40 protein-coding genes and 1 pseudogene (1 of these 41 running past the window's edge) are annotated in these 51,232 nt (G+C 68.8%); 19 read left to right on the top strand and 22 right to left on the bottom strand.

Features of this window, described 5'->3' with window-relative positions; translation table 11 throughout:
- The 5 genes from HMPREF2716_RS23585 to HMPREF2716_RS23605 all read left to right on the top strand — a co-directional run.
- Window positions 1-665 carry the 3' portion of an OprD family porin gene (locus HMPREF2716_RS23585; RefSeq protein ID WP_023089102.1) on the top strand. It extends 565 nt beyond the left edge of the window, so 665 of the gene's 1,230 nt are visible here — the last part of the coding sequence; its start codon lies off the left edge, out of view; it ends in the stop codon at window positions 663-665.
- Between the two features lie 32 nt (window positions 666-697).
- A complete protein-coding gene (locus tag HMPREF2716_RS23590) occupies window positions 698-1,441 on the top strand; it encodes a 5-oxoprolinase subunit PxpA (RefSeq protein WP_023518825.1) in 744 nt (247 codons plus the stop codon).
- Window positions 1,438-2,151, top strand: coding sequence for a 5-oxoprolinase subunit B family protein (locus HMPREF2716_RS23595; RefSeq protein ID WP_023103202.1), 714 nt, complete (start codon window positions 1,438-1,440; stop codon window positions 2,149-2,151). Before HMPREF2716_RS23590 ends, HMPREF2716_RS23595 begins: the two co-directional genes overlap by 4 nt.
- Window positions 2,148-3,089, top strand: a complete 942-nt coding sequence (locus tag HMPREF2716_RS23600) for a 5-oxoprolinase subunit C family protein (RefSeq protein WP_003120271.1) — start codon at window positions 2,148-2,150, stop codon at window positions 3,087-3,089. Before HMPREF2716_RS23595 ends, HMPREF2716_RS23600 begins: the two co-directional genes overlap by 4 nt.
- Window positions 3,090-3,156: 67 nt before the next feature.
- Complete coding sequence (locus HMPREF2716_RS23605) at window positions 3,157-3,633, top strand: DUF4142 domain-containing protein (RefSeq protein ID WP_003106158.1); 477 nt, start codon at window positions 3,157-3,159, stop codon at window positions 3,631-3,633.
- An 18-nt stretch (window positions 3,634-3,651) separates the two neighbouring features.
- On the opposite strand, the gene HMPREF2716_RS23610 is transcribed toward HMPREF2716_RS23605, so the two are convergent.
- The gene (locus tag HMPREF2716_RS23610) at window positions 3,652-5,424 is read right to left on the bottom strand and encodes a thiamine pyrophosphate-requiring protein (protein WP_023518824.1); all 1,773 of its coding nucleotides are present in this window, start codon (window positions 5,422-5,424) and stop codon (window positions 3,652-3,654) included.
- 170 nt (window positions 5,425-5,594) lie between these two features.
- Between HMPREF2716_RS23610 and HMPREF2716_RS23615 the strand changes: the two genes are divergently transcribed.
- Window positions 5,595-5,993 (top strand): four-helix bundle copper-binding protein, encoded by a 399-nt coding sequence (locus HMPREF2716_RS23615; protein ID WP_003106156.1) that lies wholly within the window; start codon window positions 5,595-5,597, stop codon window positions 5,991-5,993.
- 404 nt (window positions 5,994-6,397) lie between these two features.
- Here HMPREF2716_RS23615 and HMPREF2716_RS23620 read toward each other — a convergent pair whose 3' ends face one another.
- From HMPREF2716_RS23620 to HMPREF2716_RS23630, 3 genes are read right to left on the bottom strand one after another with little or no spacing between them, the layout of a single operon-like run.
- The gene (locus HMPREF2716_RS23620; protein WP_023518823.1) at window positions 6,398-7,156 is read right to left on the bottom strand and encodes an SDR family oxidoreductase; all 759 of its coding nucleotides are present in this window, start codon (window positions 7,154-7,156) and stop codon (window positions 6,398-6,400) included.
- Window positions 7,141-8,070, bottom strand: coding sequence for an alpha/beta hydrolase (locus HMPREF2716_RS23625; RefSeq protein WP_003142502.1), 930 nt, complete (start codon window positions 8,068-8,070; stop codon window positions 7,141-7,143). The genes HMPREF2716_RS23620 and HMPREF2716_RS23625 overlap by 16 nt, the downstream gene beginning before the upstream one ends.
- Before the next feature lie 10 nt (window positions 8,071-8,080).
- Entirely contained in the window at window positions 8,081-9,556 is a 1,476-nt protein-coding gene (locus HMPREF2716_RS23630) for a flavin-containing monooxygenase (RefSeq protein ID WP_003107859.1), read from the bottom strand.
- A gap of 146 nt (window positions 9,557-9,702) precedes the next feature.
- On the opposite strand from HMPREF2716_RS23630, the gene HMPREF2716_RS23635 reads away from it, so the two are divergent.
- Window positions 9,703-10,737, top strand: coding sequence for an AraC family transcriptional regulator (locus HMPREF2716_RS23635; protein ID WP_003114843.1), 1,035 nt, complete (start codon window positions 9,703-9,705; stop codon window positions 10,735-10,737).
- A gap of 148 nt (window positions 10,738-10,885) precedes the next feature.
- Entirely contained in the window at window positions 10,886-11,731 is an 846-nt protein-coding gene (locus HMPREF2716_RS23640; RefSeq protein ID WP_003107935.1) for a CmcJ/NvfI family oxidoreductase, read from the top strand.
- A gap of 1 nt (window position 11,732) precedes the next feature.
- Here the strand turns inward: HMPREF2716_RS23640 and HMPREF2716_RS23645 are convergent, their stop codons facing one another.
- From HMPREF2716_RS23645 to kynR, 13 genes are all read right to left on the bottom strand, one after another.
- Entirely contained in the window at window positions 11,733-12,689 is a 957-nt protein-coding gene (locus tag HMPREF2716_RS23645; RefSeq protein ID WP_003118512.1) for a FecR family protein, read from the bottom strand.
- Complete coding sequence (locus HMPREF2716_RS23650) at window positions 12,686-13,195, bottom strand: sigma-70 family RNA polymerase sigma factor (protein WP_003107976.1); 510 nt, start codon at window positions 13,193-13,195, stop codon at window positions 12,686-12,688. Before HMPREF2716_RS23650 ends, HMPREF2716_RS23645 begins: the two co-directional genes overlap by 4 nt.
- Window positions 13,196-13,297: 102 nt before the next feature.
- The gene (locus tag HMPREF2716_RS23655; RefSeq protein ID WP_003121674.1) at window positions 13,298-14,494 is read right to left on the bottom strand and encodes an MFS transporter; all 1,197 of its coding nucleotides are present in this window, start codon (window positions 14,492-14,494) and stop codon (window positions 13,298-13,300) included.
- Window positions 14,481-15,761, bottom strand: coding sequence for an MFS transporter (locus HMPREF2716_RS23660; RefSeq protein WP_023518821.1), 1,281 nt, complete (start codon window positions 15,759-15,761; stop codon window positions 14,481-14,483). Before HMPREF2716_RS23660 ends, HMPREF2716_RS23655 begins: the two co-directional genes overlap by 14 nt.
- Window positions 15,758-16,837: an LLM class flavin-dependent oxidoreductase gene (locus HMPREF2716_RS23665; RefSeq protein WP_003120261.1), complete on the bottom strand. Its 1,080-nt coding sequence runs from the start codon at window positions 16,835-16,837 to the stop codon at window positions 15,758-15,760. Before HMPREF2716_RS23665 ends, HMPREF2716_RS23660 begins: the two co-directional genes overlap by 4 nt.
- A gap of 12 nt (window positions 16,838-16,849) precedes the next feature.
- Window positions 16,850-19,501: a TonB-dependent receptor gene (locus HMPREF2716_RS23670; RefSeq protein ID WP_070622024.1), complete on the bottom strand. Its 2,652-nt coding sequence runs from the start codon at window positions 19,499-19,501 to the stop codon at window positions 16,850-16,852.
- 91 nt (window positions 19,502-19,592) lie between these two features.
- The gene (locus HMPREF2716_RS23675; protein ID WP_009876352.1) at window positions 19,593-20,441 is read right to left on the bottom strand and encodes a class I SAM-dependent methyltransferase; all 849 of its coding nucleotides are present in this window, start codon (window positions 20,439-20,441) and stop codon (window positions 19,593-19,595) included.
- Window positions 20,425-21,081, bottom strand: coding sequence for a hypothetical protein (locus HMPREF2716_RS23680; RefSeq protein WP_034037800.1), 657 nt, complete (start codon window positions 21,079-21,081; stop codon window positions 20,425-20,427). Before HMPREF2716_RS23680 ends, HMPREF2716_RS23675 begins: the two co-directional genes overlap by 17 nt.
- Window positions 21,078-21,980: an alpha/beta fold hydrolase gene (locus HMPREF2716_RS23685; protein WP_009315673.1), complete on the bottom strand. Its 903-nt coding sequence runs from the start codon at window positions 21,978-21,980 to the stop codon at window positions 21,078-21,080. Before HMPREF2716_RS23685 ends, HMPREF2716_RS23680 begins: the two co-directional genes overlap by 4 nt.
- 10 nt (window positions 21,981-21,990) lie before the next feature.
- On the bottom strand, window positions 21,991-22,500 hold the full coding sequence (locus HMPREF2716_RS23690) for an aromatic-ring-hydroxylating dioxygenase subunit beta (protein ID WP_023518817.1): 510 nt from the start codon (window positions 22,498-22,500) through the stop codon (window positions 21,991-21,993).
- Between the two features lie 27 nt (window positions 22,501-22,527).
- Entirely contained in the window at window positions 22,528-24,360 is a 1,833-nt protein-coding gene (gene asnB, locus HMPREF2716_RS23695) for an asparagine synthase (glutamine-hydrolyzing) (protein ID WP_023518816.1), read from the bottom strand.
- A gap of 87 nt (window positions 24,361-24,447) precedes the next feature.
- Entirely contained in the window at window positions 24,448-25,722 is a 1,275-nt protein-coding gene (locus HMPREF2716_RS23700; RefSeq protein ID WP_023518815.1) for an aromatic ring-hydroxylating oxygenase subunit alpha, read from the bottom strand.
- Between the two features lie 201 nt (window positions 25,723-25,923).
- Window positions 25,924-26,400 carry a kynurenine pathway transcriptional regulator KynR gene (gene kynR, locus HMPREF2716_RS23705; RefSeq protein WP_003088777.1) on the bottom strand — a complete coding sequence of 159 codons (477 nt, stop codon included), beginning with the start codon at window positions 26,398-26,400 and terminating at the stop codon, window positions 25,924-25,926.
- Between the two features lie 132 nt (window positions 26,401-26,532).
- Between kynR and kynB the strand changes: the two genes are divergently transcribed.
- From kynB to HMPREF2716_RS23730, 5 genes are all read left to right on the top strand, one after another.
- Window positions 26,533-27,174, top strand: coding sequence for a kynurenine formamidase KynB (gene kynB, locus HMPREF2716_RS23710; protein ID WP_003088775.1), 642 nt, complete (start codon window positions 26,533-26,535; stop codon window positions 27,172-27,174).
- Between the two features lie 3 nt (window positions 27,175-27,177).
- Complete coding sequence (gene kynU, locus HMPREF2716_RS23715; protein ID WP_003114854.1) at window positions 27,178-28,428, top strand: kynureninase; 1,251 nt, start codon at window positions 27,178-27,180, stop codon at window positions 28,426-28,428.
- 155 nt (window positions 28,429-28,583) lie between these two features.
- The gene (locus tag HMPREF2716_RS23720) at window positions 28,584-29,990 is read left to right on the top strand and encodes an amino acid permease (protein WP_003114855.1); all 1,407 of its coding nucleotides are present in this window, start codon (window positions 28,584-28,586) and stop codon (window positions 29,988-29,990) included.
- A 285-nt stretch (window positions 29,991-30,275) separates the two neighbouring features.
- On the top strand, window positions 30,276-32,150 hold the full coding sequence (locus HMPREF2716_RS23725) for a (7S,10S)-hydroperoxide diol synthase (RefSeq protein ID WP_023518814.1): 1,875 nt from the start codon (window positions 30,276-30,278) through the stop codon (window positions 32,148-32,150).
- A gap of 39 nt (window positions 32,151-32,189) precedes the next feature.
- A complete protein-coding gene (locus HMPREF2716_RS23730; protein ID WP_031634443.1) occupies window positions 32,190-34,094 on the top strand; it encodes a 10S-dioxygenase in 1,905 nt (634 codons plus the stop codon).
- 36 nt (window positions 34,095-34,130) lie between these two features.
- Here the strand turns inward: HMPREF2716_RS23730 and HMPREF2716_RS23735 are convergent, their stop codons facing one another.
- Complete coding sequence (locus tag HMPREF2716_RS23735; protein ID WP_004349593.1) at window positions 34,131-35,033, bottom strand: LysR family transcriptional regulator; 903 nt, start codon at window positions 35,031-35,033, stop codon at window positions 34,131-34,133.
- A gap of 513 nt (window positions 35,034-35,546) precedes the next feature.
- Here HMPREF2716_RS23735 and HMPREF2716_RS23740 point away from each other — a divergent pair.
- Window positions 35,547-35,756: a hypothetical protein gene (locus tag HMPREF2716_RS23740; RefSeq protein ID WP_003088759.1), complete on the top strand. Its 210-nt coding sequence runs from the start codon at window positions 35,547-35,549 to the stop codon at window positions 35,754-35,756.
- Between the two features lie 176 nt (window positions 35,757-35,932).
- Window positions 35,933-37,594, top strand: coding sequence for a hypothetical protein (locus tag HMPREF2716_RS23745; RefSeq protein WP_031634445.1), 1,662 nt, complete (start codon window positions 35,933-35,935; stop codon window positions 37,592-37,594).
- A 122-nt stretch (window positions 37,595-37,716) separates the two neighbouring features.
- On the opposite strand, the gene HMPREF2716_RS23750 is transcribed toward HMPREF2716_RS23745, so the two are convergent.
- The 4 genes from HMPREF2716_RS23750 to fusA all read right to left on the bottom strand — a co-directional run bounded on the left by HMPREF2716_RS23750 (window position 37,717) and on the right by fusA (window position 45,051).
- Window positions 37,717-38,529, bottom strand: coding sequence for a nitrilase family protein (locus HMPREF2716_RS23750; protein ID WP_003114860.1), 813 nt, complete (start codon window positions 38,527-38,529; stop codon window positions 37,717-37,719).
- On the bottom strand, window positions 38,529-39,959 hold the full coding sequence (locus HMPREF2716_RS23755; RefSeq protein WP_003114861.1) for a purine-cytosine permease family protein: 1,431 nt from the start codon (window positions 39,957-39,959) through the stop codon (window positions 38,529-38,531). The genes HMPREF2716_RS23750 and HMPREF2716_RS23755 overlap by 1 nt, the downstream gene beginning before the upstream one ends.
- Window positions 39,960-40,176: 217 nt before the next feature.
- On the bottom strand, window positions 40,177-42,771 hold the full coding sequence (locus HMPREF2716_RS23760; protein ID WP_023518811.1) for a bifunctional diguanylate cyclase/phosphodiesterase: 2,595 nt from the start codon (window positions 42,769-42,771) through the stop codon (window positions 40,177-40,179).
- A 171-nt stretch (window positions 42,772-42,942) separates the two neighbouring features.
- On the bottom strand, window positions 42,943-45,051 hold the full coding sequence (gene fusA / locus HMPREF2716_RS23765; protein WP_070622025.1) for an elongation factor G: 2,109 nt from the start codon (window positions 45,049-45,051) through the stop codon (window positions 42,943-42,945).
- A gap of 275 nt (window positions 45,052-45,326) precedes the next feature.
- Here fusA and HMPREF2716_RS23770 point away from each other — a divergent pair, with 275 nt between their 5' ends.
- The 4 genes and pseudogenes from HMPREF2716_RS23770 to HMPREF2716_RS23785 all read left to right on the top strand — a co-directional run.
- On the top strand, window positions 45,327-47,969 hold the full coding sequence (locus HMPREF2716_RS23770) for a TonB-dependent receptor (protein ID WP_023518810.1): 2,643 nt from the start codon (window positions 45,327-45,329) through the stop codon (window positions 47,967-47,969).
- A gap of 179 nt (window positions 47,970-48,148) precedes the next feature.
- Window positions 48,149-49,873: a carbamoyltransferase family protein gene (locus HMPREF2716_RS23775; protein WP_015648711.1), complete on the top strand. Its 1,725-nt coding sequence runs from the start codon at window positions 48,149-48,151 to the stop codon at window positions 49,871-49,873.
- A 43-nt stretch (window positions 49,874-49,916) separates the two neighbouring features.
- Entirely contained in the window at window positions 49,917-51,080 is a 1,164-nt protein-coding gene (locus HMPREF2716_RS23780) for an MFS transporter (protein WP_003114866.1), read from the top strand.
- A 1-nt stretch (window position 51,081) separates the two neighbouring features.
- Window positions 51,082-51,232 (top strand): annotated as a pseudogene (locus tag HMPREF2716_RS23785) (HAD family phosphatase); the annotation flags it as partial.

Here is a 51,232-nt window from a genome sequence, read left to right on the forward strand (position 1 = left end):
GCGCCAACCGCATCGGCGGGCGCAGCGATGCCTTCGACTTCGCCGGCGGCGACTATCGCCTGACCCCGGCGCTGACCGCCAGCCTGCATCAGGGTCGGCTCAGGGACATCTACCGGCAGACCTTCGCCGGCCTGGTACACACCCTCGACCTCGGCGGACAGCGTTCGCTCAAGAGCGACCTGCGCTTCGCCCGGGCCAGCGAGGACGGCGGCTTCCGCGAACTGGACAACCGCGCCTTCGGCGCCCTCTTCAGCCTGCGCCTGGGCGCCCACGCGGTGGCCGCCGGCTACCAGCGGATCAGTGGCGACGATCCCTATCCCTACATCGCCGGCAGCGACCCGTACCTGGTCAACTTCATCCAGATCGGCGACTTCGGCAACGTCGACGAGCGTTCCTGGCAACTGCGCTACGACTACGATTTCGGCGCGCTCGGCCTGCCCGGCCTGAGCTTCATGAGCCGCTACGTCTCCGGCGACAACGTCGCCCGCGGCGCGGCCAACGACGGCAAGGAATGGGAACGCAACACCGACCTCGGCTACGTGGTGCAGAGCGGGCCGCTGAAGAACCTCGGGGTGAAATGGCGCAACGCCACGGTGCGTTCGAATTTCGCCAACGACCTCGACGAAAATCGCCTGATCCTCAGCTACAGCCTGGCGCTGTGGTGAGGTCCGGCGAGCAATGACCTGAAGGAACCAGCATGAACAGCCTGTTGTTGAACTGCGATATCGGCGAGAGCTTCGGTGCCTGGCGCATGGGCCTGGACGCCGAGGTGATGCCGCTGATCGATTGCGCCAACATCGCCTGCGGCTTCCACGCCGGCGATCCCGGCACCATGCGCCGCACCGTGGCCCTGGCGGTGGAGCATGGCGTGCGTATCGGCGCGCACCCCGGCTACCCCGACCTGGTCGGCTTCGGCCGGCGCTCGCTGGCCTGCTCGGCGCAGGAAGTGGAAGACCTGCTGCTCTACCAGATCGGCGCCCTCGACGGACTCTGCCGCGCCCAGGGCACGCGGGTACGCTACGTCAAGCCGCATGGCGCGCTGTACCAGGACATGATGCGCGACCCGGCGATCCTCGCCGCCGTGCTGCGCGCACTGGCGGCCTACGACCGCACCCTGCCGCTGATGCTGATGAGCACCCGCGACAACACCGCGGCGCGCGCGCTGGGCGAGGCCCACGGCATCGAGCTGTGGTTCGAGGCGTTCGCCGACCGCGCCTACGACGGCGCCGGCTACCTGGTCTCGCGCAGCCAGCCCGGCGCGGTACACCACGACGCCGAGACGGTGCTCGCCCAGGCCCTCCTGCTGGCCCGTGGCGCGGCGCTGCGAGCCAGCGACGGCAGCGCCCTGGCGCTGGAGGCGCAGACCCTCTGCGTACACGGCGACAACCCCGCCTCGCTGGCTGCGGTGCGGCGCATCCGCGACGCCCTGGAGGCGGCATGAGCCAACCGCAACCGCGCATCGAGGTGGCCGCCATCGACAGCTTCGTCCTGCGCCTGTTCGAGCGCATCGACGAAGCCAACATGCCCTGGCTGCTGGCGGCGGAGGAAAACCTGCGGGCGGCGTTCGGCGCCGCCCTGCTCGACCTGGTGCCGTCCTACACCACCCTGCTCCTGCAATACGACCTGCTCCAGCTCGACCCCGGCGAAGCCCGCGCGCGAATCGCCGCGGCGCTGTCCGACTTGCACCCGAGACGCCAGGACGGCGGCCGCCTGCACATCCTGCCGACCTGGTACGACCCGCGGGTCGGCCCCGACCTGGAACCCCTGGCGCGGCGCAAGCAGCTCGGCGTCGCCGAGCTGATCCGCCGCCACAGCCAGCGCGAGTATCGGGTCTTCGCCCTCGGTTTCAGCCCCGGCTTCGCCTTCATGGGGCTGGTCGAGGAAGCCCTGGCGGCACCCCGCCTGGCGACTCCCCGGCAACGCATCGCCGCCGGCAGCGTCGGCATCGCCGAGCGCCAGACGGCGGTCTATCCGCAGGCCTCGCCAGGCGGCTGGAACCTGCTCGGGCGCTGCCCGGTGCGCCTGTTCGACCTCACCCTGGACGGCTACAGCCTGCTGCGCGCCGGCGACCGGGTGCGTTTCGAACCCATCGGACACGCCGAATTCGTCCGTCTCGGCGGCGACGACACGCCCCTGGAGGTCCAGGCATGAACGACTCCATCCACGGCGGCCTGCGGGTGTGCCAGAGCACCCCGCTGGTCCAGTTGCAGGATCGCGGCCGCTTCGGCTGCCGCCATCTCGGCGTGACCCAGGGCGGCGCCCTCGACTGGCTGTCCATGGGCTGGGCCAACTGGCTGCTGGGCAATCCCCTGGACGCCGCGGTGATCGAGATCGCCCTCGGCGGTTTCGTCGCCGAATGCCGTGCCGACGGCTGGTTGGCCCTGGCCGGCGGCGACCTCGGCACGACCCTCGATGGCCAGCCGCTACCGGCCTGGGGCGCGTTCGCCGTGCGCGGCGGCCAGCGCCTGGCCTTCGCCCACCCACGCCAGGGCGCCCGCGCCTACCTGGCGGCGCCCGGCGGCTTCGCCGGCGAGCGCCAGTTGGGCAGCCTGGCCACGGTGGCCCGCGAAGGCCTGGGCGGCCCCCGCGCCGACGGCAAGGCCCTGGCCGCAGGCGACAGCCTCGGCTGGCTGGCCGATGGCGCGCGACCGCGCGCGCTGCCCCTGCCCAGCGAACGGATCATGGACTGCACCGGCGAAGCGCGCCTGGAGCTGATCCTCGGCGCGCAGATCGGCGACTTCCCGGCCATGAGCCTGTTCGATGCGTTCAACGGCGACTGGCAGGTGGATACCCGCGCCGACCGCATGGGCGTACGTCTGCTCGGCCCGCGCCTGGAATGCCGGCAGCAGTCGATGATCTCCGAAGGCATCGCCCTCGGCGCGGTGCAGGTGCCGCCGGACGGTCAGCCGATCGTCCTGCTCAACGACCGCCAGACCATCGGCGGCTACCCCCGTCTCGGCGCCCTCGCCCCGCTGGCGCTGGCGCGCCTGGCGCAATGCCTGCCAGGCCAGCCGGTACGGCTGCTGCCGACGGTGCAGGAGGCGGCGCACCGCGAGCATCGACGCCTGCTGGCGGCCTGGGACGCATAGGCGGTTTTTTTGAACGGCGCCGTATGGCGAGCGTCCACCGCACACTCGTCCCGTCCGGAGGTTCGCCATGCCCAGTCGCCTGTCACTGATCGCCGCCCTGCTGTTGCCCCTGGCCGTCCAGGCCGAACCCGCTGATACCCGGGCCCTGCTCGCCGACAGCCTGGCCGACAGCCAGGCCCAGGTGGAGGCAGCCGAGCAAGCCATGCGCCGTTCCGAAAACAAGGCGGTGCAGCTCTATGCCAAGCGCGTACTCACCGAACAGCAGGAGTTCGACCATCAGTTGCGCGCCCTGGCCGGGGAAAAGGCCTTGGCGCTGCCCTCGCCGCGCCAGACCGAACGGCAGGCCGCCGCTCCCGGCGGCTTCGACGAGCGCGGTTTCCTCGACGCGCAGATTCGCCAGCAGGACCGTCTGGTCGCACGCTTCGAGGGAATCGCCCGGGACTCCGCCGATCCTGACCTGCGCCGCTTCGCCGACGAATGGCTGGCGCGCTTCTACCACCACCGCGAACTGGCCGACCAGTTGCGTAGCGGCCGCGCCGACTGAGCGCCGCGACCGCCTTGCTCAGTGCCGCGCGAGGACCTGCCGGGCGCTCTGGCGAATCACCCCCCAGCGCTTGGGATCGTCCTGCAGCATGGCGCCAAGCAGGTGCTTGGCCTGCTCGAAACTGATGTGCGGCGGCAGCGGCGGCACGTTCGGGTCGGTGACCACCTCCAGCAGCACCGGGCGGTCGGCGGCGAAGGCCTCGGCCCAGGCGGCGTCGATGTCCTCCGGGCGATCCACGCGGATGCCCTTGAAGCCGAGCATGTCCGCATAACGCGCGTAGGGGAAATCGATCACTTCCTGCGCCGGGCTGAACTCCGGGTCGCCGGCCAGGGCACGCTGCTCCCAGGTCACCTGGTTGAGATCGCCGTTGTTCAGCACCAGCACGATGAAGGTCGGCGAGTCCCAGCGCTGCCAGTACTGCTGCACGGTGACCAGTTCGGCGTTGCCGTTCATCTGCATGGCGCCGTCGCCGACCATCGCCACCACCGGCCGCTGCGGATAGGCGAGCTTGGCGGCGATGGCGTAGGGCACGCCGCTGCCCATGGTCGCCAGCTTGCCCGACAGCGAGCCGAGCATGCCCGGGCGCATGCGGATGTCGCGGGCGTACCAGTTGGTATGCGAGCCGCTGTCGCCGCAGAGAATCGCATCGTCCGGCAGTTGCTCCGACAAGGAACGGAATACCCGCTGCGGGTTGATCGGGTCGGCTGGCTCTTCGGCCTGGCGCCGGGCTTCCTCGCGACTGGCCGTCACCGCCCGCTCGACCCGGCGGCGCCAGGCGCCGTGCTTTTTCTGCTCGAGCAGCGGCAGCAGGCGCTCCAGGGTTTCCCCTGCATCGCCGAGCAAGGCCTGGTCGATCGGATAGCGGATACCGATGTTGCGCGGATACAGGTCGATCTGCACCGCCCGCGCCTGGCCGGCCTTGGGTAGGAACTCGCTGTAGGGGAAAGTGCTGCCGACGATCAGCAGGGTGTCGCAATGCGACATCAGCATGCTGCTGGCGCGGGTGCCGAGCAGGCCGATGGAGCCGGTCACGTACGGCAGGTCGTCGGAAACCGCCGCCTTGCCCAGGAGCGCCTTGGCCACTCCGGCGGCCAGGCGCTCGGCGACCGCTTCCAGTTGCCGGTGCGCGCCCAGGGCCCCGGCACCGGCGAGGATCGCCACGCGCCGGCCGCGATTGAGGATCGCCGCGGCGGCCTCCAGGTCGGCGTCGCGCGCGTAGGGTCGCGGCTGGACGAAGCCCACCGCCGACATCACGTGGCCGTGCTCGTGGGGCTGGCGCTTCGGGGCCGCCATCTGTTGCACGTCGTTGGGCACGATCACCGTCGCCACCTGCCGCTCGCCGACCGCCACGCGCAGGGCTCGGTCCAGCACATGGAGCAGTTGTGCCGGGCTGACCACGGTCTCGACATAGGCGGAAACGTCCTTGAACAAGCTCTGCAGATCGACTTCCTGCTGGTACTCGCTGCCCAACGCAGTAGCCGCCTGCTGGCCGACGATGGCCAGCACCGGCTGATGATCCATGCGCGCGTCGTAGAGCCCGTTCAGCAGGTGGATCGCGCCCGGCCCCGAGGTGGCGAGGCACACCCCGACCTCTCCGGTGAACTTGGCGTGGGCGCCGGCCATGAAGGCCGCCATCTCCTCGTGGCGCACGCGGATATAGTCGAATGCCTCGGCGCGCCGGCCCATGGCGCCCATGATCCCGTTGATGCCATCGCCGGGGTAGCCGAAGACGCGCTTCACCCCCCACTGGCTCAAGCGTTCGAGCAATTGATCGGCAACCGTGCTGGACATTCTCGCCTCCTGGTCGTGTCTGGGGTCGTACCAGTGAGGACTGGCGCCGCGGGCGAGGGTTCAAGGCAATCGAGCGGCGGTGCCGACGGCGAAATCGACTGAACTGTCGGCATCGTCGACCGGCCCAAGGAACAGGGCCCGCATGGGCGCAATCGCCAGGAGGTGCCGCCATGACCCGCGCCATCAACGATCCCGGAAACGAAGACCCCGGCTCCCTGCTGGAAACCGACGCCGACGCCCTGCTCGGCGGTGCCGCCGTCCAGGCGCCGGAAGAGCGCTGCCGGCTCGCGTCCCAGGACTGCATCCGCGCGTGCGAGCGCTACCTGGCGCTCTGCACCGAGTCCAGCAGGGAACAACGCCAGCACGCCGGCGACTGCGCCGACCTCTGCCGCCTCGCCGCCCTGCTGCTGGAGCGCCGCAGCCCATGGGCGCCGGCCGCCTGCGAGCTGGCGGCGCGCTATGCCCTGGCATGCGCCGAGCGTTGCGATGGCGACGAGCCGCTGGAGCGCGAATGTGCGGGTGCCTGCCGGCGCTTCGTCGAGGCCTGTCGGCCGTTGTTGCCGGCCTGAGGCTGGCCACTTTCTGCCCTCGTGCTGTTGAGTCTGAATGTGCTGGGCAAGCTGATTTCCTTGCCTGCCCCGGCTTCTCGTTTCGCCTTCCCAGGCGAGTCCCTTTTGCAAGCGTCTGTACGGACCGGAGACATAGCTGACAGGTGTGCGGGGTTGCCGGGGAAAGACCACGAGAGACGCCATGAGCCTGAGAGAGGAGTTCATTTCGAAGTCCTGATCCGTAGGGCGAATAACGCCACGGGCGTTATCCGCCGATGTCGCGGATAAGCGGCGGATAACCGCGAGCGGTTATCCGCCCTACGGAGCTGGAGCGGCAGCCAGCGTTTCCGCAGGCCTGTAGGGCGAATACAGCCACAGGCGGTATCCGCCAATACCCCGGATAAGCGGCGGATAAACGCAAGTGCCTATTCGTCCCGCGACAACCACGCCATCACCGCTCGGTTCACCCACGGCGGAGACAACTGCCCAGCCCAGTACAGCGCCGTGAACAACCCGCCCACCGGCCGGTGTACCCGCCGGCTGTGCGCGTGCCGCCAGGCCGCCTCGGCGATATCCTCGGCGTCCAGTCTCAGCCCCAGGCGACGCAACACCGGCGGCTGGTAGGCCTGCCCGGCGACCATCGGCGTGCGAACGAACGGCGGCATCAGGTCGGCCACACGAATACCGTGGCGGCGCCATTCCAGCTCCAGCGCCTCGGTAAGCCCGCGCACGGCGAACTTCGAGGCCGAGTAGACGGCCATCTCCGGTACGCCATAAAGCCCCGATGCCGAGCCCATGTTGAGTACCTGCGCCTGCGGCGTCGCGTGCAGGAACGGAAAGGCCGCGTGACAGCAGTTGAGGACGCCTTGCAGGTTGATCGCCAGCAACCGCGCGTGGTCCTCCAGGGCGACCTCTTCGAAGCGGCCGAAACGCAGGACGCCGGCGCAGTTGAACAGCAGGCGCAGGCGGCCATCGGCACAGAACTGCGCAAGCGCCTCGCCGACCGCGTCGGGCTCGCTGACGTCCACGGCGCGGTGCCAGGCGCCCGGCAGTTGCGCGGCCAAGCCGCGCAACGCCTCGGCATCGATGTCCAGCAAACCGACCCGCCAGCCCCGGCGGTGGAACAGCCGCGCGCTGGCGGCGCCGATTCCGGAAGCGGCACCACTGATCAGGATGTTCTGCACCTGTCGCCCTCCGCGCTGCATTCGACGACGAACGCGGCCGCCTCGTCCAACGCCCGGTCGGCGCTGGCCAACACGCCGGCATGGGCCTGGAACACGTGCCAGCAACCGGCGTAGCGCTGCAATCGCACCGCGACGCCCTGCTCACCGGCCCGTTGCGCCAGGCGCAGGCTGTCGTCGCGCAGCAGTTCGTCCTCGCCGACCTGTACCAGCAGCGGCGGCAGCCCCGCCAGGTCGGCATGCAGCGGCGACAAGGCGGCCGAGCCTGGCTCCGCGTCGGCCGGCAGCAGCAGGCGCACCGCGCTTTCCAGCCAGGCCCGCGACAGCAGCGGGTCGCCGGCCGCCGGCGTGTGCAGGCGCTGGCAGCCGAGGTCGGTCCAGGGCGAGAACAGCAGCAACCCGGCCGGCAACGGCAAGCCGCGCGCCTTCAGCTCCAGGGCCAGGGACAGCGCCAGGTGGCCGCCCGCGGAGTCGCCGGCGAGCAGCAGCCGGCGCGGCGAATGGCCGGCCTCCAGCAATGCCAGGTAGACCGCCAGGGCGTCGTCGCGGGCGGCGGGGAACGGATGTTCCGGGGCGCGCCGGTAGTCCACCGCGCAGACCTCGGCGGCGCAACGCCGGGCCAGGTGCGTGGTGATCGCCCGGTGGGTCGCCGGCGAGCCGATCAGGTAGGCGCCGCCGTGCAGGTAGAGCACCCGGCGCCGCGCCTCCACCCCGCGCGGCCGCAACCACTCGCAGGGCACGCCGGCGAGGCTGCGGCGCTCGCGGACGACGCCGCCGGCGCCCAGCGTCGCCAGGCTCAGCCCGCGCAACACGCCGCGTTGCAGCGCCACTGGCATGGGCGGACGGACCAGCCCGCGGAACAACAGGCGCAGGCAGCCGCGCAGGAGACCGGCGCGCAGGCGTTGCGGCGGCGACATCAGGGGTGCTTCAGCGGGCCAGGTCATAGTCGGCAAGCTCCGGCCGGCGCGTACGCCAGCGATAGACGAAGGTGTAGCCCGGCCAGTTGTTGGTGTTCTTGCCGGCGGCAGTCTTGTACCAGCTGTCGCAGCCACGCTCCCAGACGGTATGGCGCAACCCCTGTTGCACCTCCAGGTTGAAGCGCCGCTGGACCTCGGGCTTCACGTCGAGGTAGCGCAAGCCCTGCTCCTGGAGCTGGCGCAGGCAGCCGAGCACGTAGGGGAACTGGCTTTCCAGCATGTAGACGATGGAGTTGTGGCCGAGGTTGGTGTTCGGCCCGTAAAGGATGAACAGGTTGGGGAAGCCGCTGACGCTGATGCCCTTGTAGGCCTCCGCGCCATCCGCCCAGGCCTGCCGCAGGTCGCGTCCGTCGAGGCCGAGGATGCGCATCGGGGCGAGGAACTCGGTGGCGGCGAAGCCGGTACCGAAGATGATCGCGTCGACCTCGTGCCGGCGGCCGTCACGGCCGACCACGGCGTCTTCGGTGACTTCGCGAATGCCCGTGTCGACGAGTTCGACATTGCTCCTGGCCAGCGCCGGGTAATAGTCGTTGCTGATCAGGATGCGCTTGCAACCCAGCGGGTAGTCGGGAACCAGCCGCGCGCGCAGTTGCGGATCGGCGATCTGCCGGTGCAGGTGACGATGGAAGCTCAGCCGCATCACCTTCATCAGCGCCGGGAAGGTCGCGAAGGCGAGCATCCGCGATTCGTGGTGCAGGTACTTGAGCCCCCGATCCAGGCGTTGCAGCCACGGCCAGCGCGCCTTCAGGCGGCGTTCCCAGTCGGCGTAGGTGCGGTCCGGCTTGGCGATCACGTAAGGCGCGCTGCGCTGGAACAGCGACAGGCGTTGCACCTGCGGGGCGATCCGCGGGACGAACTGGATGGCGCTGGCTCCGGTGCCGATCACCGCGACCCGCTTGCCGGCCAGCTCGACCTCGGCGTCCCAGTTCGCCGAGTGGAACGCCGGACCCTGGAAGCGCTCCAGGCCGGGCAGGCGCGGCAGCAGCGGCCGGCTCAACTGGCCGGTGGCGCAGACCAGGGCCCGTGCGCGCAGCGTCTGGCCATCGGCGCAGCGCACCTGCCATTCGCCGCTGCCGGCGTCGAAACGGGCCTCCTCCACCTCGCAGTGGAAACGGATCTTCTCGCGCAGACGGTACTTGTCCGCGCAATGCCGCAGGTAGTCGAGGATTTCCGCCTGCGGGGCGAACTTGCGCGACCAGTCGGCCTTCGGCTCGAAGGAAAACGAATAGAGATGCGAGGGGACGTCGCAGGCGGCGCCCGGGTAGCGGTTTTCCCGCCAGCAACCGCCGACATCGGCGGCCTTTTCCAGGACCAGATAATCGTCGATGCCTGCCTGTCGCAGGCGGATCGCCAAGCCGAGACCGGCGAAGCCGGCGCCGACCACCAGCACCCGCAAGGGGGCTTCAGGGCGGGACTCGTTGTGCATTGTTGTGCTCCCGTTTGTTGCTTGCCACGCCGTCCGGCGCGATTCCGCCCAGCGGCGGATGGCAGCATCCTAGTTCGCCGGGGCGACTGGCGTTATGGCCGGGCCGGACATAAAGTTGTGATTTTCGGTCAACCTCGGACGCCACCATGCCCACTCCGCCCTGGTCTCCCCGCCGCAGCGCCATCAGCGCGCACCTGCTGATCCAGTTCGGCATCGACCGCGGCCTCGGCCTGGAGCAGTGCCTGGCAGGTAGCGGCCTGGATATCCGCCTGCTCGGCGATCCCTCCGGGGAAATCGACGCGGCCCAGGAACTGAGCGTAGTGCGCAACCTGGTCCGGCACCTGGGCGACGCCTGCGCGCCGGGCCTGGCGGCAGGCCTGCGCTATCACCTCAACGCCTACGGCATCTGGGGCTTCGCCCTGCTCAGCAGCCCGACCTTCCTCAGCGCCGCGCAACTGGGCCTGCGCTACCTCGACCTGACCTTCGCCTTCCATGGCATCCGCCTGGAGGTACACGACGATGAAGCGCACCTGGTGCTCGACGACGCCGGCATTCCCGAGGACCTGCGGATTTTCCTCCTCGAACGCGACGCCGGTGGCGTGCTGCGCATCCAGCGCGACCTCACCGGGCAGCGCCTGCCGATCCTCCGCGCCGGCTTCCGCCGCCCACCGCCCGCCGATCCCGCGCCCTACGTGCGCGAGCTGGGCCTGTGCCCGGCGTTCGGCCAGGCGGACAACCGGGTGGTCTTCGAACGGCGCTTCCTCGACCTCCCGCTGCCCGGCGCCAATCCAGAGGTGGCGCGCGCCTGCGAGGAGCAGTGCCGCGCCCTGCTCGCCCGCCGCCAGGTGCGCGGCGGTCTGGCCGGACGCATCCGCGACCGCTTGCTGAGGACGCCCGGCCACTTGCCGGACATGCAGACCCTGGCCATGGAACTGCACCTCACCGTGCGTACCCTGCGTCGCCGCCTGGACGACGAGGGCAGCAGCTACCGCCTGTTGCTCGACGAGGTGCGCCAGGCCCTCGCCGAAGAGCTGCTGGCCACCGGCGCGATTCGCCTGGAGGAGATCGCCGAGCGCCTCGGCTACGGCGAGGTGTCCAACTTCAGCCATGCCTTCAGGCGCTGGAAAGGCATGACGCCGCGCCAGTATCGCCAGCGGCGACGACTCGACGCGATGTCCTGAGCCGCTCCGGGCTTATTCCACGAAGGCATGACGCCAGCGCTCGATGTTCGTTTCGCCGCCGCCTGCCAGCGGCTAGATTGGCCGTTCACGCGCGGCATCCGGCGGCGCGGCAGCGGAGGCATCTCCGCTGGCAACGGGAGAACGACACATGGGTTGCCAGCAACACGCATGGCCGGCGCACGCGCCGGAGCAGGTCGAGGCCGAGGTCAACTATATCCGCGACAACGGCCAACGGCCGGTCGCCTACACCTATCCGGCCCCCGCCGGGACGCCGCAGCGCAGCGCGCTGTTGCAGCCGACCCGGGTGGCGATCCGCAATGCGCGTCTGCTGGCGCAACCGGCCAGCCTGGAGCGCGAGGGTTTCCAACTGGTGCGCGAGGCGAGCGCGGTGGGCGATTTCGAGGATGAAGCCCAGGTTCGTGAACGCTACTACCCGGAAAGCATCGCCCTGCTCCGCCGCCTGACCGGCGCCGCCGAGGCGGTGATCTTCGACCACACGCTGCGCGTCGACCAGGCCGGGCGCGAAGAACGCGGCCTGCGCGAACCGGTGCGCTACGTGCACAACGACCAGACCCTGCGCTCGGCGCCGCGCCGGGTCCGCGACCACCTGCCGGCGGAACGCGCCGAACGGCGCCTGGCCGGACGCTTCCAGATCGTCAACCTGTGGCGTCCGTTCGGCCACCCGGCGCAGCGCGCGCCGCTGGCGTTGCTGGACGCCCGCAGCCTGGCGTTCGACGACCTGGTGGCCAGTGACCTGGTGTACCGCGACAAGGTGGGCGAAACCTACTCGGTCAAGCCCAACCCGGAGCACCGCTGGTACTACTACCCGCACCTGCTGCCGGAGGAAGCGCTGCTGCTGAAGATCTACGATTCGCGGGAGGACGCGCAGGCCCGCCTCGGCGCGCACACCGCCTTCGACGATCCCTGCACCCCGGCCGATGCGCCGCCGCGGCAGAGTATCGAACTGCGTTGCCTGCTGTTCTTCGACGAATGAGTCAGGCGGGGCGCAGGCTGATCCAGTAGTCGCTGTAGCGCAGCACGCGGATCGGCAGGCTGCGTCCGAGCATGTCCAGGGACGTGTGCATGTCGTCCAGCGGGAACAGACCGCTGACGCGGTTGCCGGCGATCTCCGCGTCGAGCTGGAGGATGCCTGGCAGATAGGGCCGGAAGGCCTCCGCGACCCAGGCCAGGGAGCGGTCGTGGACCTCCAGCCAGCCGCTGGCCCAGGCATCCTCTCCGGCCTGCATCGGGCCCTGTTCGAGCAGGCCGCCGGCATCGAACAGCAGGCTACGTCGTGCCGCCACCGCCAGCTGGCGTCCCTCACCGGTGGTCAGCCGCGCGCTGCCGCGCAGGGTCACCAGGCGGATCGCCCCGCGCTCCTCGGCCAGCAGCAGGCTGCCGCTGGCGCAGTCCACCCGTCCGGCGGCGCAGTCGAGGGCGAAGGCGCCGCGCGGGTCCTCCTTCACTTCCAGGCGCATCGCGCCGCGCCGCAGCTCCAGGCGCCGCTGGGCGCCGTCGAGCAGCGGTCGCGCCTTGCTCCGCGCGTTCAGGCGCAGGCGGCTGCCGTCGGCCAGCAACCAGTCGCGGCGCTCGCCGGTGCCGGTCGCCAGTTCGCCAGGCAGACCCATGCCGGCCTGGACCCAGCGCTCCAGGCCGGCGCCGCCGGCGAGCAGGACGAACAGCCCGAGGGCGCCGCCGACGAAGCGCCGGCGGCTCGACGGCTGCTCCAGGGCGCGCAGCACGGTAGCGCTCGGCTGGCCGCGCCAGGGCGAGTCCTGTAGCGGCGCGAGGCTGCCAAGCAGTTGCCGGAACACCTCGGCATGCTCGCTCGACAGCGCCTTCCAGCGTTCCAGGGCATCGCCCTCGGCGGCGCTGAAGTCGCCGGATTGCAGGCGCACCATCCATTCGATGGCCTCCTCGACGATGCGTTGCCGTTCCGGCTTCTCGCTCATTCCTGGAATCCCCGGTAGCAGCAGTGCAAGGCATCCTTCATCAACTGGTGGATGCGCCCCAGGGACAATCCGAGGCGTTCGCCGATCTGCACGTAGGTCAGGCCTTCCAGCTGGCTCATCAGGAACACTGCCCTGGCCTGCCCGGACAGGCCGTCGAGCAGGCGGTCGATGGCTTGCAGGCTCTCGATCAGCATCCACTGCTCGTGAGGCGACGGCTGCACCGCCTCCGGAGCCTCGGCGAGGATCTGCAGGTAGGCGCGCTCCAGGTCCTTGCGCCGCCAGCTCTCGTACATCAGGCGTTGCGCGATGGTCGCGAGGAACGCCCGCGGCGAGCGGATCGACGCCGGGTCGGGGAGCATCCAGACCTGCAGGAAAGCCTCGGCGGCGAGGTCTTCGGCGCTGTGGCTACAGCCGGTCTGGTAGGACAGCTTCTTGCACAGCCAGTCGTAGTTCTGCTGGAACAACTGGGCGATCAGGGTGTTCTTGATGGAGCCTTGGCTATCCATGGTAAGCGTTCGCTGCTGGCAGGCCACGCCACGGATAGCGGTAGTGAGCCTGGAGGTTGAGGAACGGCGCCCGGGGCTGTTCCCGTGGCGCACGGTAGGGAATCAATCGAGGCGCTCCCGGCAGTCCGCCGTGCCCGCCGCCGGCCGCTGCGCGGACAGCCAGCCGCAGGCGGCGGCGCCGAGGATCAGCGCGGCGCCCCACCAGGGGAGCGCGCGCACCGCCACCTGGTCCACCAGGATCGCGCCGATGAAGGCGCCCAGGGCCACGCCCAGCTGGATCGCGCTGGTGTTGAGGCTGATCTGGATCGCCGCGGTGTCCGGGCTGAGTTCCACCAGGTATTTCTGGATCGCCGGCCCCGGCGCCATGTTGAACACGCACCAGAACACCACCGCGCCCAGCAGCAGCGGCAGGCCGCCGGTGGCGAACGGCAGCAGGACCAGGGCCAGTGCATGCAGGAGCAGGAAGGCGACGAAGGTGGCCGGCCCCGGCCAGCGGTCGGCGGCACGTCCGCCGAGCAGCGCGCCGAGGATGCCGCCGCCCCCGTAGACCAGCAGGACCAGGCTGATGGTCGGTTTGTCGAGGGCCATGCTGCCGACCAGGAACGGCACGATGTAGGTGTAGACGGTGAACTGGCCGGTCATCTGCAACAGCGATGCCAGGTGGGCGAACGGCACCCGGCCCCGGGCCAGCGCCCGCAGTTGCTCCGCCGGGGCGATGCCGGGCGCGCCGGGTATGGCCGGCAGCAGGCGCAGGAGCAGCGGCAGGCCGAGCAACGCGACCCCGGCGAGCAGCAGGAACAGGCTGCGCCAACCCCAGAACTCGCCGATCAGGGTGCCCAGCGGTACGCCCAGCACCAGTGAGGCGACGATGCCGGCAAACACCAGGCCGATCGCCCGGCCGCGCCGTTCCGGTGCGACGATGGCCACCGCCAGGGTGATCGCCACCACCACAATGACCGAGGCACTGGCCGCCACCAGCAGCCGGCTCGCCAGCAACAGGGCGAAGCTGGGCGCGGCGGCGCTGGCCAGGTTGGCGCCGATGAACGCCAGCAGCGCGCCGGCCAGCAGGCGGCGGCGCTCGATGCCGGCGCTGAGGTAGACCAGCAGCGGGCCGAGCAGCGCATAGACCAGCGCGTACAGGCTCATCAGCAACCCGGCCCGGCCCTGGCTGACGGCGAAACTGGCGGCCAGTTCGTCGAGCACCCCGGCCACCACCAGTTCCACCGTGCCGACCACGAAGGCCAGCCCGGCCAGCAGCCAGACGCCCACCTCCGCCCTGCTCCGTTCAGTCTCGCCCATGGCTGCGTGCCTCCCCGTCGATGGCATAGCGATAGCGCCCGAGCATGACCAGCAGCCCTGCCGCCACGCCGAACGCGCCGAGCAGGACCAGCGTCGAGCCCGCGTAGGAGCCCGCGCGGTCGTAGAAGTAACCCAGCAGCCAGGACCCCAGGCTGATGGCGATGGCGAAGGTGAAGGGCTGGATCGAGCCATAGATCACGCTGAAATGGCGCAGGCCGAAGTAGCGGCTGACGAAGTACTGGGTGGTGCCGGTCTCGCCGCCGGCGCCCAGGCCGATCAGGAACACCGCGCCCCAGAGCAGCGCCGGCGGTCCGCCAAGGAGCAGGAGCAGCAGCCCGAGCGCCGCCAGCAGGGCGAACGGCAAGGCGATGCGCGGGGTGTCGTAGCGGTCCAGCAGGTAGCCCAGCGCCGGTTGCGAAACGATCATGCCGACCCACAGCGCCGCCAGCACGTCGGTGGCGACTTCCCGCGACAGGCCGCGCTCCTGCAACAGCGGCACGCCATGCACCATCACGCCGGTGACGGCGAACACGCCGAGGATCAGGTTGCCGACGATTAGCCAGAAGTCCGCCGAGCGCCAGGCCTGGCCTGGCGTCGCTCCGGGCAGCGCGCCGGCTGGCGGGCGCCGCGCCTGCGGCAGGTCGCCGGGCCGCTCGCGGAACAACGCGTAGAGCAGCGGCAGCGCCAGCAGGCCTTCGAGCAGGCCATAGACGAGGAAGGTGGCACGCCAGCCGAAGGCGTCGATGCAGGCGCTGCCCAGGTACAGCGCCAGTGGCCCGCCGACGCCGAAGCCGAGTCCGAGGATGCCGTAGGCTGCGCCGCGACGACGCTCGAACCAGCCGCCGAGAATCCGCGCATAGGGAATGTTGCCCGGCGTCAGCAGGCCGAGCAGCGCGAACAGCAGGTATAGCTGCCAGCCGCTGCGCGCCAGCGCCAGGCTGGCCAGGCACAGGGCCAGCGCGGCGGTCAGCGGCAGGACCAGGGCGCGCGCGCCCCAGCGATCCACCAGCCAGCCCTTCAGCGGGCTGCTCAGGGCTACCGCCAGGCCCAGCAGGGTCACCGGCAGCGCCGACTGGCCGCGGTCCCAGTCCAGGTCGGCGGCGATCGGCTCGATGAACAGCGAGAAGCTGCTGATCACCAGCCCGGTGGGGCCGAAGATCACCCCCACTACCGAGGCCAGCAGCACCCCACAACTGGCCACGCCGAACTCGCCGACGCCAGGCGCCGGCGCGACGTCCTCCATGGCCTCGCGGGCGACGCCGCTCATGCGTCGCGCCTCAGGCGCTCGATCAGTTGGCGGCGCAAGCGGATGTCCTCGGCGTTCTCGGTGGTGGCCTCGAGCTGGACGATCTCGATGCCGGCGCGATGAAAGGCCAGGATCTGTTCCGCCACCTCGCCGACGCTGCCCACCAGCACCCCGGCGAAGCTGCGCTGCACGGTATTCGCCACCCATTCGCGCAAGGCCTCCGGCTCCAGCCGGGCGAGCCGGTCGCGCTCGCCGTCGCGGGCGACCTGCGGCGATGCCGCCAGTTCGTCGAGGGGCCGTGCCAGAAGCAGTTCGAAAGCGGCCTGGCGGTAGTGCTCGGCGATGTCCAGGGCCGCCGCCGGACTGTCGCCGAGGATCACCTGGAAGTGCTTCCAGAACTTCAGCCGCCGTCCCTGCTCCGCCGCCTCCTCGTTCAGCCTGCGCTTGAGCTCCGCGGTCTGCGTGGGGCTGGCGAAGTGGCCGGCGTAGACGTCGGCGAAGCGCACCGCCAGGCGTTGTGCCTGCGCCGAGGAGCCGCCAACGGATAGCGGCGGGCGCGGCCGCTGGATCGGCAGGAAGCCGCTGCCGGCGTCCTCCAGCCGGTAGAACTCGCCGTGGTAGTCGAAGGGTTCGCGGCTTTCCAGGGCGCGGGTGAAGACCTCCAGGTACTCCACGGCGCGCCGGTAGCGTTCGTCCTTGTCGGCGAAGTCGCCGTCGCGGCGCACGTCGGCGTCGCTGGAGCCGATCACCAGGTGTACGCCGGCGCGCCCGTTGGACAGGCCGTCGAGAGTGGCCAGGGCGCGCGCGGCAACGGTCGGCTGGGCGCTCCCCGGTCGGTGCGCGACGGTGGCGCGCAGGCGCGGCGCCGCGGCCAAAGCCCAGCCGGCGACCAGCCAGGGGTCGGGCCAGGCAGCGGAAACGGTGAACAGCGCGCCGTCGAGGCCGTCCGCCTCTTCCAGGCGGGCCTTCTGCTGGATGTCGAAGGCGCTCACCGCGCGACTGCGGGTGTCCGGCAGGAAACGCGCGGCCTGGCGGGCGAAGGCGCTGTCGCCGATGACCGCGGAGGCGCGTACGCCGCCGCGCAGTTCGATGCTCATGGTTGCTCCTCCTTAGAAGGTGTAGGCCGCGCCGAGGTAGTAGAAGGCGCCGTTGAAGCTGATCTGCGAGGCATAGGTGTCGTACTGGTTGAAGCCGAGGTAGGCGCTCTCGGCCGGCAGCTTGTCGGGCTTCACGTCGAACAGATTGTTGGCCCCGGCGCTCAGGGTCAGGTTGCGGCTCGCCGCATAGCGCAGGGCGACGTCGGTGATGTACTTGGGCGAGTTCTCGAAGCGGTTGAAGACCGTGGTCGAATAGGCATGCTCGCCGGTGTAGTAGTCCAGTTCGGAAACCGTCTTGCTGTAGCGCGTTTCGCGCAGGGTCAGCCCCCAGCGCCGGTAGCTCCAGTCGGCCTGCAGGCTGACCTGGCTGCGCGGCGTGGAGCTGGTGATCCAGGCCTGCTGCTGGTCGTTGAGCAGCGGCTGGCCGTTGCGCCCGCGATGATTCCTGACCAGCTTCGTGCGATTGACGTTGGCGCCCAGGCGCCAGTCGATCCGGCCCCACTCGCCGAGCCGGGTCAGGTAGCTGGCGGTGAGGTCGAGGCCGTGGGTACGGGTGTCGGCGCCGTTGGTCATGTAGTGGGTGCTGACCTGGGTCAGTCCGGCCGGGATGCTGATCCCGCCGGCGCGCAGCGCATCGATCGCCGGCTGTCCGGAATAGGTGGCGCCGTCGACGATGCGGTCTCGTATCTCGATGCGATAGGCGTCGATGGCCAGGTTCAGGTCCGGCAAGGGATCGAGCACCAGGCCGAGGTTGTAGCTGATCGACTTTTCCGGTTCCAGGTCCTCGGCGCCGAGCAGCCTGGCCGCCGGCGAGTTGACCGCCAGCAGGCCGCTGGCGATGGTCGGCGAGACGCCCAGGCTGGTGTAGTTCTCCTGGGCCAGCGACGGCGCGCGGAAGCCGCTGCTGAGACTGGCCCGCGCCGACACCTCGGGGCTGAAGCGGTAGCGGCTGGCGAGCTTGCCGTTGGTGGTGCTGCCGAAGTCGCTGTAGTGCTCGTAGCGCGCCGCCGTCTCCAGTTGCCAACCCTCGCCGAGGGCGGTGGACAGGTCGAGATAGGCGCCGAGCACGTCGCGGCTCCACTGTCCGGCGCTGGCCGGAGCCTGCCCAGGGAGCGCCTTGGAACCGCCGTTGTAGTAGGACCAGGGATCGCCGGCCTCGACCTCGTAGAGTTCGCGGCGCTGCTCCAGGCCCCAGGAGAAATTCAGCGGCGCCGGCAGCCAGGCGAGGTCGAAGTCGCGGCGCAGGTCGAGATTATTGGTCCACTGGGTGGCCTTGTAGCGCGCCAGGTCGAAGGAGCGCGGCGAATCGCCGGTCTCGCCGTAGAGGGCGAGGTTGATCGAGTGGTCCATGCCGATCTCCGGGCGGTCGGCGCCGTAGGTCGAGCTGAGGTCCCAGTCCCAAGCGCCGAACAGCTCGCCGCCACGGGCGCCGAGGGTCAGCGAATAGTCGTCCTCGTCGCTGGTGATGCGCGGGGTGAAGCCGTTCGGATAGAGTCGCGGCGCCAGGGACGGCAACTGGTAGATCTGCGCCGAGGACACCGAGCGATGGGTATAGGTGGCGAAGCTGTACAGCTCGACGTTGTCGTCCAGCGCCACGCCGGCGTTGTAGGCCAGCGCCTGGCGGTGCAGCGAAGGGTCGCCGATGGACGGGTTGCCGTAGTGCCCGGTACGCTGGTCGATGCCGGCGCGGATGGTCCGCGCCTGTTCGCGGAACTGCGCGCTGAGGTTGAGGAAACCGCTCTCGCCGAAACGCAGGCCGCCATTCACCCCGCCGTTCTGGGTCAAGCCGTCGCCATCGCCGTAGCGACCGTTGTCGTAGGCGAGCCGGCCGCCGTGGTCGGCCGACTTGAGGATGACGTTGATCCCCCCGGCGATGGCGTCCGAACCGTACTGCGCCGAGGCGCCGTCGCGCAGCACCTCGATGCGCTCGATGGCGGCGAGCGGGATGGTGTCCAGATCGACCCCGGTGGAGCCGCTCTGCAGCCCGCCGCTGACATTGATATTGGCGGTCTCGTGGCGGCGCTTGCCGTTCACCAGCACCAGCACGTGGTTGGGACTCAGGCCGCGCAGCGACTGCGCGTTGGTCAGCGCCGAAGCGTTGTAGGCCTGGGCCTGGCGCGACAGCGAGGGCAGCAGGCGCACCAGGGCGTCGCGCAGGTCGCCGCTGCCACTGTCGCGCAATTGCTCGGCGCTGACCACATCGATCGGTGCCAGGCTCTCGCCGGCCTTGACATCGGCCTTGCGGGTGCCGGTGACCACCACCGTGGCCAGGGTCCCGGCGGGCTTCGTCGCCGGCAGCGCGGCATCCGGCGCCGTGGCGCGTTGCAGGCTGAGCACGCCGGCGGCGCTGCGGCTGTATTCCAGGCCGCTGCCCTGCAAGGCCCGCTGCAGCGCCTGCTCGACGCTGTAGGAGCCCTGGATCGCCGGTGCCGGCAGGCCCTCCACCAGGTGCTGGTCGAAGGCGATCGGGGTGCGACTCTGGCGGACGATGCTCAGCAGCACCTGGGCCAGTTCGCCGGCCGGGATGTCGAAGCGCTGGATCTCGGCGCGGCTGGTGGCGCGGACCTCCTCTGCCGCCGACTCGCCGGGCTGGCCAAGGCAGGCCAGGCCGACCGCGCAGAGCACGGGGACGAGTCGAAGACGTGGCGAACGCGGGTTGGGCATGATCGGTTCATCCTTGAGCGGTTGCGGATGCCACCGAGTGCAATTGCCCGTACCGATTTTCAGCCGCGCGGCAGACCGATTGCGCATAAGGTTATGCCTCGCCCTCCCGCGCCCGGCAGCGCCAGACGCTGACCGGGATTTCGCTGACCTGTCCGTCGGCCTGCATGCGCCGCTCGGCGATCCGCCCGAGGCGGACGAAGAATTCCTCCAGGCGCGTCGCCGGCACCAGCGGTGCGAAATAGGTGCCGAAGGTGGCGGCGTGGAAACGCTGGTATTCGGCGGAGTCGGCGACACGCAGGACCGCCGGGCGGGAGACGATGGAGTCGACCCGGAAGTGTCGTTCGACGCGTTCGCGCAACGCCTCCCGGCCACGGGTGCGGGTGCCCATCGGCAGCAGCCCGGCTTCCGCGTAGAGCGCCGCCACCCGTTCCGACGCAGCCAGGCCCATCTCGACCAGGGCCTGGGCGACCAGGTCGTCCTCGCCGCCGAGGCCATCCTCGGCGAACGGATGGTGCGAGGTGAACAGGAATACCCCCTGCGCCTCGAGGTGCCGCGCGACCCACCGGAACAGCCGCTCTTCATCGGGATACAGCCAGTGCAGCACGGCGGTCATGCTGATCAGCTCGAAGCGTTCCGCCAGCGGCGGCAGGTCGAGCAGGTCGCCCTCCAGCAGACGCGCCTCGACGCCAGCCCCGCGCAACTGCGCGCGCGCCTGCTCCAGGCGCAGCGGCGAACGCTCGATGCCCCACAACCGTTGCAGGCCGGGCCAGCGCCGGGCGCCGCCGAGCAGCAGCGAGCCGATGCCGCAGCCGAGATCGAGCAGGCTGCGCGGCTCGATGCCGGCGCGGTCGAGCACCCAGTCCTGGTCGCGACGTTGCAGCAGTTCGCTGGAATCCTGGTAGCCGTCCAGGCTGCGCGCCTGTTCAATGATCGCGTTCATGTACGCCTGCTCCTTGGTTGAGGCTGTCCGCCGTGATGGTCCATACGCAGCCGTGGCCTTGCGGCTCTTCGTAGAGCCGCCAGTCGGCGTGGCAATCGCTGGCGGCGACGAACGCCGACAGCAGCTTGGTGCAATAGGTGCAGGCCGACTCCAGGGTGATCGGCACGCCTCGGGCGCGGGCGCGCTCACGGTAGTCCCAGATCGCGCAGTGACGGTTGTGGAATACCGCGCGCCCGTCAGCCTCGGCCTGCACCTCGAAACGCGAACCGTAGAGCGCGGCCTGGCGTGCCAGACGGTCGGCGGCGCTGGCCGGATCGCCCCGCCCCGCCGGTTCCAGCGCGCGATAGATGCGCGCGGTGGCGCGCGCCCAGTCGTCGAGCCGGTAATCCGCCGGGCGCGCGACGATGAACTGTTCGATCAGCGCCTGGGCGCGGAAGAACACCGCCTGCCAGGCTTCGGCGCGCAGGTCGTCGGTCGCCGGCAGATCGGCGAATATCCGCGCGCTGGTCGCCACCCAGTCCCCCAGGTCTTCACGCCGATGGCGCTCGGCGAGGTAGGCGGACATCGCCGCGTGCACCTCGAACACCCGCTGTCGCCAGAGCGTCGCCTGCGCCGCCGGATCGCGTTCGACGGCGCTCATCGGAGCGCCTCCCGGTGGCTGGCGAGAAACCCCAGCAGGTGCTCCAGCACCGCGTCCGGCGCGTCCTCGGGAAGCATGTGGCTGGCGCCGATGGCGGCGCCCTCGACCTGCCCGGCCCAGGTCTTCCAGATTTCCAGCGGATGCTGCCCGGCGGCGTAGGGGCGCTCCTGCCAGAGCACCTGGACCGGGCATTGCAGGCGCCGGCCGGCGTCGCGATCGGCCTGGTCGGCGTCGGCATCGACGCCCACCGCGGCCCGGTAGTCCTCGCACATCGCATGGCGCACGGCGGGGTCGCGGAACGCCCGCCGGTAGCTTGCCAGCGCCTGCGGGTGGTAGATGTCGCGGCCCTGGGCCATGCGTCGCAGGGTGTAGTCGAGGAAGTGCTCCGGATCGGCGCCGATCAGGCGCTCCGGCAGGTCGTACGGCTGGGCGAGGAGGAACCAGTGGTAGGCGTTGAGGGCGAAGGCCTTGTTCACCGCGGCCCAGTTGTCGAGGATCGGCACCACGGTCAGCGAGACGAAGGCCGCGACCGCCTGCGGATGGTCCAGCGCCAGGCGATAGCCGACCCGCGCGCCGCGGTCGTGGCCGATCACCGTGAAGCGTTCGAAGCCGAGCTGGCCCATCGTTTCCAGTTGGTCGCGGGCCAGCGCGGCCTTGGAATAGTCGGCGCCCTCCTCGTCCAGCGCCCGCGATTCGCCGTAGCCGCGCAGGTCGGCGAGGACCACGCTGTAGTCCTCGGCCAGGCGCGGAGCGATGCGGTGCCAGGCCAGGTGGGTCTGCGGATAGCCATGCAACAGCAGCAGCGGCGGGCCGCTGCCCTTCACGGCGACGCGGAGGCGCGCGGCGGAGGTGTGCAGGGTCAGGTAGTCGAAGCCGGGCAGCAACGGATCGGTGCTCATGGGCGGCGCCTCACAGGATGATGCTGATGCGCCGCTGGGCGCTGATGGTCTCGTGGTCCAGGCGGATCTCCCGCGAGACGATGCGCAAGCCCTCGGGACCGTCGCGCAGGACATGGCTGGCTTCGCCGACGAAGTTCCAGGCCTCGCGGTTGCGGAACTGATGGACGACGAAGTTGCTGCGGCTGCTGACCAGTTCGCCCTCGACCCGCTTCAGCCGCACGTTGCCCACCAGGCGGCGGGTGCGCGAGCGCGGCTGCTCCATCCAGGTATGCCCGCCGAGGATGCTGTCGACCCGCTCGCGCAGGCGCACGTGATCGTCGTCGATGATGTACAGGCTGTCCTCCGGCGCCTGGCCGGCCAGTTGCTCCTGCAAGGGCAGCACCCGGTAGCGTGCAGCGCGCTCGAACAGGGCGAACCAGGTATCCAGCAGGCGGTCGTCGAGCAGCTCGGCTTCGGCGACGAGGAAATCGCTGACCCGCGCCAGCAGGTCGCTGTCGGGATGGGACAAGGCAAGGCTCATGAATATCCTCCGGGAAGAAAGTGCCGCTCAGAGGCTGATATCGACCCCATGGCGGGTCAGCCAGCGGTCCAGGTTCAGCAGGTAGGCCAGGCCGGCGGTCGGGCTCGCCGAGGCACGCGGGCTGGGCAGCGGCGAGCCCTGTTCGAGGGCCTGGCGGACCCGCCCGGCGTCCACCAGTTCGAACAGCGGCGAGCGGCCGTCGTCGAGCAGACGGCCGACCCGCTCGCGCAGCAGCGCCAGGTAACGTGGGTCGGGGTTGGCCGGGAAACCGCTCTTGCGCCGCTCCAGGATCGCCTGCGGCAGGTGCCCGCGCAGGGCCCGGCGCAGCAGGCTCTTGCTTTCCCCGGCGACGCTCTTCAGCGCCCAGGGCAGGTTCCATACGTACTCCACCAGGCGGTGGTCGCAGAACGGCACGCGCACTTCCAGGCCGACCGCCATGCTCATCCGGTCCTTGCGTTCGAGCATCGCCGGCAGCCAGCGGCTCAGCGCCAGGTAGGCGACCTCGCGCTGGCGCCGCTGGGCGGCATCCTCGCCATCCAGTCGCGGCACTTCGGCGAGGGCCTCGCGGTAGCGCGCCCGGATGTATTCCGGCGCCGCCACCCGTTCGGCGACCTCCCGCCGCAGCAGTTGCCAGGGCCCGCTCTTGCCGGCCAGCCAGGGGAAGCCGTCGTGTGCGAGGGCGCTCGGGTCGTGGAAGAACGGGTAGCCGCCGAACACCTCGTCGGCCGACTCGCCCGACAGTGCCACCGTGGTGTGCTCGCGGACCTGGCGGAACAGCAGGTAGAGCGAGGCGTCCAGCTCGCCCCAGCCGGGCAGGTCGCGGGCCTGGAGCACCGCCTCGTCCTGTTCCAGCACCTCTTCCGGGGCGACCAGCACGGTACGGTGCGGCGTACCGAGGAAGTTCGCCGCCAGCTGCGCATAGGGTTCGTCCCAGCTGCTTTGCCAGGGCGTCGGGACGAAGCCGCGGCCTTCGCCGGGGAAGTCCACGGAGAAGGTCGGCAGGCGCCGCGCGTCGCCATCCAGCGCGGCCACCGCGAAGGCACTGATGGCGCTGGAGTCGAGCCCGCCGGAAAGCAGGCTGCCCAGCGGGACGTCGGCCACCAGTTGCTCGGCCACCGCCTCGCGGAGCAACTGGCCGGCGCGTTCGGCGCTGTCCTCGGCGCCCTCTTCGTGACGTTCCGCGCGCAGCGCCCAGTAGACCAACTCGCGCACACCATTGCGGTCGAAGCGCAGCGCCTGGCCCGGCCGGACCTGGCGCAGGCCCTTGTACAGGCCGTGGCCGGGAGTCGGCGCGGTGGTCAGGGCGAACAGCTCGGCGATGCCGCTGGCGTCGAGCACCGGGTTGGCCTCGGGGTTGGCGAAGATCGCCTTGGGTTCCGAGGCGAACAGCACGCCTCCGGCGGTCGGGTAGTAGTACAGCGGCTTGACCCCGAAGCGATCGCGCACCAGCCACAGGCTCTGCTCGCGCTCGTCCCACAGGGCGAAGCCGTAGATGCCGCGGAGCCGGGCGAAGGAAGCCTCGCCCCATTGCAGATAGGCGCGCAGCACCACTTCGGTGTCCGAGCGGGTGCGGAAGACCTGGCCCAGCGTCTCCAGCTCGGCGCGCAGCTCGCGGAAGTTGTAGACCTCGCCGCTGTAGGTCAGCGCCACCCGCCCACCAGCCTCGGCAAGCATCGGTTGAGCGCCGTTCTCCAGGTCGATGATCGCCAGGCGCCGATGGCCGAGCAGCGCGTGCCGCGACAGCCACAGGCCTTCGGCGTCCGGCCCGCGCGGGGCCAGGGTACGGGTCATGCGTTCGAGGATGCTGCGCTGCTCGCCGAGGTCGCGGCTCCAGTCGGTCCAGCCGGTGATTCCACACATGGATGACGTTCCTTGCAGTGACCCTTTATTCCCCGCGTAGCCAGGGCGGCGCGCAGGGATCTGCAGGGAGCGATGGTTGAAGACGGCTCAGACGGCCACGGCGAGAAGCCGCAGGGCGGCGGGCTGCTGCCCGAGCCGGCGGCTCCACTCGCGCCAGAAGCCGCGGTTCTGCTCCTCGTCGACGTGGCGGCGGGTTGCCGGTCCCATGCCGCGGGAAAAATCGCTGTAGCCGAGGGCGGCGTGGGCGTAGGCGCGCTGACAGGATTCGAGGATCTCGACGTCGTCAGGGGTGCCGAAACCGCCCGGGCCGATGAACGAGATCAACCCATTGATCCGCGCCGCCCGCTCCTCGCGGGTCTCATCGGCGAAGCCGGCGCCCCATACGGTGACGCTGACCTCATCGGCGGCAGTCGGGAAGAACGAGCGGATGTTCAGGCCGAGGATGTCGTTGATCACCAGGTTGGGAAAGATGAACAGGCTTTTGTTGGTGTGGGCGATGTCCTCCGCCCGCGCCTGCCCGAAGCGTTCCACCAGGCGTTCGAACTTGGCGGCGATGGACGGCTTGAGCGCTTCCGGGAACAGCGGGCTCCAGTAGGCGATCGGCCGTCCGGTGGACGGCGGGCCGCTGATGATCAGTGCGTGGCCGTTGCCCAGCGCTTCGCCGCGGCCATGGCGCTTGTGCGACTCCGGATCGGTGCCGAGGCTATTCAGGTATTCCAGGTAGCGCTTGTGGGCGAACGGCAGGTGGTAGGCGTCCACGCCGTTTTCCGCGAGCAGCTTCCAGTTGGCCTTGATCGAATGCTCGAAGCCGCCGGGAATGATCTCCAGTTCCGCCTCGGACTGGTCGCAGATCAGGTCGATATAGTCCTTCGCCTGGCCCAGGTAGGTTTCCAGGGACGGTTGCCGGGCGCCGTAGTGGATGAACAGGAAGTTGCGGTAGATCGCGTGTTTCACCCGTGTCAGGGACAGCTCCGGATGGCATTGCCCGGCGTGCTGGTAGGCGGCCTTGTCCGGCAGGCCGATCAGGCTGCCGTGGCTGTCGTAGGTCCAGCCATGGTAGGGACAGGTGAAACGCTGGCTGTTGCCCTGGCGCTCGGCGCAGACTTTGGCCCCACGGTGCGCGCAGGCGTTCAGGTAGACCGCCGGCTCGCCATCGGCGCGACGCTGGATGATCAGGTTGCGCCCGCCGACGTCGCGGGTGATGAAGTCGCCGGGCTCGCGCAGCTCGCTGAGGTGGGCGGCATACAGCCAGCTGTCGTCGAATATCTCGTGCAGTTCGCGCCGGTGCAGTTCCGCGGAAACATAGGCCTGGCGCCTGACCCGGAAGTAACTTGCGTCGTCGGTCTCGATATATTCACTCACCGCCTAACCTCCGTGTAACGTTGACAACCCGGCAACGGGGACGGAGGAAACCTAGCACGGGGAAAATCAATTCCGGCAGACTATTTATTCATTAGCTAATAACTCGTAACCCCATGAAAAAAGACAAAATAATTATTTCCCTCGACGACTGAAAATTCCTCCCGCTCATTGCACTCATGCTTTTATGAGGGGTCGCCCCGTTCAACTCTTCAGGTTCACCAGGTCGAGCAGGTCGGCACCGGCCTTGATCTCCTGCAGGACGATTTCCGAGCGGATATCGGTGACGCCGGCGGCGCGGTTCAGTTTGTTCACGATGAAGTCCGAATAGTGCTTGAGGTTGCGCGCCCGGACCCGTAGCACATAGTTGGTGGCGCCGGTCACCACATAGGCGGTGACCACCTCCGGCCAGTCCCGGACCCTGGCGATGAACGCCTCGTGCCAACCCTCGACGTCCTGGCGCAGCGACACATGGACGATGGCTTCCAGCTCCACGCCCAGTCGCTCGGCATCCAGTTCCACCGAGTAGCCGCGGATGATCCCCTCGCTTTCCAGCAGGCGCAGCCGGCGCAGGCAGGCGGATGGCGAGAGGGAGACCTTCTCCGCCAGGTCCTGGTTGCTCATCCGCCCGTCCTGCTGCAGGTGACGGAGAATGCGCAGATCGATGGCGTCCAGGGACATGTGCAATTCCTATCAGAATGAATAGCTATCTTCGAATTTTGTGCGAACAGATTGCCATGCGACCTTGCATTTCGCACGAAAATTCTCCGAAATCTCGTTCATTATCATTCGCTGGACTTCCGGAGAAAAACAATGACTTCGCTCCGCTACTGGGACATCAGTCCCGCCCTCGACCCGAACACGCCGACCTGGCCCGGCGACACGCCGTTCCAGCAGGAATGGGCGGCGCGGCTGGACGAGCAGTGCCCGGTCAACGTCGGCCGGATCACCCTTTCGCCGCATACCGGCGCCCACGTCGACGGCCCCCTGCACTACCGCGCCGACGGCCTGCCCATCGGCCAGGTGCCGCTGGACGTCTACATGGGACCGTGCCGGGTGATCCACTGTATCGGCGCTAACCCGCTGGTGACCCCCGAACACCTCGCCGGCCAGCTCGACGACCTGCCCTCGCGGGTGCTGCTGCGGACCTTCGAACGGGTCCCGGCGAACTGGCCGGAAGGCTTCTGCGCTATCGCTCCGGCCACCATCGAGTGCCTCGCCGAGCGCGGCGTCAGGCTGGTCGGCATCGACACCCCGTCGCTCGACCCCCAGCACTCCAAGACCCTCGACGCCCACCACGCGGTGGGCCGCCACGGCATGGCGATCCTCGAAGGCGTGGTCCTCGACGACGTGCCCGCCGGCGACTACGAACTGCTCGCCCTGCCGCTGAAATTCACCCACCTCGATGCCAGCCCGGTGCGTGCCGTGCTGCGCGCCCTGCCTACCGCGGAGTAACCGATGACCACTCGTGACGACTGCCTGGCGCTCGACGCCGGCGATCCCCTGGCCGACCTGCGCCAACTGTTCGCCCTGCCCGACGGCGTGATCTACCTCGACGGCAACTCCCTCGGCGCCCGCCCCCGGGCCGCCGTGGAGCGCGCCGCCGAAGTGGTCGCCGCGGAATGGGGCGAGGGGCTCATCCGCAGCTGGAACAGCGCCGACTGGCGCGGCCTGCCGGAGCGCCTCGGCGACAAGCTGGCGCCCCTGATCGGCGCGCGCGCCGGCGAAGTGGTGATCACCGACACCACATCGATCAACCTGTTCAAGGTGCTCAGCGCCGCCCTGCGGATCCAGGAGGAAGACGCGCCAGGGCGCAAGGTGATCGTTTCCGAATCGAGCAACTTCCCCACTGATCTGTACATCGCCGAGGGCCTTACCGACATGCTCCAGCGCGGCTACCGGCTACGCCTGGTAGATGACCCGGAGCAACTGCCGGCGGCGATCGACGCGGATACCGCGGTGGTGATGCTCAGCCATGTCAACTACAAGACCGGCTACCTGCACGACATGCGCGAGGTCACCCGCCTGGTCCACGAAAACGGCGCCCTGGCGATCTGGGACCTGGCCCACTCGGCCGGCGCGCTGCCGCTGGACCTGCACGCGGCCGACGCCGACTACGCCATCGGCTGCACCTACAAGTACCTCAACGGCGGCCCCGGCTCGCCGGCCTACGTGTGGGTCGCGCCGCGCCTGCGCGAGCGTGTCTGGCAACCGCTGTCCGGCTGGTTCGGTCATTCCCGCCAGTTCGCCATGGAGCCGCGCTACCAGCCCGGCGAAGGCATCACCCGGTTCCTCTGCGGCACCCAGCCGATCACCTCGCTGGCCCTGGTCGAATGCGGCCTGGATATCTTCGCCCGGACCGACATGCAGCGCCTGCGCGACAAGTCGCTGGCCCTCGCCGATCTGTTCATCGAATTGGTGGAAAGCCGTTGCGAACGCTTCGGCCTGACCCTGGTGACCCCGCGCGAGCATGCCCGGCGCGGCAGCCATGTCAGCTTCGAGCATGCCCAGGGCTACGCCATCGTCCAGGCCCTGATCGACCGCGGGGTAATCGGCGACTACCGCGAGCCGGGCATCCTGCGCTTCGGCTTCACCCCGCTGTACACCCGCTTCGTCGAGGTCTGGGATGCGGTGCAGGCGTTGCTGGAAATCCTCCAGAGCGAAGCCTGGAAAGAGCCGCGCTACCAGGTCCGGCACAAGGTGACCTGAGCCCCGCTCGCGCGGGCCGCGCCGGTATTCCCGGGGCGGCCCACGAACACCCACCGCTCTCGCGCACAGGAGCCCGCGACCGGCACCCGCACATCGCCACCGACGTTCCCTCGGCAATTCATAAGAACCCCAATAAGATTCCAGAGGACATCCAGATGAACGACCCCCAGGGCTTCGAGGCCATCTCGCGCCGCGAACAGGGCCTGCAACGGCGGCTCTCGGCCGCGCAGATGAGCATGATCGCCATCGGCGGCGCCATCGGCACCGGCCTGTTCATGGGCAGCGCCTTCGCCATCGGTTTCGCCGGCCCCAGCGTCCTGCTCAGCTATGCCATCGGCGCGCTGATCACCCTGCTGCTGATGGGCTGCCTGGCGGAAATGACCGTGGCCCATGCCACCCCCGGCTCGTTCGGCGCCTTCGCCGAGCACTACGTCGGCCCGCTGGCCGGGTTCCTGGTGCGCTACGCCTACTGGGCGGCCATCGTCCTGGCGGTGGGCACCGAGGTCACGGCGGTGGCCATGTACATGAAGTACTGGTTCGCCGGTATCCCGGAATGGGTCTGGATCATCTCCTTCTCGACCCTGCTGATCGGCCTGAACGCCAGCAGCGTGAAAGCCTTCGGCAACTTCGAATACTGCTTCTCGACACTGAAGATCGCCGCCATCGTCGCCTTCATCCTGCTCGGCGCCTACCTGGTGTTCGGCTCCGCCAACCCGGCCTACGGCGTGCACAACTACAGCGCCCACGGCGGCTTCTTCCCGCACGGCCTGAAAGGCATGTGGATCGCCGTGGTGGTGTCGATCTTCAGTTATCTCAGCGTGGAGATGATCGCGGTCGCCGCCGCCGAGGCCGAACATCCGGAACAGGCGGTGAGGTCGGCGTTCCGCTCGACCATCGTGCGCCTGGTGGTGTTCTACCTGCTGACCCTGGCGCTGATGCTCGCCATCGTCCCCTGGGACCAGGCCGGGCAGAGCCAGAGCCCGTTCGTCACGGTGATGCAGGCGATCGGCCTGCCCGGCGCGACCGGCGTGATGAACTTCGTGGTGCTGGTGGCCGCGCTGTCGGCGATGAACAGCCAGCTCTACATCACCACCCGGATGATGTTCAGCCTGTCGCGCGCGGGGCACGCGCCGAAGGGCCTCGGCGAACTGAGCCGCCAGGGCGTGCCGCTGAACGCGCTGCTGCTGTCGAGCGTCGGTATCGCCCTGGCGACCCTGCTCAACCTGGTCTACCCCGAGCAGTCCTTCACCCTGATGATGGCGGTGTCGATGTTCGGCGCCCTCTTCACCTGGCTGATGATCTTCTTCACCCACCTCTGCTTCCGCCGCCACCGCGCCCGCCACGGCGGCGCGCCGCTGGCCTTCCGCATGCGCCTGGCGCCCTGGTCGACATTGCTCGGCCTGGCGCTGATGGCGGCGATCCTGGTCACCACCTTCTTCACCGAGGCGTTCCGCATGACCCTGGTCTTCGGCGTGCCGTTCCTCGCGCTGCTCAGCGCACTCTACCTAGTCTTCGTCCGCAAGCCCGGCAGGGATTGTCCGATAGAACGGGCAACGCCCTAGGCGCTCTCCGCCCTGCGAACCTGGCGCGCAGGGCGAAGCCCGACCGGCGCGCCCTTTCCGGACCGGGCGGTTCCGTTTCCCATACCTTTTCCGTCGCACAAAAAGCATTACCCGCCGGCCGCCGCGACTCCGTAGCGTAGTGCCCAACCGGACGTTCCGGCCCGCGGCGCGCCGCGGCCGGCGCGCTCCCGTCAGGGACGAAGTGGCGGCACGCCCAGCCATCGAGCGCACTGCATCGCTCTGCCCTGTGGGGACGCAGACGTCGTCAGCCATGAGGGGAACACGATGCATCCGACCTTTTCGCGGGTCCTGCTGGCCGCCGCGCTGGCCAGCGCCGGCAGCCCTGCCGTCGCCACCGAAATCCAGCTCGAGCAAGGCTGGAACGCCGAGCAACGCGCCTCCTGGTACGACGCCTCGCTCGGTTCGCGGCTGCTGCCGCTGGCCTGGGCCCAGGCGCTGGAGCGTCCGGACAGCGAGGAGCGCCTGTTCTCCGAAGACAACGCCCGGCGCCTCGGCTTTCCCCTGCGCAACTGGCAAGGCGGCGAACTGCGCCTGCCGCGCGGCTTCGCCCTCGACCAGCAGGACGACAGCCAGTTCTCCGACACCCGCCTGCGCTGGAAAGCCCGCCAGTCGTCCAGCGAACCCTGGGTCGGGCTGAATTGCGCCGGCTGCCACTCCACCGACATCAGTTACCGCGGCAGCGAACTGACCGTCGACGCCGGCGCCACCCTGGCCAACGTCCAGGCGATCTTCGACGAAGTGCTCGCCGCGCTGCGCCGCACCAGCGACGACGGCGACAAGTTCGCGCGCTTCGCCGGCAACGTCCTCGGCAGCGAGGACAGCCCGGCCAACCGCGACCTGCTGAAGGCCACCCTGGCCAAGCGCGCGGCGCTGATCGACACCCTGCTGAGCATGTCCGCCACCGACCTGCAACCCGGCCCGGGGCGCCTCGACGCCACCGGCCAGTCACTCAACCGCGCGGCAATCAACTCCGGCGCCCGCCATCTGCAAGCGAACCCGACCGACGCGCCGACCAGCTTCCCGGCACTGTGGCACACGTTGCAGATGGACAAGCTGCAATCCAGCGGATTCGTGCCCAACGTCAAGGTCCTCGATCTCAACGGCCAGGTCTTCGACCTCGGCTACCTGGCCGGCGACATCGGTGTGGTCCAGGGCGACTACGGCGACGTGGTCAGCCATCCGCTGTCCGGCCTGGAGGGCTATATATCGAGCATCCGCGTGGACAACCTGACCCGTGTCGAGGGCCTGATCCACAAGCTCAAGGCGCCGGCCTGGCCGAGCCAGCTGTTCGGCGCCCCGGACAGCGCCAGGCTGGCCCAGGGCAAGCGCCTCTACGAGGAGAACTGCGCGGCCTGCCATGCGAGCATCGGCCGCGACGACCTGCAAACCCCGATCAAGGTCCGCCAGGTGCGCCTGAAGGCCCATGGCGACGACGCGCCGATCGGCACCGACCCGTGGATGGCCTGCAACACCTTCACCTTCAGCAGCCCCAGCGGCAACTACTTCGGCCTGTTCCGACCTTCCCTCGGCACCCCCAGCGGCGTCGGCATCGTCGGGCGGACTTCGAAGATCGCCGACATGCAGGTCCCCGAGGTGTTCCAGATCATGCTCGGCAAGAAAGGCCAGCTGGCCGACGGCATCGCCGAGATCATCCACGCCATCGTCACCGGGCAGCAGACCCTGCCCGGCTCCGACAGCCTGCAAGCGGTGCCCGCCGGACAATTGCTGCTGGCCGGCGCCGCCCCTGCCGACAGCCAGGCGCAGAGCCTCACCGCCGGCGAAGTCCCCACCGACAAGAGTGCGCGCAAGGACTACTGCCTGAATACCGAGCATCCATTCCTCGGCTACATCGCTCGCCCGCTGAACGGCATCTGGGCCACCGCACCCTACCTGCACAACGGTTCGGTGCCGTCGCTGTACGACCTGCTGCTGCCCCAGGAGCAACGGCCGGCCACCTTCTACACCGGCAGCCACGAGTTCGATCCGAGCCGGGTCGGCTACCTCACCGCGCCCGGCCCGGACAACGCCTTCCTTTTCGACACCCACCTGGAAGGCAACTCCAACGCCGGCCACGACTTCGCCCGCGAGTACGACGAAAGCCAGCGCCTGGCGCTGCTCGAATACCTCAAGACCCTGTGAGCCGGCCCCGCCCACATGCCCAATAGAGAGAACCGCCCGATGACCCTATCGCGACTCAGCCTTGCCATCCTTTCCGTCCTCGCCGGTGCCCCGGCATTCGCCGACGACAGCGGCGTCGACCTCGACCAGGGCTGGAACCAGACCCAGAAGACCGCCTGGCTGGAAGCCGGCCAGGGCTCGCGGATGCTGCCGCTGGCCTGGCTGGTGGCGCTGGAGCAGCGCGCCAGCGAAGAACCGCTGATGTCCGATGCGCTGATCCGCCAGTACGGCTATGTCCCGCACACCCTCGGCGGTTCCAGCGTGAAGGTGGTGCAGGGCTACGCGGTCGACCGCAGCGACGACAGCGACCTGACCTTCACCAAGCTGCGCTGGAAAGCCCTGCAGGGCTCCAGGGAACCCTGGGTCGGACCGACCTGCAGCATGTGCCACACTTCGCACATCAGCTACCAGGGCACCCAGCTGACCGTCTACGGCGGGCAGACCATGGGCGACCTCGCCGGCTTCCAGCTGGAGATCCTCGGCGCCCTGCAGAGCACCCGCGCCGACACCAGCAAGTTCGAGCGCTTCGCCCGCAAGGTGCTCGGCGCCGATGGCCTGGTCAGCGGCTACAACGACGCCAACAAGGCACGCCTGCAGGCAGCCCTGGACGCCACCATCGTGCGCCTGCGCGACGGCTCGCACTTCAACCTGCCGCACGATCCCGAGTTCGGCCCGGGCCGCCTGGACGCCATCGGTTCGATCTTCAACTCGGTGGGCTACGAACTGCATGCCAACGAGCAGATCTACGGCGCCGAGGACGCCCCCGTGAGCTATCCGTTCCTGTGGAACGTACCGCAGCTGGACCGCGTACAGTGGACCGGCTTCAACCCGAACCACATCAACGTGGTCGAGATCGACAACCGCAAGTTCGACGTCGGCGCCCTGGCGCGCAACGCCGGCGAGGCGGTCGGGGTATTCGCCGACGTCAAGGTGCTCAGCCCGATCCAGTCGGCGCTGCACATCGGCTACCCGTCGAGCATCAACGTCGACAACCTGATCCGCATCGAAGACCAGCTCGGCCAACTGAAGCCGCCGGCCTGGCCGAACCAGCTGTTCGGCGCCCCGGAGCCGACCAGGGTCGCCGAGGGCCGCGAGCTGTACCGGCAACATTGCTCCAGCTGCCACACGCCGCTGGACCGCAACGACCTGCGGACCCCGGTGAAGACCGTGCTCACCCACCTGCAGGCGCGCGGCGAGGTCGCGCCGATAGGCACCGACCCGTGGACCGCCTGCAACAGCATCGCCCAGCTGAAGACCGGCTACGTGCGCGGCAAGCCCTACCTGTCCTTCGTCGGCACCGGCCAGCGCGGTTTCTACGGCAAGCAGGCCTATGCGGTGGACGTGCTCCAGGAAGTGGTGGTCCAGGCCCTGGCCGCGCGCGGCCTGAGCGTCGCCCTGGGTGCCTTCCAGACCGCCGCCCTGGGCATCTTCGACGGGCAGTTGCCGCCGCTGATCAGTCCGGTGCCGGACAGCCCCGACGCCGACAGCGCCGAAGCGACCGCTGCGGACGCGCCAGGCGCCCTGCTCCTGGCCGAAAACGTCGCGGCCGGCAGCGACAAGGCCCGGCGCCTGGAGCAGTGCCTGGCGATGACCAGCGACCTGATGGCCTACAAGGCGCGCCCGCTGAACGGTATCTGGGCCAGCCCGCCCTACCTGCACAACGGCTCGGTGGCGACCCTCTACGACCTGCTGCTGCCGCCGGACCTGCGGCCACGGACCTTCTACACCGGCAGCGTCGAGTTCGACCCGGTCAACGTCGGCTACATCACCGATGCCGGCGGCGCCAACCGCTTCCTCTTCGACAGCGGCAAGCCGGGCAACGCCAATGGCGGCCACGACTACGGCAACGCGCAGTTCAACGAGCAGCAGCGCCGCGCCCTGGTCGAGTACATGAAGACCCTCTGAAGCCCCTCGCGCGGCCGGCGCTCCCGGCCGCGTCCCTCAACCGGCGGCGACCCGCCGCGCGGTCTCGACGAAGCATTCGAACTGGGTGTCGCTGGCGCGAAGCCGCGAAGTCGGCGACACCGCCAGCCCCACCGGCAGGCGGAAGCCTTCGTTGACCGCCGCCGGCAGAGCGGTGAAGGCCACCCCCGGATAGGCGAACTTGGTCAGCGACAACGGCAGGAAGGCGAAGCCGTCGCCGCTGGCGACCTGGGCCAGGAGAATGCTCAGGTCGTTCGGCCGCACGCTGCGCCGGGGCGCGAAGGCAGCGGCATCCATCGCATCGTTCATGAACTGGCTGTAGGCGGGAAACAGCGAGTCCTTCGGTACCAGCAGCGGCTCGCCGACCAGGTCGTTCAGCGACCAGTCGGGCGCCAGTCGCCGGTGCAGGGTTTCCGACAGGGCGATGACGTGCTCGTAGCTGCCGATCTCCATCAGCTCGTATTCACGCACCACCTTCGGCGGCGCGCCGATGATCGCCGCGTCCAGGGACGACTCGCGGACCAGGCTGAGCAGGTCCAGCGATGGCGCCCAGGATGGCGAAACGGCGCTGCACACCCGCGCTTCCTTCAGTTGCCGGGCCAGCTCGCCGGACCAGCCGGGATCGAGGTAGCGACTGAAACCGATGTGCAACTGGCGGTCGTCGCCGTCGCCGATGTCGCGGGTCAGCGCCTTGGCCTCGGCGATGATCTTCACCGCGCGGCAATGCACCACCCTGCCCACCTCGGTCAGGCTCACCCCGGCCGGACCGCGGACGAACAGCGCCTCGCCGATGTGCACTTCGAGCGCCTGGATCTGCCGCGACAGCGACGGCTGCGAAACGTGCAGCACCTCGGCGGCCTGGCCGATGCTGCCGTACTCGGCGACACAGGCGAAATACATCAGCTGGCGCAACGAAGGCATCGCCTTCGACCAGTTGATGATCGGGAAACTGGCATCGGTCACGGACATTGCGTACATACCCCTCGCTGGCAACACGGGTCGGATCGGCACGGGCAGGGAAACCCCGGGACGGCGCGACGAACGACCGCCGGCAGCCTGCTTCCGAAAGCCGTTTCGCGGCAGAAGAACGAAAGATAGGTAGCGGAGATGACAGGAAGCGCGACGTTCGGGGCCGGGACGCTCTTCATGGGCGGCGTCTTGTTCCCGCGCCGCCAGTATAGCCAGGCGGCATGGGGAACTGGCCATGCGGCACGGCACGGCCGCGGGCCACCCTCGCCGTTCGGATAGGTCCCCTTGCCAGGTCGGTCCGAAGCTGCCAGGGACCGTCGCAAGCGCTGCGCCGTGGGCACCGGCCACGAACTCAGGCCACCTCGTCGGCAGCGGCTGAACCGCTTCGTCTTTTCGTGAACCGCTTCCGTGTCGGCGGAGCGCCAGGGGGTCTACGCTGAGTTTTTCAGGATCAGGAGTACCGCCATGCTGGATCACGACCTGACTGTCGCCCTGCTATGCCGTCTCAACCAGAACCAGAGTGCCCTCGGCATGGCCCTGGAGGAGCTGGCGATTTGGGCGAAGCGCCATGAAGGCGGCGAAACCTACGATGTCGTCATGAACCACCTGCAGACCCTGGAGCGCAACGCCGACTTCGTCGCCGAGGCCATCGTCGTCCTGATGGCGGATCGCTGAAGCGCGCCGGACCCGTACGAGCGGACGAGCCTACGCGGTGCGCTGGGCACGGTGCGCAGTAAAATCTTCAAGATTTTTCTTACAAGGCAATAGGACTCGTCCAAGTTACCTCGCCCATAGCTCCCGGTACCCTCGCCCGTTACACCTTCCAAGCACCAACGGGATCTCCAGGGCTTATGCTTCTTCGAACCATCAGTGTGGAAACTGCCGAGCAGACGGAACTGAATGCGGCCTTGTTGTGTGGTTTCGCCATTCCCGCCAGCGACCGCAACTTCATCGCCTACAGCCTCAACGAACAGGTCGACGAAAACGACTCGCGTGTCTACATCGCCTCCCTGTTCAAGACCGACGACGGCTTCCGCCTGGGCCGCCTCGACACCGACGAGGCCTGCGAGGCGGCCATCCAGGTGTTCCGCCAGCTGGTCCGCGAAGCCACCACCGGCAACCGCCGGACCAGCGACCTGGCCTACCACCTCATCGACCTGCAGGACGCGGCCATCGCCCCCTCGCGCCGGGAAGAACATCGCTCCCTGGTGCTCGAACGCGAGTGGGTGATGAAGCTCGTCACCTTCGAGTCCCCCCATGGCTACGGCCCCGCCCTGGATGGCGAGGAACCCTGCGCGGACGTCCCGCCGCTCGTCCATGAGGCCCTTTTCGAAGACGCCGCTCCCGATGTCTTCGCCGCGGACGATGCGGACGAGGCCACGGACGGGCCGGCGGAGCCCATCGACGAGCCCGAGGCGGCGGAAGACGAAACCGTCACCGAGGCCGGATGCGTCGAGCCCGAGCCGCGGCCGGAGGCGGAAACGGCAGCGCCCGAGGGTGGGGCGCCAGCCGAGTTCGCGACGAAAGCGGAGCAGTCCGCCAAGGTAGCGGATGCCGAGGCCATCGGCGCCTTCGTCGACAACGCCAGTCATCTTCGCGAGGAGCTTGCCGACCTGGCGCAGATGCTCCACCCCGCGCTGCACGCCGCCGACGCCACGGGCAGCGCCAACCTTCCGTCTCCAGACGCCGCCGAGGAATCCTCCATGCCCCCGAGCCCCTCCCCCCTCGCCGCACCCGCGCCGGAACCGGTATCGGCCAGGGTCCCCAGCCTGTCGCTGCGCCTCCGGGTGCCGCCCGCACGCCTGGCCGGCGCCGAGGGCGGGGCCAACGCCAGAGAGGCGCCCACCCAGGCCGCCGCCGTCATTCGCCAACCCGAGGATGAAGCCCACGTGGATACGGATACCGCGCTCGATATCGGCAACGATACCGAGCATCTGCTACAGGACGTGCAGGGCACCCTGGCCGACCTCGCCGGCATGGCCCAGCAACTGAGCCAGCAGAAGCAGGAAGCGCTCAAGCAGCAGGAGTCGCTGGAGTCGCTCCAGACGCAACTGCACGAGAAGGAGCGGCAATTGCAGGAAAAGGAAAAGCAGCTCCGGCAGTGGCACAAGCGCCTGCAGGACGACCGCCAGGCGCTGGAGCGGGAAACCGAGCAGAGCAACCGTCTCCTCGCCGAGCGCAGCGCGGCCCTGCAACAACTCGCGGAAAGCGTCGAAGCCCGCGAGCGCAGCAGCGCGCGGCGAGCCGAGGTACTGCAGATCGAACAGGAACGCCTCGAAGAGTTGCGCAGCCAGCAGAACCTGCGCCAGGCCGAACTGGAAAAGCGCGAAGCCAGCGTCCAGCAGCGCAGCCTGGAACTCGGCGAGCGCTTCAAGAAGCTGGAAAGCGCCCGCGAGAAGCTGGCGCAGATCGTCAAGGGTTTCAACGAGACCGTACAGTTCAATACCGCTCTGCACGCCATCAGTCATACCGGGTTGAAGCGCCAGGAAGAGAGCGCAGCCGAACTGGAATAAGGTTCTCCTCCGGCAAAAGGGCGCGGCGCCGATACTGGCCCGCGCCCTTTTTCATTCGCCCAGCTGCGTCCGGCCGCCGGCAAACACCGGGGACGCTTTGCCGCGCCCAGGGTATCGCGCGCTCAATACAGCTCGGGTCGCCGGTCGCGGTGCACGTGGTTGTGCGCACTGATGCGTTTCTCGTCGGCCTCGGCAAGGTCGAGACGGGCCAGCAGCATACCCGCCTCGCCCTGCAGCGGCCCGTCCAGCGGGTAACCGTCGGCGTCGACGATCACCGAGCCACCCACCCAGTCGACCCCGCGTTCCTGCCCGCAGCGGTCGCAGGCGGCGATGAACAGGCGGTTGACCGAGGCATTGGCCTGCACCCTGACCACTTCCGCCGGCCGCTCGCCCTCGGGCCGCGGCGCCGCCGGCCAGTTCACCGGCGCGCAGAGCAGTTGCGCGCCGGACAGCGCCGGCAGGCGCACCCATTCGGGAAACTCCAGGTCGTAGCAGACCATCACCGCGATTCGCCCGAAGCGGGTAGCGACCACCGGCGGTGGCTGCTCGCCGGCCTCGAAGATGCCGCTTTCCTCGTTCCACAAGTGGGCCTTGCGATAGATCGCCCGCACGCCGTCGGCGTCCACCAGCGCCGCGCTGTTCGCCACTCGCTGCGGGTCGAGGCGTTCGCAGAAGCCGCCGACAATGACCAGGTCGAGTTCGCCTGCCAGCGCTTTCCACAACCCCAGGCTCGGTCCGTCGCGGGTTTCCGCCAGGGCCAGGGCTTCGCCGCGATCTGCGAAAACGTAGCCGCTGGCGGCCAGCTCGGGCAGCACCACGACGTTGGCGCCGCGCCGTGCGGCCTCGCGGATCGCCCGCTCGGCCAGACGCAGGTTGTGCTCCTGTGCGCCGATCCGCGGAGCGATCTGGCAACAGGCGACGGTAACCTTGGCCATCAGGCGCCCCCCTCTTCCAGCAGGCGCTCGCCGAGGGTGGCGAGCCGTCGTTCCGCCTCCAGGTCCAGGGCCCGGCACATGAAGGCATAGACCGCGCCGGCCACCAGCAGGCCGACCACGAAGGCGACGTCGGCGCCGCCCAGCGCCACGGCGAAGGGACCGCTGTAGAAGCTCAGGGACATGAACGGGACCATCGCCAGCAACCCGGCCAGGTAGGCGCTCAACCCCGGTCGGCCCCAGTGACCGTAGATGCCTTCGGGATTGAAGATTTCGCTGATCGCGTAGTGACCGTTGCGCACGAAGTAGAAGTCCACCAGGTTGACCGCGGTCCAGGGCACCAGGAAGTACAGCATCAGCAGGACGAAGGTGTTGAAGCTGCCCAGGTAGCTTTCCGGGATCGACAGGGCCACGCCGAATACCACCAGGGCGATCACGCCGATCCCGGTGACGCGCAGGTTGAGGGTCGGAGTGACCTTGCGGAAGGCATCGATGGCGCTGAGGCTGGTGAGCATGGCGCCATAGCAGTTGACCGCCATGATCCCCACCAGGGCCGGGACGGCGATCAGCACGGTGAAGGTGCCGAAGCCGGGATACAGCCGGTTGCCCACCTCGCGCACGCTGCCGATGGCGTCCGGCGCCGGCAATGCCGAGGCCAGGAATGCGCCCAGCGACATCAGCCAGAGCGCCGAACCGGCGGCGCCCAGGTAGGTCCAGAAGATCACCTTGCGGGTCGGCGTTTCGTGCGGCAGGTAGCGGGAGTAGTCGGAGACGTAGACCGCATAGCTGATCTGGTAGCCGGCGGCGGCCGACAGTTGGACCAGGAACGCGCTCCAGGAGAACGCCGGCGTACCGCCCAGCGCCGCGTCCGCTTCGAGGCTGCGCAGCGCGCTGACGGTGAGGACGCCGAACACCGCGATCATCACGTAGGTCAGCCAGCGCTGCACGGTATGCAGCAGGTCGTGGCCGACGATGGCGAGCAACACCGCCACGCCGATCAGCAGGACGTACCAGGGCGCGCGGTGTCCCGGCAGCACGGTGTTGATCGCGTCGGTGGCGAGGATCACGTTGAACACGTTGAAGCCGATATAGACGAAGACCACCGCGGCGAACGGCACGATGGCCCCGCGCAGGCCGAACTGGGCACGCGACTGGATCATCTGTGGCAAGCCCATGCGCGGGCCCTGGTTGGCATGGAAGGCCATGAAGAAGGTGCCGAAGCAGACGCCGAGGACGATCGCCAGGATCGAGTACAGCGCCCCCAGGCCGAGGGCCGGCCCGGTGAAGCCGGTGACCATGGTGGTGAGTACGAAATTGCCGGTGAACCAGAACGGCGCCTGGTGCCAGACCTTGCCGTGACGCTCGTGGCGGGGAACGTAATCGATCGAACGCACTTCGATCTTCGGGCGTGACGCCTCGTTGTTATTGCTCATGCGGCTTCCTCGTCATTCTTGTTATCGCTCGCCGGAAGCAGACATTCCGGCCGGCGGCCCTGGCACAAGGCCATGGGAAGGACGGAGTGTCGGCAAGCGAAGACGGGAAGGGAATCAGTCAGGTCAAATAATCAGTTCAGCATTTTCTGAACCATACGCAGGGCGATCGCTGAACCGAGGGTCGCCGAGGCACCGCGTGCGCCCTTCTGACGCCCGCTCAAGGCCGGCGCGCAGCATGGCCTTCGGCGGAAACCTGGGGCGCCTGGGTCTGCCCCGCCTCGCGCTCCAGCAGATCGCGCAGGCGCTGCGCATCCAGCGGCCGGCTGAGCAGGAACCCTTGCAGTTCGTGGCATTGCTCGTCGCGCAGGATATGCATCTGCCCTTCGGTCTCCACCCCCTCGGCGGTGACCCGCAGGTTCAGGGCGTTGCCGAGATTGATGATGGCCTGCACGATCGAACGGTCGCGCCCGGTCTTCTCCATGCTGGCGACGAAGCGCTTGTCGATCTTGATGCTGTCGAAGGGATAGGTGCGCAGGTAGCCGAGCGAGGAATAGCCGGTACCGAAGTCGTCCATGTTGAGGCGGACGCCCAGTTCCTTGAGGGCCGTCATGGTCCGCAGCGCGCCGTCGACATCGTTGAGCATGACGTTCTCGGTCACCTCCAGCTCTAGCCGGCGGGCATCCAGGTGGGCCAGGCGCAGCGCCTCGCGCACCTGCCAGACGATATCGCCGGTCATGAACTGCGCCGGCGACACGTTCACCGAGACCATCACCTCGCCCGGCCAGGAGGCGGCGGTGGCGCAGGCCTCGCGCAGCACCCAGTTGCCGATCTGCACGATCAGGTCGCTTTCTTCCGCCAGGCCGATGAACTCGTCCGGGCCGATCAGCCCGCGGTGCGGATGGTTCCAGCGGATCAACGCCTCCGCCGAGGCGATCGTCTGTTCCTGCGCCAGGAAGCGCGGCTGGTAGTACAACTCGAACTCGCCGTTCTGCAAGGCGGCGCGCAACTCGGTCTCGCGCAGCTTCTTCTCGGCGAGATGGGAGTCCATCGCTTCCAAGTAGAAACGCCAGGTATTGCGCCCCGCGGCCTTGGCCTCGTACATCGCCACGTCGGCGCAACGCAGCAGGCCGCGCGGATCGCCGCCGTGCTCCGGCGCCAGGGCCACGCCGATGCTGGCGCCGACATGGAAGCTGTGCCCTTCGTAGGCGATCTCGCGGTTGATCACGTCGATCAGCCGGCTACAGAACTTCTCGATTTCCAGCTTCGACGACACGTGGGTACTGACCACCACGAACTCGTCGCCGCCGAGCCGGGCAACCATGTCCTGGTCGCGGGTCGAGGCGCGCAGCCGTTCGGCGATGGCGTAGAGCACCGCATCGCCGGCGGGATGGCCGTACTGGTCGTTGATCGGCTTGAAGCGGTCGAGGTCGAGCATCAGTACCGCTACCGGCGACTTGCCAGCCTTTTCCGCCAGCAGGCGTTCGAGGAACTGGAACAGCTTGTTGCGGTTCGGCAGGCCGGTCAGGGCATCGTGCAGGGACAGATGCTGGATCTTCGCATGGGCTTCGACTTCGTCGGTGATGTCGGCCGCCGTGCCGCGATAGCCGCTGGCGACGCCGTTGCGGATCGCGCTGGCGCTCAGCTTGCCGATCCGCGCCTGGCCCTGGCTGTCGCGGAAAGCGCAGACCAGGCTGGACGGCGCACCGGCATCGGGCAGCCCTTCCAGCCACTTGACGATGTTCACCGTATCGCTATCCAGCAACTCGTCCAGCCGCCGCCCGATCCAGGCCTCCGGCTGGTAGCCGGTGACGTCGCGGAAGCGCACGGAGAGATAGGTGAAGACGAAATGCCCGTCGACTTCCCAGATCCAGTCCGAGGCCGCCTCGGCTATCGACTTGAAACGTTCCTCGCTGGCCAGCAGGGCCTGGTTGCTGCGTTTCAGGACCTTCTGCTGGCGATCCACCGCGCGGGCGTTGAGCACGGCGCTGCGGCTCAGCCAGAACAGCAGCCCGGCGGCGAGCACGAAGATTCCCAGCAGCGGCAACGCGGTCTCCCGCAGCATGGCGCTACCCGGACGCGACGACACCCAGGCCAGGCGATGGGGAGTGCCCTCCAGGGCAAGGCTTTCCTTGTCGCCCGCCGCGCCGCCGGCCAGCAGGTGCAGGTTGGCGATGCCGTAGTCGCCGCCGAGCTTGGCCAGCTTCGCCGGGGTCAGCCGGTCGACGAAGACCATCACCGAGGCCTTGGCCAGGTCGATGGGCGCATGATCGCTGGTGGGCTTGATCGCCGAGGCGACCAGGATCGCCGGTGCGCCGTCGAAGTCGACGTAGCGGCTGATCGCCGCTTCGTCCACCGCGGCACGGCGTGCGGAGCGGAGGATGTCCCCGGTGTCGGCGTTCAGCGAGTCGGCCAGCGAGCGTTCGGAAAGCTCGCCCTCGAGCATGGCGTAGCGAGTGCCACGGTCATCGATGACGAAGACGCCGTCGTAGCCATTGGTGGTGTAGAGCACCGAGCCGAGGTTGTTCTTGGTGAAGGCCCAGTCCACGTCGACCCGGTTTCCCAGATAGACGTAGGCGTCGGTCCAGAAGGAATAGGTGGTGGAGAACTGCTCGGAATTTTCCCGGCGATTCTGCAGTGCCTTTTCCACGTAGAAATGGCTCTGCTCGATGGCGATGTCGTCCTGGTGCCTGGCGATGTGCAGGATCGCCCAGCCGCATGCACCGAGGGCGAGGAAAAGGGCGGCCAGGAACATTAGGAGATGCTTGGAGACCTGGGAGACTGCGGTACCGCTGGCAATCGCTGAAGCAAGCATCGATTCGCCATCCTTGTGACCGTATAGGTGCGGGCCTTGGTCACTGTCTTATAGTTAAGCATCCAGGGGGCGTCAAAAACCCCGCTTGGCAAGCGCATCGGCGCCGAAGATGCGGCTGCCGCTCCCGCAAAGGCGCGCGCCGCCGCTGGCCTCGGCGGCGCGCGGCGGCTCTCAGCGGCCCTGCCTGGCGACGATCGCCTCGGCCACGCTGGCCGGTACCTCGGCATAGCGGACGAACTCCATCGAGTAGCTCGCGCGCCCCTGGGACATCGAGCGCACGTCGGTGGCATAGCCGAACATTTCGCCCAGCGGGACCTCGGCACGGATCACCTTGCCCGCCGGGGTATCCTCCATGCCCTGGATCAGGCCACGCCGGCGGTTGAGGTCGCCCATCACGTCGCCCATGTAGTCCTCCGGGGTCACCACCTCGACCTTCATCACCGGCTCCAGGAGCACCGCTCCGCCCTTCTGCGAGAGTTGCTTGGTGGCCATCGAGGCGGCGATCTTGAGCGCCATCTCGCTGGAGTCGACGTCATGGTAGGAGCCGTCGTACACCGTCGCCTTCAGGCCGATCAGCGGGTAGCCGGCGAGCACGCCGTTCTGCATCTGGTCCTCGATGCCCTTCTGGATCGCCGGGATGAATTCGCGGGGAATCACCCCGCCGACCACCTCGTTGTGGAACTCCAGGCCTTCCTGCCCCTCGTCGGCCGGAGCGAAGCGGATCCAGCAATGGCCGAACTGGCCGCGGCCGCCGGACTGGCGGACGAACTTGCCCTCGATCTCGCAGGTGTTGCGGATGGTCTCGCGATAGGCCACCTGCGGCTTGCCGATATTGGCTTCGACGCCGAACTCGCGGCGCATGCGGTCGACGATGATGTCCAGGTGCAACTCGCCCATCCCGGAAATGATGGTTTGCGCGGTCTCCTCGTCGGTCTTCACCCGGAACGACGGGTCTTCCTGGGCCAGCTTGCTCAGGGCGATGCCCATCTTCTCCTGGTCGGCCTTGGTCTTCGGTTCCACCGCCACCGAGATCACCGGATCGGGGAAGTCCATGCGTTCGAGGATGATCGGCTTGTCGATGGCGCACAGGGTGTCGCCGGTGGTCACGTCCTTCATGCCGATCAGCGCGGCGATGTCGCCGGCGCGCACTTCCTTGATCTCGTCGCGCTGGTTGGCGTGCATCTGCACCATCCGCCCGACCCGCTCCTTCTTGCCTTTCACCGAGTTAAGCACCGCGTCGCCGGAAGTCAGCACCCCGGAATACACGCGGGCGAAGGTCAGGGTGCCGACGAAGGGGTCGGTGGCGATCTTGAACGCCAGCGCCGAGAAAGGCTCGTCGTCGTCCGCATGGCGCTCGTCGTGCTTCTCTTCGTCGTCCGGGTCGGTGCCCCTGATCGCCGGGATTTCCGACGGAGCCGGGAGATAGTCGATCACCGCGTCGAGCACCAGCGGCACGCCCTTGTTCTTGAACGAGGAGCCGAGCACCGCCGGTACGATCTGGTTGGCCAGGGTCCGCTGGCGCAGCCCGGCCTTGATCTCCTCGATGCTCAGTTCCTCGCCTTCCAGATACTTGTTCATCAGTTCGTCGTTGGCCTCGGCAGCGGCCTCGACCATGTGCGCCCGCCACTCCTCGGCCAGCGCCCGCAGCTCCGCCGGGATCTCCTCCTCGCGGTAGCTGGTGCCCTGGTCGGCATCGTTCCAGTAGATGGCCTTCATCTTCACCAGGTCGATCTGCCCGCTGAAGTTTTCCTCCGCGCCGATCGCCAGTTGGATCGGCACCGGGACATGGCCCAGGCGTTGCTTGATCTGCGCGACCACGCGGAGGAAATCGGCGCCCTGGCGATCCATTTTGTTGACGTAGGCCAGGCGCGGCACATGGTACTTGTTGGCCTGGCGCCAGACCGTCTCGGACTGCGGCTCGACTCCGTCGGCGCCGCTGAACACCACCACCGCGCCATCGAGCACGCGCAGCGAGCGCTCCACCTCGATGGTGAAGTCGACGTGGCCGGGGGTGTCGATGATGTTGAAGCGATAGCGGTGCGGGAACTGCTTGGTCGAGCCCTGCCAGAAGGCCGTGGTCGCCGCCGAGGTGATGGTGATGCCGCGCTCCTGCTCCTGGACCATCCAGTCCATGGTCGCCGCGCCGTCATGGACCTCGCCCATCTTGTGGTTGACGCCGGTGTAGAAGAGGATCCGCTCGGTCGTCGTGGTCTTGCCGGCGTCGACGTGGGCGACGATGCCGATGTTGCGATAAAGCTCGATGGGAGTGGTGCGAGCCATGATCTGCCCCTTGGGTGCTGCCCTGGATGATGGGAACGACTGCTGAAAGAAAAATGTAGCTGAAGAAAGGACGCCGCAGCACCGCCGCGACGCCTGCTTTTCGACCTCGGCAGAGGGGACTGGTTCTGCCGCTCCGGCCCGCCGACGAAAGGCGCGACGGCAGGGCTTGTTCCCAGCGGACATAAACTCATGGCGCAAAGGTCTAAGCCGTCCCTGGAAAATCCCCCGGCTCGACGGACATCCCTGGACACACCGGAACAAGGGATGCCCCGACCATGCACCGATCGCTCCACACCGACGCGCCGCTGGGCGCCGCCCTGCTGCTGGCCCTGCAGCTCGCTCCCGGCAGCGCCGCCGCGGCGGAGGATCAGGCGCCTGTCGACCCGCCCACGGTCCAGTTGCAACGAATCGAGGTGACCGGCAGCGCGATCCGCCGGGTCGATGCGGAAACCGCGGTGCCGATCAGCGTCCTGCGCGCCGAGGAGCTGCGCCAACAGGGCGTGACCAGCACCGAGGAACTGATCGGCCGGCTTTCCGGCAACCAGGGCGTATACAACTCCAGTCGCTCGGTCGGCAGCGCCACCGGCGGCGCCTCGTTCGCCGACCTGCGCGGAATCGGCGCGAACAAGACCCTGGTGCTGCTCAACGGCCGGCGCCTGGCGAACAATGCCATCGACGGCTCCGCGGTGGATCTCAACACCATTCCCTTCGCCGCCATCGACCGGGTCGAGGTGCTGCGCGACGGCGCCTCCGCGCTGTACGGCACCGATGCCATCGGCGGGGTGATCAACTTCATCACCCGCAAGAGCCTGAACGAAGGCCGCTTCGACAGCGGCTACGCCTCCCCCACCCACGACGGCGGCGGCAACCAGCGCAACGTCAGCGCTAGCTGGGGCTTCGGCGAGCTGGAGGAGGATCGCTTCAATGTCTTCGCGGTGGCCAACTACGACAAGCAGGAGCGCCTCGGCGCCAAGGACCGCGGCTACACCTACAACTACCAGCCGGGACGCGGCCTCGACTACAGCTCCGGCACCGCCTTCCCCGGCAACTGGAGCCAGGGCGCCAACGCCAGCAATCCGCTGGCCGCCGGCGGTTGCAAGGGCGCCGACCTGATTCCGCGCAACGGCATCTGCCGGCAGAGCCTGTGGCGCTACCTCGACCTGGTGCCGGAAACCGAGAAGACCTCGGTGTTCAGCCGCGCCACCGGCAAGCTGGCCGACGAGCACAACGTCAGCCTGGAGTACTTCTGGTCGCGCAACGACAACGCTACCCAGGTCGGCCCAGGGACCCTCACCGGCCTGCAGATCGATCCCGGCACCGCCTTCTATCCCGGCAACGGCATCACTCCCGGACCCGGCGGCTTCGTCCTCGACCCGAGCCGGCCGGTGGAGGTCAACTGGCGACAGAGCGTGCTCGGGCCGCGCCTGCAATCCTCGCAGAACACCGGCCAGCGCCTGCTGCTCGGCTTCGACGGCCAGTTCGCCGGCTGGGACTACGATATCGGCGCCTCGTACAACCAGAACAAGGTGGTCGACCATATCCACAGCGGCTACGTCGATGATCGCGCCGCCGCCCTCGGCATCGCCAACGGGACGCTGAACCCGTTCGGGCCGCAGACCGACGCCGGCCTCGCCTACCTCGGCAGCCATGCCCTGAGCGGCGACTTCCGTACCTCGATCGGCCGCGTCAAGGGCCTGGACGCCCGCGCCAGCCGGGAGATCGGCGACTGGTTCGGCGCCGGGCCGGCGGCCCTGGCGCTGGGCGGCGAGTTCCGCAAGGAAGCGTTCCACCAGGACATCCAGGACTTCGCCGGCAACGTGCAGAGCCTCGGCGTCGATCCCGCCGCCACGGTCAGCGGCGAGCGCAACCTGAAGGCGCAGTACGCCGAACTCAACGTGCCGGTGCTGGACAGCCTGGAACTCAGCGCGGCGATCCGCCACGACAAGTACAGCGACTTCGGCAGCACCAGCAACCCGAAATATTCGTTCCGCTTCCAGCCGTTCCGCCAGTTGGTCCTGCGCGGCGCCTACAGCGAAGGTTTCCGTGCGCCGTCGCTGTACGAACTGTACAACCCGACCTTCACCACCTATACCAGCGCCAACTACGACGACCCGCGCCTGTGCGCCGGCGGCCAGCCGAGCCAGGGCGGCATCGCCAACCGCGACTGCGCCCAGCAGTTCTACAACGCCACCGGCGGCAATACCGACCTGCGACCGGAAACCGCGCGCAACGTTACCCTGGGCCTGGTCTACCAGCCGCTGCGCGACCTTTCCGTCGGCCTGGACTTCTGGTGGATCAGGATCGCCAACCAGATCGCCGAGTTTCCCGAAGCGGCGATCTTCGCCGACCCGCAGGCCTACGCCGGACGCATCGTGCGCAAGGCCGACGGCTCGATCGATCACGTCGTCACCGGACTGGCCAACCTCGGCAAGGTAAAGACCAGCGGCGTCGACCTGAGCCTCGATTATCGTTTCCCGGCCAGCCGCTACGGGCAGTTCGGGCTCGACCTGCAAGGCACCTACGTGTCCCGCTACGACTTCCAGCAGCAGATCGGCGGCCAGTACCTGGACAACGTCGGCGACTTCCAGGGCGTCGGCGTGATCGCCCGCTGGAAGCACGTCGCCAACGCCACCTGGAGCCGCGACGCCTGGCAGGCCACCCTGAGCAACCGCTACACCAGCGGCTACAACGACTACGACCGCGCCAGCCACGGCAAGGTCGGCTCGTGGAACCTCTGGGACCTGGCCGGCAGCTACCGCCTCAGCCACGCGCTGGGGCTGACCCTCGGGGTGAAGAACCTGTTCGACCGCGAACCGCCGTTCAGCAACCAGACCTACACCTTCCAGAGCGGCTACGACCCGCGCTACACCGATCCCTACGGGCGCATCCTGTTCGGCAGCCTCAGCTACAGCTTCTGATGCCGGCGCGGGCGCCCGGCCGGTATGGCCGGCAAGCCCGTCGACGGCTGTCCAGCTACCAGATCCGGTAGCCCTGCCAGATTTCGCAGGCGACCAGATCTGGCAGGTTGTTGGGCTCCCGGTGCCATGCAACCTATTACGCCTCTCGCCCCCCACCCGTTCGCGCAAGAGGACACCGCATGATCATTCTCGGGATCACCAACAACGACCTGGCCGGCGCCTGCCTGGTGCGCGACGGCGGGATCGTCGCCGCCGCCAGCGAGGAGCGCTTCACCCGCCAGAAGGACCACAAGGCCTGGCCGAGCCGCTCCATCGACTATGTGCTCGGCGAGGCCGGCATCGACCTGGCCGACATCGACCGCATCGCCTACGGCTGGAACGCCGGGTTCGACGCCGGGCGGCACCTCGACCTCTATCTGGACCGGGTCCTCGAGGAAGCCCGCGAGCGTCCCGAGGGCCTGCCGCACCTGCGCAAGCGGATCGCCGACGAAATGGCCAACGACAAGGCCAAGCGCGGCGAATTCGATGCCTTCGTCCGCGCCAACGGCCTGCGCGGCAAGGTCGAGTACATCGACCATCACGAATGCCACGCCCTCGGCGCGTTCGTCTGCTCGCCGTTCGACGAGGCGCTGACCCTCACCTGCGACGGCCGCGGCGACTTCCAGTCGCTCACCGTCACCCACTACCGCGCCGACGGCGGCGAGACGGTCCTGCAACGCGAGACCAGCGTCGACAGCCTGGGCTACTTCTACGGGCGCATCACCCGCCTGCTCGGCTTCAAGCCGAACCGCCACGAAGGCAAGATCACCGGCCTGGCGGCGTTCGGCGACGCGGAAAAGCTGCTGCCGCTGATGAACGACATGATCCGCCTGGAGAACGGCCGCCTGCGCGCCCGCTGCGGCGAACTGTACCTGCCCTCCTACGACGGCTACAGCGATCCGCTGCTGCAACGCTGCGCGGCGGAACGCCCGGCGGATGTCGCCGCCGCCGCGCAACGGCACTCCGAAGACCTGCTGGTGGCCATCGCCCGGGAGCACGTGGCGCGCACCGGCTGCGCCAACCTGTGCCTGGCCGGCGGGGTGTTCGGCAACGTCAAGCTGAACCAGCGCCTGCGCGAGATCCCCGGGGTCCGCGATGTCTACGTGCTGCCCTGCATGGGCGACGGCGGCCTGGCCCTGGCCGCGGCGGTGGCGGTGGCCTATCGCGAGAACGGTACGCGCTTCCCGGCACCGAGCATGGCCCTCGGGCCGGACGCGCGCAGCGCCGCGCAGAATGCCGAGCTGATCGCCAGCCAGTACCCGCAACTGGCCTACAGCCGGCCGGCCAACCTGATCGAGACGCTGGTCGAAGCGCTGCGGGAAAACCAGGTGCTGGGCATGTTCAAGGGCCGCATGGAGTTCGGCCCGCGCGCCTTGTGCAACCGCAGCATCGTCTACCATCCCGGCGATGCCAGCGCCAACGACTGGCTCAATCAGCGCATGGAACGCACCGAGTTCATGCCATTCGCCCCGGTCACCGCGGTAGAACACGCCGAGGCTTGCTACGTTGGCTGGCGTGAAGACCAGGTGGCGGCCGACTACATGACCATGACCTACGACTGCCATGCGGATTTCCGCGCGCGCTGCCCGGCGGTGGTGCATGTCGACGGCACCGCGCGGCCGCAGATCATCCGGCCGCAGGCCGATCCGTTCATGCACGCCCTGCTGCATGCCTGGCATGCCCGCAGCGGCCAGCCGGCGCTGATCAACACCTCCTTCAACCGCCACGAGGAACCGATCGTCTGCGCCCCGCAGGACGCCCTCGGCGCGCTGGAGGACGGGATGGTCGACCTGGTGGTGCTGGGCGAGTCCCTGCTGGTCTGGCGCAAGGGCGAGAACGCCTTCGCCAGGGCGCGCTTCGAGTGAGGCGCAAACCGCAGCGAACCGGCACGGCGACGCGGGAACCGGCATGTACCTGATCTTTTCCGGCTACTTCGCCGCCGAGGGGCTGATCTATCCGTTCTGGCCGACCTGGCTGGCCAGCCTGGGCTTCGGCGCCAGCCAGATCGGCCTGTTGATCGCCGCGGCCTACTGGCCGCAGGTGATCGCCGGGGTGGCGCTGACCTACGTGGCCGACTGGCGCATCGACCAGTTGCGCCTGGCGACCCTGCTGGCGGCCCTGGCCGGCGCCTGCGCCCTGCTGTTCCAGCTGGCCGAGGGCCTGCCCCTGTTCATCGCCCTGAGCGTGCTCTACGGCGCATTCTGGACCAGCGTGCTGCCGCTCACCGAATCCTACCTGCTCAAGCGCGACAAGGCCGCCCTGCAGAACTACGGGCGGGTACGCGCAGTCGGTTCGCTGGCCTTCATCCTCACCGCGACCCTGGGCGGCCTGCTGCTCGGTCGGTTCGGCCAGCAACTGGTGCCCGCCCTGGTCGGCCTGACGATGCTGCTCACCGCGCTGGCCTGCCTGTTCCTCCGTCGCCGCAGCCTGCGCCGTCCGGACTCGCCGCTGCCGGGCGCCAGGCGCCGTCCCGACCTGCGCGGGATCCTCCGGCAACGCCCCCTGCTGCTGGCCATCGCCGCGGCGGGAATGATCCAACTGAGCCACTCGCTGTACTTCACCACCGCCTCGCTGGGCTGGCAGACGCTGGGCTACTCGTCGTTCTCGGTCGGCGCCTTCTGGGGCCTGGCGGTGATCGCCGAGATCAGCTTCTTCGCCGTCTCCAACCGCATCCTGGACCGCCACCCGGCGCTCCAGGTGATGCTCTTCTCCAGCCTTTGCGCGGCGCTGCGCTGGGGCCTGCTGGCCGGCAGCGAACACCTCGCCGCGATCCTCCTCGGCCAGTGCCTGCACGCCCTCAGCTTCGCCGCCTACCACGCCGCGGTGATGCGTTACATCCGCGACCACGCGCCGGAAAGCGCGCGGGTACTGACCCAGGGGATCTACTACTCTCTGGCGGTAGCGCTGCCCATGGGCCTCGCCAGTCCGGCCGCCGGCTGGCTGTACGAAGGCCTGCCGCAGTGGTCCTATCTGATCATGGCGCTGTTCGCCCTCGGCGGCGCGGTCCTGGTCTGGCTTGCCCTACAGAGTGCCCGAGATGCATCGACTAGCGTTTTCAGCCGTTCTGTTTGACATGGACGGCGTCCTGATCAGCTCCCGCGAAGCCATCGCCGCGGCCTGGAGCCGGGTCGCCGGCGAACAGGGCGTGGCGCTCGGCCCGGACTGCCTGCGCGACCACGTGCACGGTCGCCCGGGCGGCTACACCCTGGACTATCTGTTCGGCC

It is taken from the genome of Pseudomonas sp. HMSC076A11 (genome assembly GCF_001810205.1).
In the GTDB taxonomy this organism is placed as follows: domain Bacteria; phylum Pseudomonadota; class Gammaproteobacteria; order Pseudomonadales; family Pseudomonadaceae; genus Pseudomonas; species Pseudomonas aeruginosa.

Excerpts from the sequence above, each read along its gene's own strand:
- HMPREF2716_RS23595 (WP_023103202.1), top strand. The coding sequence starts at position 1,438 with ATGAGCCAACCGCAACCGCGCATCGAGGTGGCCGCCATCGACAGCTTC.
- HMPREF2716_RS23680 (WP_034037800.1), bottom strand. The coding sequence starts at position 21,081 with ATGAGCGCCGTCGAACGCGATCCGGCGGCGCAGGCGACGCTCTGGCGA.
- HMPREF2716_RS23645 (WP_003118512.1), bottom strand. The coding sequence starts at position 12,689 with ATGAGCGAGAAGCCGGAACGGCAACGCATCGTCGAGGAGGCCATCGAA.
- HMPREF2716_RS23770 (WP_023518810.1), top strand. The coding sequence starts at position 45,327 with ATGCACCGATCGCTCCACACCGACGCGCCGCTGGGCGCCGCCCTGCTG.
- kynB (WP_003088775.1), top strand. The coding sequence starts at position 26,533 with ATGACTTCGCTCCGCTACTGGGACATCAGTCCCGCCCTCGACCCGAAC.
- HMPREF2716_RS23590 (WP_023518825.1), top strand. The coding sequence starts at position 698 with ATGAACAGCCTGTTGTTGAACTGCGATATCGGCGAGAGCTTCGGTGCC.
- HMPREF2716_RS23720 (WP_003114855.1), top strand. The coding sequence starts at position 28,584 with ATGAACGACCCCCAGGGCTTCGAGGCCATCTCGCGCCGCGAACAGGGC.
- HMPREF2716_RS23655 (WP_003121674.1), bottom strand. The coding sequence starts at position 14,494 with ATGGGCGAGACTGAACGGAGCAGGGCGGAGGTGGGCGTCTGGCTGCTG.
- asnB (WP_023518816.1), bottom strand. The coding sequence starts at position 24,360 with ATGTGTGGAATCACCGGCTGGACCGACTGGAGCCGCGACCTCGGCGAG.
- HMPREF2716_RS23740 (WP_003088759.1), top strand. The coding sequence starts at position 35,547 with ATGCTGGATCACGACCTGACTGTCGCCCTGCTATGCCGTCTCAACCAG.
- HMPREF2716_RS23635 (WP_003114843.1), top strand. The coding sequence starts at position 9,703 with ATGCCCACTCCGCCCTGGTCTCCCCGCCGCAGCGCCATCAGCGCGCAC.
- HMPREF2716_RS23775 (WP_015648711.1), top strand. The coding sequence starts at position 48,149 with ATGATCATTCTCGGGATCACCAACAACGACCTGGCCGGCGCCTGCCTG.
- HMPREF2716_RS23625 (WP_003142502.1), bottom strand. The coding sequence starts at position 8,070 with ATGTCGCCGCCGCAACGCCTGCGCGCCGGTCTCCTGCGCGGCTGCCTG.
- HMPREF2716_RS23670 (WP_070622024.1), bottom strand. The coding sequence starts at position 19,501 with ATGCCCAACCCGCGTTCGCCACGTCTTCGACTCGTCCCCGTGCTCTGC.
- HMPREF2716_RS23690 (WP_023518817.1), bottom strand. The coding sequence starts at position 22,500 with ATGAGCCTTGCCTTGTCCCATCCCGACAGCGACCTGCTGGCGCGGGTC.
- kynU (WP_003114854.1), top strand. The coding sequence starts at position 27,178 with ATGACCACTCGTGACGACTGCCTGGCGCTCGACGCCGGCGATCCCCTG.
- HMPREF2716_RS23675 (WP_009876352.1), bottom strand. The coding sequence starts at position 20,441 with ATGAACGCGATCATTGAACAGGCGCGCAGCCTGGACGGCTACCAGGAT.
- HMPREF2716_RS23730 (WP_031634443.1), top strand. The coding sequence starts at position 32,190 with ATGACCCTATCGCGACTCAGCCTTGCCATCCTTTCCGTCCTCGCCGGT.
- HMPREF2716_RS23725 (WP_023518814.1), top strand. The coding sequence starts at position 30,276 with ATGCATCCGACCTTTTCGCGGGTCCTGCTGGCCGCCGCGCTGGCCAGC.
- HMPREF2716_RS23640 (WP_003107935.1), top strand. The coding sequence starts at position 10,886 with ATGGGTTGCCAGCAACACGCATGGCCGGCGCACGCGCCGGAGCAGGTC.
- HMPREF2716_RS23780 (WP_003114866.1), top strand. The coding sequence starts at position 49,917 with ATGTACCTGATCTTTTCCGGCTACTTCGCCGCCGAGGGGCTGATCTAT.
- HMPREF2716_RS23755 (WP_003114861.1), bottom strand. The coding sequence starts at position 39,959 with ATGAGCAATAACAACGAGGCGTCACGCCCGAAGATCGAAGTGCGTTCG.
- HMPREF2716_RS23660 (WP_023518821.1), bottom strand. The coding sequence starts at position 15,761 with ATGAGCGGCGTCGCCCGCGAGGCCATGGAGGACGTCGCGCCGGCGCCT.
- HMPREF2716_RS23750 (WP_003114860.1), bottom strand. The coding sequence starts at position 38,529 with ATGGCCAAGGTTACCGTCGCCTGTTGCCAGATCGCTCCGCGGATCGGC.
- kynR (WP_003088777.1), bottom strand. The coding sequence starts at position 26,400 with ATGTCCCTGGACGCCATCGATCTGCGCATTCTCCGTCACCTGCAGCAG.
- HMPREF2716_RS23760 (WP_023518811.1), bottom strand. The coding sequence starts at position 42,771 with ATGCTTGCTTCAGCGATTGCCAGCGGTACCGCAGTCTCCCAGGTCTCC.
- HMPREF2716_RS23605 (WP_003106158.1), top strand. The coding sequence starts at position 3,157 with ATGCCCAGTCGCCTGTCACTGATCGCCGCCCTGCTGTTGCCCCTGGCC.
- HMPREF2716_RS23685 (WP_009315673.1), bottom strand. The coding sequence starts at position 21,980 with ATGAGCACCGATCCGTTGCTGCCCGGCTTCGACTACCTGACCCTGCAC.
- HMPREF2716_RS23630 (WP_003107859.1), bottom strand. The coding sequence starts at position 9,556 with ATGCACAACGAGTCCCGCCCTGAAGCCCCCTTGCGGGTGCTGGTGGTC.
- HMPREF2716_RS23665 (WP_003120261.1), bottom strand. The coding sequence starts at position 16,837 with ATGAGCATCGAACTGCGCGGCGGCGTACGCGCCTCCGCGGTCATCGGC.
- fusA (WP_070622025.1), bottom strand. The coding sequence starts at position 45,051 with ATGGCTCGCACCACTCCCATCGAGCTTTATCGCAACATCGGCATCGTC.
- HMPREF2716_RS23735 (WP_004349593.1), bottom strand. The coding sequence starts at position 35,033 with ATGCCTTCGTTGCGCCAGCTGATGTATTTCGCCTGTGTCGCCGAGTAC.
- HMPREF2716_RS23610 (WP_023518824.1), bottom strand. The coding sequence starts at position 5,424 with ATGTCCAGCACGGTTGCCGATCAATTGCTCGAACGCTTGAGCCAGTGG.
- HMPREF2716_RS23600 (WP_003120271.1), top strand. The coding sequence starts at position 2,148 with ATGAACGACTCCATCCACGGCGGCCTGCGGGTGTGCCAGAGCACCCCG.
- HMPREF2716_RS23615 (WP_003106156.1), top strand. The coding sequence starts at position 5,595 with ATGACCCGCGCCATCAACGATCCCGGAAACGAAGACCCCGGCTCCCTG.
- HMPREF2716_RS23745 (WP_031634445.1), top strand. The coding sequence starts at position 35,933 with ATGCTTCTTCGAACCATCAGTGTGGAAACTGCCGAGCAGACGGAACTG.
- HMPREF2716_RS23650 (WP_003107976.1), bottom strand. The coding sequence starts at position 13,195 with ATGGATAGCCAAGGCTCCATCAAGAACACCCTGATCGCCCAGTTGTTC.